Source organism: Solilutibacter tolerans (assembly GCF_900155935.1).
GTDB lineage: Bacteria > Pseudomonadota > Gammaproteobacteria > Xanthomonadales > Xanthomonadaceae > Solilutibacter > Solilutibacter tolerans.
The window spans coordinates 1-56,887 of record NZ_FTLW01000006.1 but is presented as its reverse complement, the minus strand read 5'-3'; the positions used below and the strand labels follow the sequence as shown (position 1 = coordinate 56,887).

The 56,887-nt window shown below is 62.5% G+C and carries 53 protein-coding genes, 1 tRNA gene and 3 pseudogenes (1 of these 57 cut by a window edge); 24 read left to right on the top strand and 33 right to left on the bottom strand.

Annotated features, from left to right (window positions below; genetic code table 11):
- Positions 1–499, top strand: partial view of a glutamine--fructose-6-phosphate transaminase (isomerizing) gene (glmS, locus tag BW989_RS11740; protein WP_076588515.1) — the final stretch only. It extends 1,331 nt beyond the left edge of the window; 499 of the gene's 1,830 nt are visible here — the last part of the coding sequence; the start codon falls outside the window, past its left edge; it ends in the stop codon at positions 497–499.
- 136 nt (positions 500–635) lie between these two features.
- Positions 636–1,469: a TnsA endonuclease C-terminal domain-containing protein gene (locus tag BW989_RS11735; protein ID WP_076588513.1), complete on the top strand. Its 834-nt coding sequence runs from the start codon at positions 636–638 to the stop codon at positions 1,467–1,469.
- Between the two features lie 436 nt (positions 1,470–1,905).
- Here BW989_RS11735 and BW989_RS11730 read toward each other — a convergent pair whose 3' ends face one another.
- Positions 1,906–2,517 carry a PhoU domain-containing protein gene (locus BW989_RS11730; RefSeq protein ID WP_083688568.1) on the bottom strand — a complete coding sequence of 204 codons (612 nt, stop codon included), beginning with the start codon at positions 2,515–2,517 and terminating at the stop codon, positions 1,906–1,908.
- A 61-nt stretch (positions 2,518–2,578) separates the two neighbouring features.
- On the opposite strand from BW989_RS11730, the gene BW989_RS11725 reads away from it, so the two are divergent.
- From BW989_RS11725 to BW989_RS12495, 11 genes and pseudogenes are all read left to right on the top strand, one after another.
- Positions 2,579–2,941, top strand: coding sequence for an ArsR/SmtB family transcription factor (locus tag BW989_RS11725; protein ID WP_076588509.1), 363 nt, complete (start codon positions 2,579–2,581; stop codon positions 2,939–2,941).
- Between the two features lie 8 nt (positions 2,942–2,949).
- Positions 2,950–3,468 (top strand): arsenate reductase ArsC, encoded by a 519-nt coding sequence (locus BW989_RS11720; protein WP_076588606.1) that lies wholly within the window; start codon positions 2,950–2,952, stop codon positions 3,466–3,468.
- Between the two features lie 44 nt (positions 3,469–3,512).
- Complete coding sequence (gene arsB / locus BW989_RS11715) at positions 3,513–4,538, top strand: ACR3 family arsenite efflux transporter (RefSeq protein ID WP_076588604.1); 1,026 nt, start codon at positions 3,513–3,515, stop codon at positions 4,536–4,538.
- 30 nt (positions 4,539–4,568) lie between these two features.
- Entirely contained in the window at positions 4,569–5,084 is a 516-nt protein-coding gene (locus BW989_RS11710) for an arsenate reductase ArsC (RefSeq protein WP_076588507.1), read from the top strand.
- A 16-nt stretch (positions 5,085–5,100) separates the two neighbouring features.
- Positions 5,101–6,108 (top strand): ArsJ-associated glyceraldehyde-3-phosphate dehydrogenase, encoded by a 1,008-nt coding sequence (locus tag BW989_RS11705; RefSeq protein WP_076588505.1) that lies wholly within the window; start codon positions 5,101–5,103, stop codon positions 6,106–6,108.
- Positions 6,109–6,113: 5 nt separating this feature from the next.
- Entirely contained in the window at positions 6,114–7,340 is a 1,227-nt protein-coding gene (gene arsJ, locus BW989_RS11700; RefSeq protein WP_076588503.1) for an organoarsenical effux MFS transporter ArsJ, read from the top strand.
- A 21-nt stretch (positions 7,341–7,361) separates the two neighbouring features.
- Positions 7,362–7,631 carry a hypothetical protein gene (locus tag BW989_RS11695; RefSeq protein WP_129582921.1) on the top strand — a complete coding sequence of 90 codons (270 nt, stop codon included), beginning with the start codon at positions 7,362–7,364 and terminating at the stop codon, positions 7,629–7,631.
- Between the two features lie 447 nt (positions 7,632–8,078).
- Positions 8,079–9,284, top strand: a complete 1,206-nt coding sequence (locus tag BW989_RS11690; protein ID WP_165688605.1) for an ATP-binding protein — start codon at positions 8,079–8,081, stop codon at positions 9,282–9,284.
- Positions 9,285–9,358: 74 nt separating this feature from the next.
- Positions 9,359–9,699 (top strand): annotated as a pseudogene (locus tag BW989_RS13025) (TniQ family protein); the annotation flags it as partial.
- 126 nt (positions 9,700–9,825) lie between these two features.
- Positions 9,826–10,920 carry a TnsD family Tn7-like transposition protein gene (locus tag BW989_RS11685; RefSeq protein ID WP_484587432.1) on the top strand — a complete coding sequence of 365 codons (1,095 nt, stop codon included), beginning with the start codon at positions 9,826–9,828 and terminating at the stop codon, positions 10,918–10,920.
- A gap of 335 nt (positions 10,921–11,255) precedes the next feature.
- The gene (locus BW989_RS12495) at positions 11,256–12,338 is read left to right on the top strand and encodes a hypothetical protein (protein WP_129582920.1); all 1,083 of its coding nucleotides are present in this window, start codon (positions 11,256–11,258) and stop codon (positions 12,336–12,338) included.
- Positions 12,339–12,718: 380 nt separating this feature from the next.
- Here BW989_RS12495 and BW989_RS11675 read toward each other — a convergent pair whose 3' ends face one another.
- Complete coding sequence (locus BW989_RS11675; RefSeq protein WP_076588488.1) at positions 12,719–13,201, bottom strand: GAF domain-containing protein; 483 nt, start codon at positions 13,199–13,201, stop codon at positions 12,719–12,721.
- 43 nt (positions 13,202–13,244) lie between these two features.
- Here BW989_RS11675 and BW989_RS11670 point away from each other — a divergent pair, with 43 nt between their 5' ends.
- Complete coding sequence (locus BW989_RS11670; protein ID WP_076588486.1) at positions 13,245–14,018, top strand: TMEM175 family protein; 774 nt, start codon at positions 13,245–13,247, stop codon at positions 14,016–14,018.
- Complete coding sequence (gene bioD / locus BW989_RS11665) at positions 14,018–14,641, top strand: dethiobiotin synthase (protein ID WP_076588484.1); 624 nt, start codon at positions 14,018–14,020, stop codon at positions 14,639–14,641. Before BW989_RS11670 ends, bioD begins: the two co-directional genes overlap by 1 nt.
- Positions 14,642–14,714: 73 nt before the next feature.
- Here the strand turns inward: bioD and BW989_RS11660 are convergent, their stop codons facing one another.
- The 3 genes from BW989_RS11660 to BW989_RS11650 all read right to left on the bottom strand — a co-directional run bounded on the left by BW989_RS11660 (position 14,715) and on the right by BW989_RS11650 (position 15,797).
- Positions 14,715–15,119: a phasin family protein gene (locus BW989_RS11660; RefSeq protein ID WP_076588482.1), complete on the bottom strand. Its 405-nt coding sequence runs from the start codon at positions 15,117–15,119 to the stop codon at positions 14,715–14,717.
- A gap of 117 nt (positions 15,120–15,236) precedes the next feature.
- A complete protein-coding gene (queD, locus tag BW989_RS11655) occupies positions 15,237–15,602 on the bottom strand; it encodes a 6-carboxytetrahydropterin synthase QueD (RefSeq protein ID WP_076588481.1) in 366 nt (121 codons plus the stop codon).
- A 118-nt stretch (positions 15,603–15,720) separates the two neighbouring features.
- Positions 15,721–15,797: transfer RNA gene (locus BW989_RS11650), tRNA-Met, on the bottom strand.
- A 146-nt stretch (positions 15,798–15,943) separates the two neighbouring features.
- Here BW989_RS11650 and BW989_RS11645 point away from each other — a divergent pair.
- A pseudogene (locus BW989_RS11645) lies at positions 15,944–16,424 on the top strand (RNA pyrophosphohydrolase); the annotation flags it as partial.
- Positions 16,425–16,572: 148 nt separating this feature from the next.
- Here BW989_RS11645 and BW989_RS11640 read toward each other — a convergent pair.
- Positions 16,573–17,193, bottom strand: coding sequence for a DUF4126 domain-containing protein (locus BW989_RS11640; protein WP_076588603.1), 621 nt, complete (start codon positions 17,191–17,193; stop codon positions 16,573–16,575).
- Positions 17,194–17,350: 157 nt separating this feature from the next.
- Between BW989_RS11640 and BW989_RS11635 the strand changes: the two genes are divergently transcribed.
- From BW989_RS11635 to nudC, 3 genes are read left to right on the top strand one after another with little or no spacing between them, the layout of a single operon-like run.
- On the top strand, positions 17,351–18,031 hold the full coding sequence (locus tag BW989_RS11635; RefSeq protein WP_083688562.1) for a DUF6776 family protein: 681 nt from the start codon (positions 17,351–17,353) through the stop codon (positions 18,029–18,031).
- Between the two features lie 31 nt (positions 18,032–18,062).
- A complete protein-coding gene (erpA, locus tag BW989_RS11630) occupies positions 18,063–18,437 on the top strand; it encodes an iron-sulfur cluster insertion protein ErpA (RefSeq protein WP_076588477.1) in 375 nt (124 codons plus the stop codon).
- A gap of 3 nt (positions 18,438–18,440) precedes the next feature.
- Complete coding sequence (nudC, locus tag BW989_RS11625) at positions 18,441–19,310, top strand: NAD(+) diphosphatase (protein ID WP_076588475.1); 870 nt, start codon at positions 18,441–18,443, stop codon at positions 19,308–19,310.
- Positions 19,311–19,653: 343 nt separating this feature from the next.
- Here the strand turns inward: nudC and BW989_RS11620 are convergent, their stop codons facing one another.
- The 5 genes from BW989_RS11620 to BW989_RS11600 all read right to left on the bottom strand — a co-directional run bounded on the left by BW989_RS11620 (position 19,654) and on the right by BW989_RS11600 (position 23,630).
- Positions 19,654–20,058 (bottom strand): DUF2752 domain-containing protein, encoded by a 405-nt coding sequence (locus BW989_RS11620; RefSeq protein WP_076588599.1) that lies wholly within the window; start codon positions 20,056–20,058, stop codon positions 19,654–19,656.
- A gap of 29 nt (positions 20,059–20,087) precedes the next feature.
- Positions 20,088–20,438 carry a CD225/dispanin family protein gene (locus BW989_RS11615; RefSeq protein WP_076588597.1) on the bottom strand — a complete coding sequence of 117 codons (351 nt, stop codon included), beginning with the start codon at positions 20,436–20,438 and terminating at the stop codon, positions 20,088–20,090.
- Between the two features lie 48 nt (positions 20,439–20,486).
- Positions 20,487–22,400 (bottom strand): MFS transporter, encoded by a 1,914-nt coding sequence (locus BW989_RS11610; protein WP_076588474.1) that lies wholly within the window; start codon positions 22,398–22,400, stop codon positions 20,487–20,489.
- 56 nt (positions 22,401–22,456) lie between these two features.
- Positions 22,457–22,948: a GNAT family N-acetyltransferase gene (locus BW989_RS11605; protein ID WP_076588473.1), complete on the bottom strand. Its 492-nt coding sequence runs from the start codon at positions 22,946–22,948 to the stop codon at positions 22,457–22,459.
- Between the two features lie 70 nt (positions 22,949–23,018).
- A complete protein-coding gene (locus BW989_RS11600; protein ID WP_076588472.1) occupies positions 23,019–23,630 on the bottom strand; it encodes an acyl carrier protein phosphodiesterase in 612 nt (203 codons plus the stop codon).
- 123 nt (positions 23,631–23,753) lie between these two features.
- Here BW989_RS11600 and BW989_RS11595 point away from each other — a divergent pair, with 123 nt between their 5' ends.
- The 3 genes from BW989_RS11595 to BW989_RS11585 all read left to right on the top strand — a co-directional run bounded on the left by BW989_RS11595 (position 23,754) and on the right by BW989_RS11585 (position 30,374).
- Positions 23,754–25,910, top strand: a complete 2,157-nt coding sequence (locus BW989_RS11595; RefSeq protein WP_076588471.1) for a GmrSD restriction endonuclease domain-containing protein — start codon at positions 23,754–23,756, stop codon at positions 25,908–25,910.
- A 113-nt stretch (positions 25,911–26,023) separates the two neighbouring features.
- A complete protein-coding gene (locus BW989_RS12710; RefSeq protein WP_083688560.1) occupies positions 26,024–27,721 on the top strand; it encodes a site-specific DNA-methyltransferase in 1,698 nt (565 codons plus the stop codon).
- 4 nt (positions 27,722–27,725) lie between these two features.
- A complete protein-coding gene (locus BW989_RS11585; RefSeq protein WP_076588469.1) occupies positions 27,726–30,374 on the top strand; it encodes a DEAD/DEAH box helicase in 2,649 nt (882 codons plus the stop codon).
- Positions 30,375–30,402: 28 nt separating this feature from the next.
- On the opposite strand, the gene purD is transcribed toward BW989_RS11585, so the two are convergent.
- Positions 30,403–31,686, bottom strand: a complete 1,284-nt coding sequence (gene purD / locus BW989_RS11580) for a phosphoribosylamine--glycine ligase (RefSeq protein ID WP_076588467.1) — start codon at positions 31,684–31,686, stop codon at positions 30,403–30,405.
- 100 nt (positions 31,687–31,786) lie between these two features.
- On the opposite strand from purD, the gene BW989_RS11575 reads away from it, so the two are divergent.
- The gene (locus BW989_RS11575; RefSeq protein WP_207551652.1) at positions 31,787–33,244 is read left to right on the top strand and encodes an alanine/glycine:cation symporter family protein; all 1,458 of its coding nucleotides are present in this window, start codon (positions 31,787–31,789) and stop codon (positions 33,242–33,244) included.
- Between the two features lie 14 nt (positions 33,245–33,258).
- On the opposite strand, the gene BW989_RS11570 is transcribed toward BW989_RS11575, so the two are convergent.
- The 20 genes from BW989_RS11570 to BW989_RS11475 all read right to left on the bottom strand — a co-directional run bounded on the left by BW989_RS11570 (position 33,259) and on the right by BW989_RS11475 (position 56,099).
- A complete protein-coding gene (locus BW989_RS11570; protein ID WP_076588465.1) occupies positions 33,259–34,155 on the bottom strand; it encodes a hypothetical protein in 897 nt (298 codons plus the stop codon).
- Between the two features lie 44 nt (positions 34,156–34,199).
- A complete protein-coding gene (gene purH / locus BW989_RS11565) occupies positions 34,200–35,789 on the bottom strand; it encodes a bifunctional phosphoribosylaminoimidazolecarboxamide formyltransferase/IMP cyclohydrolase (RefSeq protein ID WP_076588463.1) in 1,590 nt (529 codons plus the stop codon).
- Positions 35,790–35,859: 70 nt separating this feature from the next.
- Positions 35,860–36,120: a DNA-binding transcriptional regulator Fis gene (gene fis, locus BW989_RS11560; RefSeq protein WP_341349908.1), complete on the bottom strand. Its 261-nt coding sequence runs from the start codon at positions 36,118–36,120 to the stop codon at positions 35,860–35,862.
- An 85-nt stretch (positions 36,121–36,205) separates the two neighbouring features.
- Positions 36,206–36,754, bottom strand: coding sequence for a DUF3426 domain-containing protein (locus BW989_RS11555; RefSeq protein ID WP_076588461.1), 549 nt, complete (start codon positions 36,752–36,754; stop codon positions 36,206–36,208).
- Between the two features lie 9 nt (positions 36,755–36,763).
- On the bottom strand, positions 36,764–37,684 hold the full coding sequence (gene prmA / locus BW989_RS11550; RefSeq protein WP_076588460.1) for a 50S ribosomal protein L11 methyltransferase: 921 nt from the start codon (positions 37,682–37,684) through the stop codon (positions 36,764–36,766).
- Entirely contained in the window at positions 37,684–39,051 is a 1,368-nt protein-coding gene (gene accC / locus BW989_RS11545; RefSeq protein ID WP_076588458.1) for an acetyl-CoA carboxylase biotin carboxylase subunit, read from the bottom strand. The genes prmA and accC overlap by 1 nt, the downstream gene beginning before the upstream one ends.
- Positions 39,052–39,061: 10 nt before the next feature.
- Positions 39,062–39,535 carry an acetyl-CoA carboxylase biotin carboxyl carrier protein gene (gene accB / locus BW989_RS11540; RefSeq protein WP_076588456.1) on the bottom strand — a complete coding sequence of 158 codons (474 nt, stop codon included), beginning with the start codon at positions 39,533–39,535 and terminating at the stop codon, positions 39,062–39,064.
- 19 nt (positions 39,536–39,554) lie between these two features.
- Positions 39,555–40,010 (bottom strand): type II 3-dehydroquinate dehydratase, encoded by a 456-nt coding sequence (aroQ, locus tag BW989_RS11535; protein ID WP_076588454.1) that lies wholly within the window; start codon positions 40,008–40,010, stop codon positions 39,555–39,557.
- Positions 40,011–40,241: 231 nt separating this feature from the next.
- Complete coding sequence (locus BW989_RS11530; protein WP_076588453.1) at positions 40,242–40,601, bottom strand: hypothetical protein; 360 nt, start codon at positions 40,599–40,601, stop codon at positions 40,242–40,244.
- A 96-nt stretch (positions 40,602–40,697) separates the two neighbouring features.
- Positions 40,698–41,138, bottom strand: coding sequence for a roadblock/LC7 domain-containing protein (locus BW989_RS11525; RefSeq protein ID WP_076588451.1), 441 nt, complete (start codon positions 41,136–41,138; stop codon positions 40,698–40,700).
- Positions 41,128–41,679, bottom strand: a complete 552-nt coding sequence (locus BW989_RS11520) for a GTP-binding protein (RefSeq protein ID WP_076588592.1) — start codon at positions 41,677–41,679, stop codon at positions 41,128–41,130. Before BW989_RS11520 ends, BW989_RS11525 begins: the two co-directional genes overlap by 11 nt.
- Before the next feature lie 8 nt (positions 41,680–41,687).
- Complete coding sequence (locus tag BW989_RS11515; RefSeq protein ID WP_076588450.1) at positions 41,688–42,680, bottom strand: hypothetical protein; 993 nt, start codon at positions 42,678–42,680, stop codon at positions 41,688–41,690.
- Positions 42,681–42,903: 223 nt separating this feature from the next.
- Positions 42,904–43,503, bottom strand: a complete 600-nt coding sequence (locus BW989_RS11510) for a TlpA family protein disulfide reductase (protein WP_242651439.1) — start codon at positions 43,501–43,503, stop codon at positions 42,904–42,906.
- Positions 43,500–45,866 carry a protein-disulfide reductase DsbD family protein gene (locus BW989_RS11505; protein WP_076588448.1) on the bottom strand — a complete coding sequence of 789 codons (2,367 nt, stop codon included), beginning with the start codon at positions 45,864–45,866 and terminating at the stop codon, positions 43,500–43,502. Before BW989_RS11505 ends, BW989_RS11510 begins: the two co-directional genes overlap by 4 nt.
- A 15-nt stretch (positions 45,867–45,881) precedes the next feature.
- Complete coding sequence (gene cutA, locus BW989_RS11500) at positions 45,882–46,205, bottom strand: divalent-cation tolerance protein CutA (protein WP_076588589.1); 324 nt, start codon at positions 46,203–46,205, stop codon at positions 45,882–45,884.
- Positions 46,206–46,663: 458 nt separating this feature from the next.
- The gene (gene recQ, locus BW989_RS11495) at positions 46,664–48,463 is read right to left on the bottom strand and encodes a DNA helicase RecQ (protein ID WP_076588446.1); all 1,800 of its coding nucleotides are present in this window, start codon (positions 48,461–48,463) and stop codon (positions 46,664–46,666) included.
- Between the two features lie 123 nt (positions 48,464–48,586).
- Entirely contained in the window at positions 48,587–50,041 is a 1,455-nt protein-coding gene (locus tag BW989_RS11490) for a DUF11 domain-containing protein (RefSeq protein WP_165688603.1), read from the bottom strand.
- Between the two features lie 467 nt (positions 50,042–50,508).
- Positions 50,509–52,212, bottom strand: a complete 1,704-nt coding sequence (locus BW989_RS11485; RefSeq protein WP_076588442.1) for a hypothetical protein — start codon at positions 52,210–52,212, stop codon at positions 50,509–50,511.
- Positions 52,196–53,194, bottom strand: coding sequence for a hypothetical protein (locus BW989_RS11480; protein ID WP_076588440.1), 999 nt, complete (start codon positions 53,192–53,194; stop codon positions 52,196–52,198). Before BW989_RS11480 ends, BW989_RS11485 begins: the two co-directional genes overlap by 17 nt.
- 52 nt (positions 53,195–53,246) lie before the next feature.
- The gene (locus BW989_RS11475; protein WP_165688602.1) at positions 53,247–56,099 is read right to left on the bottom strand and encodes a YadA-like family protein; all 2,853 of its coding nucleotides are present in this window, start codon (positions 56,097–56,099) and stop codon (positions 53,247–53,249) included.
- Positions 56,100–56,189: 90 nt separating this feature from the next.
- Between BW989_RS11475 and BW989_RS11470 the strand changes: the two genes are divergently transcribed.
- The gene (locus tag BW989_RS11470) at positions 56,190–56,753 is read left to right on the top strand and encodes an ECF-type sigma factor (protein WP_076588587.1); all 564 of its coding nucleotides are present in this window, start codon (positions 56,190–56,192) and stop codon (positions 56,751–56,753) included.
- Between the two features lie 34 nt (positions 56,754–56,787).
- On the opposite strand, the pseudogene BW989_RS12480 reads toward BW989_RS11470, so the two are convergent.
- Positions 56,788–56,887, bottom strand: a pseudogene (locus tag BW989_RS12480) (IS481 family transposase); the annotation flags it as partial.

Genomic DNA, 56,887 nt, shown 5'->3' with positions numbered 1-56,887 from the left:
CGTGCAGCATGCCTTGAATCTGGAACCGCAGATTGCAACCTGGAGCGAACGCTTTGCACCGAAGCATCATGCCTTGTTCCTGGGGAGGGGCGTGCATTACCCGATCGCGCTCGAAGGCGCGTTGAAGCTGAAAGAGATCAGCTACATCCACGCTGAGGCTTATCCCGCCGGTGAGCTCAAACATGGGCCGCTGGCGCTTGTCGATAGCGATATGCCGGTGGTGGTGATCGCACCGAACGACAGCTTGCTGGAAAAAGTGAAATCCAACATTCAGGAGGTCCGTGCACGCGGCGGCGAGATGTTTGTCTTTGCCGATGCCGATAGCCACTTCAGCGAATCCGAAGGCGTGCACGTCATCCGCACGCCGCGTCATGTTGGTGTGTTGTCGCCCATCGTGCACTCCATCCCCGTGCAACTCTTGGCCTACCACGCGGCATTGGCGCGTGGCACGGACGTGGACAAGCCGCGCAATCTGGCCAAATCGGTCACGGTGGAGTGACCCACGCATGAAAAAAGCAAGCGGGGTGGGGCGTGCCATTAATGTTGGGGATTAAAACAAAAAGTGTTCGGGTAATTGGCAATATAGTTGGGGTGGTCGTGATAGCCCGCTGAAAACGCGCAAAAAGGAAGCGCAGATGACAGCGGACGAGTCGCCCCGATACCTCTGGACGGAACGCCAGATAAAGGCAGGCCGCGGACAAGGCGCCGGTCAGAACTACCTCCCTTGGATCCATGTCCGCGACTTCTCCTCAAGGGGAAAGGCGAGCCGGTTCAAGAGCTGGAAGAGCGGTCGGGTGATCCAGTGCTTCTCGGATATCGAGACCGCGTTTGCCTATCTGCTCGAGTGGTCGGACGCGGTCGTCGACTACTACGAACAGTTTCCCCTGCTGCCGCTCGAGGAGACCCTCGTGCTGGCAGAACGCATCGGTGCGCGTATCCCGGTGGATGATGGCGAGCCTAGGGTGAGGACCACCGACTTTGTGATCGACCTTCAGGCAGAGGACCAAGTCCTCCGCCAGGCGCGCTTTATTAAGCCCGCGAAAGACTTGAGCAAGAGAGCGCAGGTGCTTGGTTTGGAGTTGGAGAGGCAGTTTTGGGAAGCGCGTTGCGTCGATTGGGCGATCGTTACCGAGGCGGAAATTCCCTGGGCAATGGCCCAGAACATCGAATGGGTTCATAGCGTCCAGATGCTTGAAGACCAAGAGTACATAGCATCACTCCCGCTGCCAGACATCCTGCCGACACTTCGAACTGCCATCGAGGCAAAGGACGAGTCCTTGGCCCATGCGTGTCTAGGCGTTGATCGCAAACTTGGTATTGAGCCAGGGACGTGCCTGTTCCTGGTCAGGCATCAATTGGCGAATAAATCGTGGCGCATCGACATGCGCGAGCCAATTAGGACACATGAAGTCTTGGGTCTCCTGCCCGACTCATTCGAACCCGAACAACTCGAAAGGGGGGTGGCATGAGTAGCCTGCCCGCCATTGGCATGGTCGTACAGCGAGTCAGTAAGAAGCAGGGGCCAGTTCAGCGAGAACGCATCCTCTGGCTGGATCGGGCACAGGATGTTGCAGTAACGATAGCGCTGGACGATGACAAGGCGCTTCCAAAGATGATGTCCGCCAAGAAGCTCGATCAAGCCTGGGATAAAGGCGATTTGACTCCTGGTGTGGACGAGTTCGTCTATCTGACGACTCGTGAAATCAAGCATGCGGAGCGACTCGAGAGAAACTGGAGTGCCGTCGAAAGCATTGTCCAAGACGACCCAAGGTGCTTCGATCGTGTACTTCGTGCAAGCCTCTTGACCCAGGCAGAGAAGGAGAGTGGTCGCAAGCGCGATACCTTGATTCGCGACCTGCGTCGTTACTGGCAAAGCGGAAAGCAGAAGAACGCTTTGGCCACCAACTATGACCGGTCAAGTGCCGCTGCATTGATGGCAATGTCCCGCGCATGGTCGCCGATGCTCTCCAAGGCGCGGGCCACTGTTAGTACCGGGATCAAGTCGGCCTTTGACAGTCGTTTCTCGGCGAGTTCGTCCAGGACGTCGCCGAGCAGGATGTCGTACCAATCGTCGAGGAAGGTTTCTTCGGACACAACGCGTTGGATTCGCCCCAAGTTCTGGGGCGTCAGGCAGTCCTGGCAGGCACCGAGTTGCACCAGGGTGAGTTCAATAACGTGGTGAACCTGGTCTGCCGTGTCACCAGGTAGCGCAGGCATCGGGTGCGGAAGGCGGCGGGCCAGGTCAGACAGGAGCTGATCGATGCGTCGCAAGTCGTTGGCGATGCGCAGCGCGGAAACCGCACGAACGGCGCTGCCGCCGTGGCTCGCCAGCCCCTCGATCACCCATGCCTCGATGCGTTGCAGATGCTGGGCTTCATCGTCCTGCATTGCGTCGAGCCCGTTTGAACGCTCCAAAGTGCGTGTCACCTGAGCCAGACGGGCTTGGCACGTTCGTGCCGACTCGGTGAGGGCATCGACGATCCGTTTAAAACCGGACTCCGCACTCGAACTGCTCATGACCAGCTCCCGGGAGACATTGGGGCTTGTCTTCCTTCGATTATTCTAACATACTAGAAGCATGGATATGAAAGAAGCCGTTACTGCCCTAGGTGCGCTGGCCCATGCCTCCCGTCTCGCGATTTTTCGTCATCTGGTCGAATTGGGGCCGGAAGGCGCATTCCCGGGTGATTTGATCCATAAGTTCGACTTCCCCCCGGCGACGGTGTCCTTTCATCTGAAGACCCTCGCGCATGCTGGCCTGATTGAAGCCGAGCAGCAGGGGCGCTACATCCGCTACCGGGCGAACTTCTCGGAGATGCAGGACTTGGTCGACTACCTGACCCAGAACTGTTGCGGAGGTGACCCCTCCAAATGCGCACCTGCCGCGAATGCGTTGCCGGCCGAGGTCGCCATCCCCGTCAAATCCATCCGCGTCCGGTGATGCCGTCCATGCCGATCAAGGTGCTGTTTCTCTGCACCGCCAATTCCGCCCGCAGCATCCTGTTCGCCGCCACGCTCAACCACCTGGGCCAAGGCCGCTTCGAAGCACACAGCGCGGGCAGTCAACCCGCAGGTTTCGTGAATCCGAATGCGTTGATCGAGCTTGGGCGACGGGGGATTCCTGCCGAAGGCGCCCGCAGCAAGTCGTGGGACGAATATGCAGGTTCCGATGCCGCCGCGTTTGATGTGGTGGTCACGGTGTGCGACAGCGCGGCGAATGAGTCGTGCCCCGTCTTCTACGGTAATTTCGTGAAGGCGCATTGGGGCCTGCCGGATCCGGCCTCGATCAATGGCGATCCCGCTATCGTCGAGGATGCGTTTCGTCGCACCGAAGACGTAATCGTGACGCGGCTTCAGGCGCTCATCGGGCTGCCCGTGGAAGCGCTGAGCCGCGAGGCGCTGCAACAAGCGCTAGTCGACATCGATGCGCGGTTTCCCGCAAGGCCGCTTGAGGGAAACCGCGCATGAGCAACATGCTCCTTGAGGCGGAAAACGCACCGCTCTCCAAGCGCATGGGACTCTTCGAGCGGCACCTGACGCTCTGGGTCATGCTTTGCATGGGTGCCGGAACGCTGCTCGGCTACGCGTTCCCGGGCCTATTCGCTCGAATGGGTGCTGCGGAAATCGCCAAGGTCAATCTGCCGGTCGCGGTGTTGATCTGGCTCATGATCATTCCGATGCTGCTGAAGATCGACTTCGGCGCCATGCGCCAGGTCAGCGGACACTGGCGTGGCATCGGCGTCACGGTCTTCGTCAATTGGGCGGTCAAGCCATTCTCGATGGCCTTGCTGGGATGGTTCTTCATCCGTCACGTCTTCGCGCCTTACTTGCCCGCGGAGCAACTCGACTCCTATGTCGCCGGCCTGATCCTATTGGCAGCAGCACCTTGTACTGCGATGGTGTTCGTATGGAGCAACCTGTGCGATGGCGACCCACAGTTCACGCTCAGCCAGGTTGCGCTGAACGACCTGATCATGGTGGTCGCGTTCGCGCCTATCGTGGGCTTACTGCTCGGCATCTCGTCGATTGCGGTGCCGTGGTCGACGCTCCTGCTGTCCGTGGCGCTCTACATAGTCGTTCCGGTGATCATCGCTGCGATCATTCGTCGTGCTGTGCTGCGTCGAGGCGGTGAACAGGCGCTGGCAGCTCTGCTGCGCCGACTTGGCCCGCTCTCGCTTATCGCGCTGCTGCTGACCCTGATGTTGCTGTTTGGATTCCAAGGTCGCCAGATCATCGACCAGCCCCTCATCATCGCCATGCTCGCGGTGCCGATCCTGATCCAGGTTTATCTCAACTCGGGCTTGGCCTATTGGCTCAACCGAAAGCTGGGTGTGGCGCACTGCGTGGCGGGGCCTTCGGCGCTGATTGGCGCGAGCAATTTCTTCGAATTGGCGGTCGCTACCGCGGTTGCGGTCTTTGGCGTCCATTCGGGCGCCGCACTGGCCACCGTCGTCGGCGTGCTCGTAGAAGTGCCGGTGATGCTCTCCGTCGTTCGCATCGTCAATTCCAGCAAGTCCTGGTACGCCACCCGTGCCTGAAGGCATCGTTTGATTCCTGTGAGGTTTCGCATGAAAGACCATTACAACGTTCTGTTCCTGTGCACCGGAAACTCCGCGCGTAGCCAGATGGCGGAAGCGCTGGCTAAATCGCTGGGCCGCAACCGCCTGCGCGACTTCAGCGCGGGTAGCCATCCGAAGGGGGAGGTGCATCCGATCGCCCTGCAAGTGTTGAAGAGCGCGGGGATATCGACGGAAGGGCTGCGCAGCAAAAGTTGGGACGAGTTCGCGGGACCGGATGCGCCGGAGATGGATCTCATCATTACCGTGTGTGATCGCGCCGCCGGAGAGCAATGCCCAGTCTGGCCGGGGCATCCCCTGACTGCGCACTGGAGCTTGTCGGATCCGGCACATGCCACGGGGACACACGAGCAGGTCCAAAAGGCCTTCACCAATGCCATACATGCGCTGCAGCAGCGAATTTCTTTGCTGCTGTCACTGCCTCTGGAGGGGCTGGATCGCCTCGCTGCGCAAACCAGATTGCACCGGATCAACGAAAACTCGGCCACCACCGATTTCCATCTTTAACCTGTAGACATCACTCATGACCATTCGTGTTGGCATCAACGGCTTCGGCCGCATGGGTCGCCTGACCCTGCGTGCGGCCTGGGGCAAGCCCAATCTTCAGTTCGTGCAGATCAACGATCCAGCCGGCGATGCCGCGACGCTCGCGCATTTGCTGAACTTCGATTCCGTGCATGGCCGTTGGGGCCATCAAGCGACCGTGGATGGCGATGCGCTGGTCATCGACGGCCAGCGGATTCCGGTGACCCGCAACAAGGAGCTCGCGGCGACCGACTGGTCTGGGTGCGACGTGGTGCTTGAAGCCTCCGGCAAGTTCCGCAAGCCCGACGTGCTACAGCCGTACCTAGACCAGGGCGTGAAGCGCGTCGTGGTGACTGCGCCCATCAAGTCGGCCGGCACCCTCGACATCGTGATGGGCGTGAACCATCAACGCTTCGATCCAGCACAGCACCGCATTGTGTCGGCTGCGTCGTGTACAACCAACTGCCTCGCGCCGGTGGTGAAAGTCATCCACGAAAAGCTGGGCATCCGTCACGGCAGCCTCACCACGATCCACAGCCTGACCAACACCCAGGTGATCGTCGATGCTCCGCACAAGGATCTGCGTCGCGCCCGTTCCTGTGGGGCAAGCCTGATTCCGACCTCGACGGGTTCGGCCACCGCGATCGCCGAGATATTCCCGGAGCTCAAGGGGCGTCTCAACGGCCATGCGGTTCGCGTGCCGCTGACGAATGCTTCGCTGACCGACTGCGTGTTCGAAGTTGAGGGCGCCACCACGGTCGAGGAAGTGAACCGCCTGCTGCAGGAAGCCTCAGAAGGCGAGCTCAAGGACATCCTGGGCTACGAAACGCGGCCGTTGGTTTCGATCGACTTCCTGCACGATCCGCGTTCCAGCATCGTCGATGCCATGTCTACGCTGGTCATCAACGGCACGCAGGTCAAGATCTACGCCTGGTACGACAATGAGTGGGGCTACGTGAACCGGACGGCTGAGCTCATGCAGCTGGTCGGAAACGCGGATCGATAATCGCCATGCTCGCACGCCTGTCGCCGGACGTTCGCCAGTACCTGTTGATCACAGGCAACTACTGGGCGTTCACCCTCACCGATGGCGCGCTGCGCATGCTCGTAGTGCTGCACTTTCATGCGCTTGGGTACAGCCCGCTGCAGGTTGCGCTACTGTTCCTGTTCTACGAGATCTTCGGTGTCATCACCAATCTCGTCGGCGGTTGGCTGGGTGCCCGCATCGGGCTCAATCGCACCATGAACATCGGTTTGGCGATGCAGGTCGTGGCCTTGTCGATGCTGCTGGTACCTGCGGGGTGGTTGACGGTGCCTTGGGTGATGTCCGCGCAGGCGCTGTCCGGCATCGCCAAGGACCTCAACAAGATGAGCGCCAAGAGCAGCATCAAGCTGCTGGTGCCGGGCGATCAGCAGGGCACGCTGTTCCGCTGGGTGGCGGCGTTGACCGGATCAAAGAATGCGCTCAAGGGCATCGGGTTCTTCCTGGGCGGCGCGTTGCTTACCTGGGTGGGGTTCGGTCCTGCCGTGACCTTCATGGCAGGCGCGTTACTGTTGGTCTGGTTGTTGAGCATGGCCCTGCTCAAGCGCGATCTGGGCAAGGCCAAGAGCAAGCCGAAGTTTCGCGACATCTTTTCCAAGAGCCGCGCGATCAACCTTCTGTCAGCGGCGCGCCTGTTCCTGTTCGGTGCTCGTGATGTCTGGTTTGTCGTGGCATTGCCGGTGTTCCTCGCCACGCAGCTGGGGTGGGATTTCTGGAAGATTGGCGGGTTCCTGGCCCTGTGGATCATTGGCTATGGGATCGTCCAATCGTTCGCGCCGTATCTCACGGGTTTGCGCAGCGGTAAGCTGCCGGACGGACGCGCGGCCTTCGGCTGGGCGGTGGTGCTGGCCGTAGTGCCCGCCGTCATGGCGCTCCTGTTGGCGCAAGGACAGTCGCCACAAGTGGTTCTGATTACGGGTCTGCTGTTGTTCGGCGTGCTGTTCGCAATCAATTCGTCGCTACATAGCTATCTGATCGTGAGCTATGCCAGTGAAGATGGGGTCTCGCTCGACGTCGGCTTCTACTACATGGCTAATGCATTAGGACGATTGGTCGGCACCATCTTGTCCGGCTGGGTGTTCCAGTCGGCCGGTATCGGTGCATGCCTTGTCATCTCATCGATCATGGTGGTGGTTGCCGCTCTTATTTCGGTGCTGCTTCCGCGTCACAGGCAGCAAGGGCTAGATGCTAATTAGTCGCTATGGGACGATTGTGGGATGACCGCAATTGATGTGACAGAAACGCATTTCCTTGAGTGCAGAAGCTACAGGGGAAACGCCGTGGGCACGGTGGCGTATTACGTGATCAATGCCCTGCCGAAGCAAGAGGGAGTGCCTAAGGTCATCCATGTCACCCCTCGAGAACTGGCCTCGCATAACGCCTTCAAGATGGTATTGCTCCGGCATCGCATTCTTTATACGGCCTCGCGCTCCGAGCACGGCAAGAATCTAATGCAACTGTTCAAGGTGCCGCCGCAATCCGTCTAGCGGAGCCATGCAGTCCTCTCATGGCTTGGATATAGTTGGTAGCGACAACTAGCTGCCGGATCAGCCCGGTGCCAGCCGAGGGGCAGCGATCGTGATGGGGAAGGCGAGATGACGCCGCGGAAGATCGCGGCAGTGGAAGGTAATCAGCAGGCGGCGGGGGTGAACGGGCCCGCGCGGTTCAATCCATTCGCGTTGGCCATCCGACGGCCACTCACAGAAGAAGAGGTGATCGACGAAGTCGCTCGTACGCCTCGGGTCTATGAGGGCGAGTGCGAACTGTCGCCGTATGCTCGCCGCGAATTGGTGATGCGCCTGGATGATTTTGTCGAGCCACTGCCGCGATTTTTCGAGCTGGAGAATCGCATTTCCGGAATGATTCGCGCGGGCTACGCACGCCGCAATCCGCTTCCATTGGGCCTACAGCGGCAGTTGGTTGAGAAGCAGGGTTTGGATCAGCGTGAATTCACCACTCCTGCTCCGATTACATTGGCACCAGGGCTTTCTTTGATCGGTTTCAGCGACGTCGGTAAGACAACCGCTGTCTCCTCAGTGCTCAGTCTGCACTCGCAGTTGCATATCCATGAGAGCTTCCAAGGCGTGCCATTTCATCGCACACAGCTGGTCTGGGCGCGGGTGGCATGTCCGCCATCTGGCGGAGCACGGACGTTGCTGATGAACATCTTCCAAGAGTTTGACCGGCTATTGGGGACCGACAATCACCGCCGATTCGACAACTCCCGACGTTCTGGTCCCGAACTGATTCCCAATCTGGTCGACATCATGAGCACGCTTGGTCTTGGGCTGTTGGTCATCGATGAAATCCAGCGATTGGTCCGTATGGGGGATGAGGAGGCGAGCCTACTACTGGATGTTTTCACTCATTTGCGTACCGAAATTCATACGCCCGTGATGTTGATCGGTACGCCGAAGGCCATGAGCGTGCTCAATAGTGGGTTCGAGCAGGGGCGACGCAATACGTCACTGGGGCACATCGACTGGCAGCCGATGGATAACGACGACACTTGGGCCTTCTTCGTCGAACAGATGTGGAAGCTGCAGTGGCTTTCCAAGCCTACACCACTCACCGAGAAGCTTCAGAACGCACTGTACGAGTGGTCGCAGGGCATCACGGATATTGCCGTCAAGATTTTCAAGATGGCGCAGTACACCGTGATTGGCGCGGACGATGAGAAGCTGACGCCGGAATTGTTCGAGGTCGTGGTGCGTACCGAGTTTGCCTGGTTCGTTCCCTGGATCCCGTATTTGAAGCGCCGCGATCCAAAACTCATGAGCGGCGAGTTTGATCGATTGTTCGAGCCCAATGCCAAGAAAGGCAGACGAAAGTCGCAAGTGGCTGCTGCGCCGGATTTATCGAACGCACTTCTCCACGCCGGCGTAAAACCCGAAGAACTGCACGATGTGCTGGCGGGATTGAGGCAGCGACGTGAGGCTGAAACGGCCGCTGCAGCCGGAACTCCAGCGACCTCGGTGAAGCCTGCCAAAGCGCCGAACAAGAAAAAAGCCCCCGCGCCTGCGGAAACGGCGTCGGGCCTCACCCTGTGGGAGTTGGTGCAACAACAACCACACTTGTCGGGGCATGACGCATTACTTGAAGCCGGCCATGTACGCTTGCCGGGCGCGCTTGGCTTTTGACCGGAAGATTATTGTTCTTTCCGGTCGCCGCACCGGATGAACTGCTGTACAGCCTGTTGGCGCGCTATGCGCGCATGGCCGGCGGATTATCACCGCGGCAGGCAATGGCGCAGGTGCTTGGATCCGAGAATCGGGCGGCAGCCTGGGATCTTCCATGCCATCTGGGGGGTTGGCCAAGGCATTAAAAATGCCAGCGACCGATCTGATTGATAGGCATACGCTGCTTCCGTATTACGGCTCTGTGCTGTTGCCTGGGCGTCGGCGGATGCTCAAGCAGTGGATGATTGGAAGTCGCCACGGTGATGATATCCATGCGGCTGTTGGCGTGACGGCTAGCGCCGTAGCGGCCACACGCCAACTTCGTTACTGCGCGCAGTGCGCTAAAGACGATGCACGGGAATGGGGTGCACCTGTCTGGCGGCGTCTGCATCAATGCCCGGGTGTGATTTGGTGTCCGATCCATGCCCGTCCATTGATTGAAAGCCGCGTGGTGCTGTCTGCGCGCAGCCATAAGCACCAGGCTGTTGATCTCCGCGCGGCCATGCGAACCGATGACAAGGAGTTGCGGATTCTTGACCCGGAACGCGCGTCGGCCATTGCCGTGCGATCGCAGGAATTGTTTGCAGGTAAAGGCCCGATCGGCGCGAATGCTTGGCGCCGGCACCACTTAGACTTCATGCGTCGCGGTGGTTGGCTGACATCAGGCGGTCGTGTGCGGTGGGCGTCGTTGCTGCCTGAGGCGCGATCCGGCCTGCCGATGGCGTGGTGGCAATTCCTGGATGTGCGCACCGACATCGAGCATTCATCACATTGGATCGCAGCGCTAGTGCGCTCACCACGCAAGAGCTCGCACCCCCTCCAGCATCTGATGATGGAAGCGTTGCTGACGGAGCTGACGTCTGACGTATCTGCCAGAAGCGCCTCGAAGCCAAGGCAACGGCCTCGATCATCCACACAGGTCAAGGCCGAATCGAAAGTCGTGGCCGCGGATCGGCGAGCGTGGCGCGAGCTTTCCGCTCAATTTCCAACGGCGGGGGCAAAGGTCTGGCGACTGAAGCGTCCCGATCTGTACATGCGGCTCTATCGGCACAGCCCGGTCTGGTTGCGCGCTTGGAACGCCGTTCGCCGAAAGTCGCAAATGGCTGCTCGTCCAGGCCGCATCGATTGGAAAAGCCGCGACCGAGAGCTGACCCGGAAACTCCCTGCTGCGTTCGGCGCCCTGGTGACCGGCGCTCACAGCAAGCGGCATCGCGTATCGGTCGCAAGCCTGCAACGGCAGTTGAGGATGACCGGCGTGCATCAAAATCAGTTGGCCAAGCTACCAAAACTTCGTGTGGCGCTGGATCGATGGTCAGAAACTCAAGAGCAGTTCCTGAAGCGCCGGTTGGCAAACGCAGTGCGGGAGTGGGCTCAGCACTATGCCCATGCCCCGGAGCCTTGGCAGCTTCTACGCTCGGCGCGTGTTCGCTCGCCTTGGACTGACCGTGCAAAGGCGCTAGCTCGTTCCGCAATCAACCTCTACCCTTGGCTGCAGCGGCAGTGCTCGCAAGCGACACAGGACGTGCAGGATGCAGATCAAGGATTGGCCTCTGGGCCCGCATGCCCAGGCGACACTGGTCGCCGTCGGGTCTCCTGATGCTCGGGGCCGTGGGCGGCAATGGCGAACCCATGCCTATTTCGCGGATAGCAAGGGCGATGTATTCGACTTGAGGTTGCCATGGGGGCTGTTGGCCTGGCTCGGTCTTCGTCAACGGCTATCTCACCGGGCATGCCGTGGCGCACGAACCACTCAATGTGGAATTGGAAGCGCAGCCTCGACTGCTGTCCTGGGCCGAAGCCACGCATGGCGAGCCTGGATGGATGCGTTTGCCGGCGCTACAGGATGAGTATTGCCTAGCATTTCAGCTGGAGCGTGGTCGGCTCGTTATCCCGTGTATACAGGTCTTGCGCGCATTCCTTGCGCAAACCAGGATGATCTCGCACGCCCTCCTGCGGCCTCTCATCCTCAGTGAACTTGCGAGTGGCGAGTTGCGCGGTGACGAAGCAAGGCTGCATATCGCGGCTTTAGTGCCACAAGGGACAGTGACGAAGGCGTTTGGACGTTATCTTGCCAAACTGCTCTTTGAGTCCGCTTGGGCTGAGTCCTTTTCGGACGTGTTCCATCATCGATTTGCGGAAGCGCAGCGCAAGTGCATCGACAGACATGATCGGGTTCCGTTGCAGTGCCTTCCCCCTCAAGCATCTTCGTCACGATGGAAAGTCGTAGGTCACTATCTCGGGTCAGGGGATTTCTTCATCAGCGACGTTTTGGGCACGTTATCCCGCAGCAAGCCGCCTTATCGGACGCTTCTGGTCTTTCATAACAAGAAGGGGCCACCACCCAAGAATCCAGGCATGTCGTTAGCGGTTGAAACGGACAAAGGCGCTGGGAAGGAAAAGCCATCGCGTGCCGGAAACAATCAAGATCCAAAGGGCGTTGGGCAGCCGACATTGGTGCGTCAACGGGTCATCGAGCATGACGATTCGGATCCTGCACGGGTCTTCGATATTTATTCCAGCAGGAAGCAGGGTGGCGCACAAAATAGCGGTGGTGGCGAAGGTAGCGAAGCCAGATTGCCGCCGCCAGAGGCTCCACTCAGCTTCGATGACGAACGACGTCCGGGCGGGAGAACGAGCGCCGAATTTCTTGGCATTCCAGGGCGCGATGCCACGCCGCTGCATTTCGAAATCTTCATCCAGGCATTCCAGAATGCAATCGAATCCCGTGCCGGCTGGACGCTGCAATTCAGCATCCAGGCATTGTCTGATCATGTGCCGGCCTGCCAGCCGCCTGACCGGCTGGTCATGTTCGGTCGGCTCAAGACGCCAAATGTGCTCGGGTATCTGATCGAAGTAGAGCCCTTGGAAGGACAGACCTCCTATACCTTGGCTGTCGTGCGGCGAAATGGCTCCGAATCGGCCACGATCAAGGAAATAGGGGCTAAATTGCCGAGATGGCTGACGGGCCTTGGCCGGTCCCATGTATCCGAATTGCTCAAAGATGATCCTGACTAACGTGTCATGCTGTCGACGCACCGCGACCTAGGAAGACAAAAATGGGCGCTGCGGATCCTAGAAAAGATCGATCCACCGGAGAAAAGGCCGGCATGGACCCGCGGCGTGGCTGGTTGATGCTCTGGGACGTTTCTATAGCAGCGAGCACAGGGGCAGTCCCTGGTCTTTCCCGATCGCCAGATACACCAAAGCATTGCGGGTGACTGAGAAGGTCTTCTTTGTTCACTCTATGAGAGCGCACTAGGGCAGAACCCGATATGCGGGGATCTTGTGTACTACCTCAACTGTTTTGTTACTTTGACCGTGACTCTAATGTCGAGCCCCAGGAGACCCGGCGTTTTGTTCGGTGTGGGGCCGCGCTTAAGGCCCGCGGTGAAGGTTCAGGGCAGTGAGTAGACCCAGGCGCGGGCGATGGCTTCCAGTCCCTGCTGGTCGTCGGCATCGAAGCGCGCGAGCTTGGGGCTGTCGATGTCGAGTACGCCGATCAGTACGCCATCCTTGATCAATGGAATGACAATTTCCGATTGGGATGCGGAATCACATGCAATGTGTCCGGGAAACGCATGCACGTCTTCGACGCGTTGTGTTTCGCGCGTGCGGGCCGCCGCGCCACACACGCCCTTGTCGAGCGGGATGCGGACACAGGCGGGCAGGCCTTGGAAAGGACCGACGACCAACTCATGGCCGTCGTATAAGTAGAAGCCGGCCCAGTTGAGATCCGGCAGCGCGTTGAACAGCAGCGCGGAAAGATTGGCCGCATTGGCGATCAGGTCACGTTCGCCATGCAGCAGGGCTTCGGCCTGTTGCAACAGTTGCGCATATTGCGCGGGCTTGTCGCCGGTCAATCGGGATGCGATAAACATGTGCTCAGTGTAGCTGATCGCTCGATATCGGCAGGGGACAACGATGAAACGCGACAAGGATGGATTTTTGCTGCGGGGTGAGGAGGTCACCAGGCTCGAGGCTTTCGTGGATGCCTCGTTCGCCTTCGCGATGACCTTGCTGGTGATTTTCTTCAACGAACTGCCGGACACGGTCGCCGAACTCCGGGAAGCACTCTGGCGCGTGCCCACGTTCGCACTGTCCTTCATCTTGCTATCGACGTTCTGGCTGGGCCACAACCGCTGGAGCCGGCGCTTCGGACTCGAGGATGGCGTGACGACCGTCCTTAGCCTGGCGTTCGTGCTGGTGGTGCTGGTATTCGTCTATCCCTTGCGGATGGTGCTCTCGGCATTCTTGAACACCATCAGTGGCGGCGCCTTGCCAAGCGAACTGGGGATCGATCGCGCCAACATCGTCGGCGACATGATGACCGCCTTCATCGTGTATGGATTCGGCGTGGGCTTGCTGAGCATCATCCTGTGGCTGCTCAATCGTCACTCCCTGCGCCAGGCCGATGCCTTGGCGTTGGAACCCCGCGAGCGGCACCTCCTGGTGGCGGAGCGTGACATGCATGCTATCCAGGCAGTCATCGCCGCGGCCAGCATCCTGACCTGCATGTTGATGTTGGTTTGGCAACCCGAGCCAGGGTTCTTGCTGAGCCTGCCGATGTGGTTGTACGCCCTGAATTCGTTCCTGCTGCCCTGGCACTGGACGCGCGCCGAGCGTCGAATGCCGAGGGACGAGGTGCGGGTTGCCGATAATGCACCGATGCCACCGCCTGCCACTGACGACAAGTAATGCCGACCGCCTACATCACCGGCACCGATACCGAGATCGGCAAGACCTTCGTGACTTGCGCGTTGTTGCGCGATGCACGCGCATCGGCGCAGCGCATCATCGGCATGAAACCGGTGGCGAGCGGGTGCATCGAGACGGTGGAAGGCTGGCGGAGCGAGGACGCGCTTGCGCATATCGAAGCCGATGGTTTGGATGCGGCGTACATCGACCGCAATCCCTATGCGCTGCCGCTGCCTGTCGCACCGGAGATCGCGGCGCGAGACGCAGGCGTGGCCATCGACTTAAGCAACATCACCCAAGCCTATGCGCGATTGCGTGCTGCGCATGAGGGTGTATTGGTCGAAGGCGTGGGTGGTTGGCTGGCGCCGCTCACCGAAACGCTGGAACAGGCCGATGTCGTGCGTGCGCTCCAACTGCCGGTGTTGATGGTGGTGGGGATGCGGTTGGGGTGCGTGCATCAGGCACGTGCGACGCAGCGCGCGATCATCGGTGATGGATGCGAATTCGCAGGCTGGATCGCCAACCCCGTCGAACCGTTGATGGCGAGCTTCGATGACAACCTCGCCATCCTCACCCGCGTGCTGGGCCAGCCGCCGATGCAGGTGATGCCGCCGCGTCTGTGAATCACACGCATAAAAAAACCGGCAGCCGAAGCTGCCGGTTTTCGCGTCCTGCAAAAAGGGCAGGATCAATCGATCAACGACGCGCCTTCTTGGCGGTGGTCTTCACGACCTTCTCGGCCTCGGCCTGGGCCTTGGCGGCCACCTGCTCGATTTCACCCTTGGCGATCTGGGCGATGGCTTCGTTGGTCTTGACCGTGCGGTCGTAGATTTCCTGGCCGGCGGCGATCGCGCGCTCGGTGTTCTCGCGGGTAACCTGGACGCCAGCCGGAACGACGTCGCGCAGGCCGTTGAAGTCGCGGGCCTCGGTCAGCTGGTTCCAGAACGCGAAGGTCGCGTTGGCGTTCCCTTCGATCGCGGCGATCTGCAGGCCGAAGACCTGCTCGGCGTTCTCGATGGCGAGACGGTTGACACGGGCCGCAGTCTCAGCGAACTGGCGCGTAGCGGCGGCGAACTGCTCATTGAACTGCTGCTGGTACATGGTGTGTTCCTCGAAATGGGGACGAACAAGCCGGGATATCCGACTTGTGCGGTGCAGCATAACAGGAATTTTGTGCGATGCAACAAATCGGGGCGATTTGTTCCTGAACGTTCAGCTTCAGGCGGCGGCAGGCCCGCTGTAGCGGCAGCCCGAGGTGCAGGTCTCATGCACCACCACGGCCGATAGCAGGGGCAGGTCGGGCTTGAGCTGGTCCCAGATCCACTCGGCCAAGCGCTCGCTGGTGGGATTCTCGAGGCCGGGGATGTCGTTCAAATAGTGATGGTCCAGCTGGTCGTACAGCGGCTGGAAGGCGCGCTTCACGTCCGCAAAGTCCATCACCCAGCCCATCTGCGGGTTGACTGGGCCACTGACGTGAAGCTCCACCCGGAACGAGTGCCCGTGCAGGCGCGCGCACTTGTGGCCTTCCGGCACGTTGGGCAGGCGGTGTGCGGCTTCCAGGGTGAAGACCTTGAAGATGTCCATGTGATGCGGCTTCGGCTGGTGGCCCGGCGATGCTAGCAAGTCGGGCAGGTGGGCGGCGCGTCGGGCGGGGCGGGTGGCCCGAAACGAAGAAACCCGCGTCGCCGCGGGCTTCTGGAGATGGTGGCTATGGGTGGACTCGAACCACCGACCCCGTCATTATGAGTGACGTGCTCTAACCGGCTGAGCTACATAGCCGTCGACGCGCAAGCGCGGCGAGCCGGCAATTCTGCACCCTCGTGCTTCCATCGTCAATCAATACGGCGCCGACTTGTCCGCTCGCGCCGGGCATGGCACATTCGGGTCAGCGGGGCGTTGTCCCCAACACCTTAGGAGTCCGCGTCGTGATCGATCCGGACGGTTATCGCCCCAACGTGGGTATCGTGCTCATGCACCCGGACGGTCGGGTGTTCTGGGCCCGCCGGGTACGCCGGGATGGCTGGCAGTTCCCACAGGGCGGCATGAATTCCGACGAGACACCGTTGGAGGCCATGTATCGCGAGTTGCGCGAAGAAACCGGCTTGTTGCCCGAACATGTTGACGTACTGGGAGCCACCCCGGGCTGGCTGCGTTATCGCCTGCCGCCGCGCGCCATTCGTCACCGTGACCGGCTGGTGTGCATCGGCCAGAAACAGGTGTGGTTCCTGCTCCAGCTCAAGGGGCAGGAGGAAGACGTGCGCCTCGACATGACGGACCACCCCGAGTTCGACCATTGGCGCTGGGTCGATTTCTGGTATCCGGTCCAGAATGTGGTGATGTTCAAGCGCGGCGTGTATTCGCGGGCCTTGCAGCATCTGGCGCCGCTAGCGCGGGATATCGCCGGTGCCCAAGCGGTGCCTCAGCCCAACCGGGATGTACGTGGCTTCAGCGCGAAGCGCCCTCGTCGTCGGCCGCCACAAGTCGGCCAGCGGGGTAACGGGTCAGGCAGGCCGGGCGAGGGCGGTGGCGGTGACCGCTAAGCGACATCACCCCATCAGCGAGGTGGATCAAGCGGCGGTGCATCCGTGGCAGGTTGCGGGTCCAGCAGGCGACGCGCGCCGCGAGCCAACTTTCGCCATACCCACCAGACCAGTAGTGCGAAAACCACCGTGACCGTCACCACGATCGCCAGGGCGATCCACGGGTGCGAGAACGCCAGTGCCAGGCCGCCGACCGTCATCACGTCTTCGCCGACTGAGGCGGTCCAGTTGGTGACCGGTTCGGGCGAGGTGTTCAGCGCCGCGCGCGTGGTGGATTTGAGGAAGTGACTGGTCAGCGTGACGCCGGCACCTGCCGCCAGCACGCCGGGCCCCAGGCTGCCATCGGGCGACATCGCCGCGGCGGCGAGGAACGCGCCAGCCGGGACACGCAGTAAGGTGTGCAAGAGATCCCAGCCGCTGTCCACGCCCGGGATTTTGTCGGCGAAGAATTCCGCGATGGCGAGTGCGCCGGATACGCCCAGTACCCAGGGGGATTCGGTCGCCTGCAAGGCTTGTGGCAGGTCGATCCAGCCCATCGCACCGGCGATGCCGACGCCGAAGACTGTCAGGTACACGCGTATACCCGCCAGCCAGGCCAGCAGGATACCGATCGCGAATACGTGGGCTTCCGACATCGAGCCCATCGAGATCGAAGGCAGGTCGACTTCAGGAAGGCCGAGCAAACCGAAAAGCACCATGATGTTGTCCCCCGCAGGTGGCCGCCACGGGCCACACGGCACGAGTATATGCAGCAGGCTTGCTTGATGGTGGCTTAAGCGGTATCACGGGCTCATGAATTCGAGCAAACGCGAGATTCGTCCGGGACGCATCTGGATTCCCTGGCTGCTGGCCATCGTCTTCCTGTTGGCAGCGCTGCTGGTTGGGCTGACCGCCTGGGGCTATCGACAGGATGCGCGCACCGCGCGCGCGGAGGCCGGGGCAGGCGGGGAAGGCGCACGGATGCAGCAAGAGATCGCCAATCTGCGCCAATCGGACCAGATCAGCCGCCAAGCGATGCTGGATCTGCAAAACACACTGACCGAGCGCGATGAGCAGATCGCGGCCCTGCGTGCAGACCTCGACTTTTACGAGCGCTTCGTCAGCCCGGACGTGCAGCGCCGTGGTCTGTCTGTGCACGCCGCACATGTCCGCCCGCAGGCCGCCGAAAACGTCTGGGGCTTCGAGCTGACCCTCACCCAAGGCCGCGAGCAAGCCGGCACCAGTCGCGGCAATGTGCAGCTAACGGTCGAAGGCAGTCGAAACGGCAAGTTGGAGCAGCTGGATTGGGCCGACTTGCGCCAAAAGCCGGATGCTCCCGCCATCGACTATCAATTGCGTTATCTGCAACGCGTCAGCGGCGAATTCGCGCTGCCCGCGGGTTTCACGCCCACCCGCCTGATCGTTCAGCTGAAACCGGCATCCGGCAAGGCCGTGGAGACGGCGTTCAATTGGAAAGACATCGCCGGCGCTTGATGCAAGGGACTGCTGCCCCCATCCTTGTCACATGGAAACGCAGATCGATACCGCCGCGCCGGGCTACCAGCAGCTGGACGCGCCGCTCACCTTCACCGAGGCCGCGGCCGCGAAAGTGCGCGAGCTGATCAATGAGGAAGGCAACGCGGACCTCAAGTTGCGCGTGTATATCCAGGGCGGCGGCTGCTCCGGCTTTCAGTACGGCTTCGAGTTCGACGAGAACCAGGCCGAGGACGACCTGGCCGTCATCACCAATGGCGTGACCTTGTTGGTTGATCCGCTCAGCCTGCAATACCTGATGGAAGCGACGGTGGATTACACCGAGACCTTGGCCGGCGCGCAGTTCTCCATCCGCAATCCCAACGCCAAGACCACCTGCGGCTGCGGCTCCTCGTTCACGGTTTGATCGATGACGACAAACTTCGCTTTCGTCGCCGAGCCGCTGGATCGCGCCGACGAATGGCGAAGTGATGCGGCCAAGCTGGACGCATTGCGCGCGACATCGCACTGCCTGCTGCTGGATGCCAAGGGCTTCGTCGCCGTCGATGATGAAGGTCGTTTTCGCGCCGACATCGGTGCGCCCAGTGATGCTGTCTTTCTTGGCCGACGCGGCGATGACGCCTGGTTCGCCGCATCGCGTGACACGCTCTACACCGATGACGAAGCCCGCATCGACCTGCGCGGCGCTGCTGCGCAATGGCCTGCGTTCGATTCAACCTTGTTTGCACAAGCGCGCGCCGTCCTGCACTGGCGTGCGACGCACAGGTTCTGCCCGAATTGCGGTAACCCGCTGACGTATTCGCATGGCGGTTGGCAAGGCGATTGCAGGGGATGTGGGCGCGCCGAATATCCACGCACCGATCCGGCGGTGATCGTTGCAGTCAGTGATGGCGAGCGTCTGTTGCTCGGTCGCCAGTCCACGTGGCCTGCGCGGCGCTATTCGACGCTGGCCGGTTTCGTCGAGCCCGGTGAGTCCTTGGAGGCCGCGATCGCACGCGAGGTGTGGGAAGAAAGCCGCGTGCGTGTGCTTGGGTCGCGTTACCTAGCCTCGCAACCGTGGCCATTCCCCGGCTCGCTCATGTTGGGCTTCATCGCCGATGCTGAAAGCGACATCCCGCAAACCGCACAAGACGAGTTGGAAGATGCGCGCTGGTTCAGTCGCGAGGAAGTTGAAGCCTCATTGCGCGAAGATCGAGAAGATGCGCCGCTACGCGTCTCGCCGCCTTTGTCGATATCGCGCTGGTTGATCGAGCAATGGGCAAAGGGCGAGCGGGCTTGAGTATGTTGAAAACGAGCAGCGATGCTTCATGATCAAAAAAGCCGGGCAATGCCCGGCTTTTCGCAGTGGTGCACTGCTTGTTGCATCAACGGCCGCCCGGGGTCGGGTTAGGGCTGGGGCCCGGAGAGGGCGTAGACGGTGCCGGGCAGTCTACGCCTGGGCAACCTTCATCGTCACAACCGGTCAGGGTGGCTGTGCCAAACAACAGGCCCAGGGCGATCAAAAAGCGCAGGGATTGATTAATGGAACCTTCCTTGTCAAAACTTGGGGGATAGCCGCTCAACTCAGCGAGGGGCCATCGGATAGTTTCAGCGTGTTCGTCAAGCGCGCGTCAAGGAATTGTTTAGCCCGGCGCCATCCAGCTAAATGGAGCCCAAGGCAGGTTGCGCGCGATCCAGTAGGTGGGAATCAACACCACCCACAGCATCGGCTTCGATAAAAAACGGATGATTGGTGCTGCCCAGGCAGGCTGCCAGCCACCACCCCAGGCCCAAGCCAACGCTGCGCATGGCACCAGCAACATCGCCAAGGGATTCATCGCGAACGCACGCACGATGTCGCCATGGACCAGTGCATGCAGCGCACGGGTGATGCCGCAGCCTGCGCACCAGAACCCGGTCAACGTCTGGAAAATGCACGCCGCAAACGGGCTATCGGTGGTGTTCGGGTCAAACGAATACAGCGCTGCGACACCGGCGACGGCCAACAGCACGCCGCCGAGCCACCACCCGACCTGCCGAAGCGAGATCGGGTTTGTAACCGTAGTAGTGCCCTGGCTCACTGGCCCTGCATCTGCTGCATTTGCTGCAGCTGTTCCATCATGGCTTCTTGGCCGCCGCTCATGCGCCACCAGATGTTGATGATGATGCCCAGCACCGCCAGCACGGTTGCCACGATCGCCCAGGTCTTCGCCGTGGACGAGGCGCGCATCGCGCCCGCGGCATCACCCGCCGCCAGCAGCTTGTTGACCTTGTTGGAATTGACGATGCCCACGATGCCGAGCAGGCCGAGCGGGCAGCAGGTCAAGGTGGCGATGACGGTAGACACAATGGTCCACACCATGTGGTTCGGGATGTTGCCGTTCGCGGTATTCATGGATTCCGATTCCCCGGATACGTGCCAGCCCATGCCGGCCTCGCCCCGATGTTCGCAGCAACCGCGCGACATGCGCAACCGTCAGGCATCATTGCCTCGCAGTGCACGCACCTTGTCTTCCAGCAGCGCAGCGGTGGCGGTACGCCCATCGATAGGGTCGCCAACTACCACTTCCACATGCGCGCGGAAGCGCCGCGGCAGGCGCATGCGCCGCATCCGCGAATCGCGGTGGCTCCACATGCTGCTCCACATCCCGCGCAGGGCCATCGGCACCACCGGCACCGGGCGGCCTGCATCGGCGGCACGCTTAAGGATGCGCTCCACGCCCGACTTGAACGCCGCGATATCGCCGTCCTTGGTCAATGCGCCCTCGGGGAAGATGCCGACCAATTCGCCTGCCGCGAGCGCGGCGTCGATTTCGTCGAAGGCTTTCTGCATCAACTCCGGGTTTTCGCGTGCACCGGCAATCGGGATCGCACGTGCCGTGCGAAAGATCCAAGACATGACCGGGATGTTGAAGATCTTGTAATACATGACGAAGCGCACCGGACGCGGGATCACGCCGGACAGAATCAGCGCATCCATGTAACTGACGTGGTTGCATACGATCAACGCAGCTCCTTCATCCGGCACGTATTTCTCAATGCCATGCACGCGCAATCTATACAGTGTGCGCATCATCAGCCAGCTGACGAAGCGCATCGCGAACTCGGGCACGATGCTGAAGATCCACAACGATACCAGCACGCCTACGACCGCAAGTGCATGGAAGAGTTGCGGGATCGTCCATCCCAGTTTTTCCTGCAACGCGATGCCACCGATCGCCGCAATGACGATGAAAATCGCGTTCTGGATGTTCATGCCGGCGATAACGCGCGATGTTTCCTCGCGCGGGGTGCGGCTCTGGATAAGCGCGAACAACGGCACCACAAAGAACCCCGAGAACACGCCAATGCCCGCCAAGTCCATCACGATGCGCCAGCTGCCGGGCTCCGCCATGAAGCCCATGACATCCAGGCCCGTCACCGTTGCAGGATCAGGCCGGGCGAAATACAGATCCAGCAAGAAGCCGCTCATGCCTAGCGCACCCAGCGGCACCAGGCCGATTTCCACCACGCGCCCGGAAAGTTTTTCGCACAAGAGCGAGCCGATGCCCACGCCAATCGAGAACACTGCCAGCGCAAACACGTACAAGGTTTGCGTGCCGCCCAGATAAGTTTCCGCATATACCGGCAAGTTGCCGGTGAGCACCGTGCCAACAAACCAGAACCAGCTGACGCCCAGCACCGCGTTGCGCACCGCCAACTGCTTGCGCGTGAGGCGCCAGGCTTTGAGCGACTCTGACCAGAGGTTCCAATTGATCTTGAGGTCTGGCGTGACCGAAGGCACAGACGGGATCATCCGGCTCACCAGATTGCCGGCGATAGCAAGCGCGATTACCAGTAAACCTGCAATCATCGGCGCGGCATCGCCCCCCAGCGCAAACACCAGGCCGCCGATCAACATGCCGATCAGGATGGAGATGGACGTGCCCATCTCCACCAAGCCATTGCCGCCGGTGAGCTCTTCGGGCTTGAGCACCGCCGGCAAGATCGAATATTTCACCGGCCCAAACAGCGTGCTTTGCATACCCGTGGCAAACAAAGCCACCAACAGTACCGGCATCGATTGCAACCAGAAGCCGAGCGCTGCGACTGACATGATGGCGATTTCCATCGCCGTGGTGATGCGGATCAGGCGCGCCTTGTCCGTGCGCTCGGCAAACTGTCCGGCCACAGCCGAGAACAAGAAGTAGGGCAGGATGAAGATGGCTGGCGCCAATTGCGTGTACGTGCCGCGCAGGCCAGGGTCGATGGTGCCGGCCACCGCCATTGCACCCAGTAAGCCGATGATCGCTTGCCTGAAAACATTGTCATTGAATGCACCCAGCGCCTGCACGAAGAAGTACGGCAAGAAGCGTCGTTGGCGGAGTAGATCGAATTGCGAATGGGCCATGAATCCCCCAGGGTTGGGCGGAGGATAGCGGAAGCGGATGCAATTCCGACGTTGGCTCAGGCGGCAGGCGGGTCCACGTATCGCATGGCGACGTTGCAACGCTCATAACGCGCGCCGTACTCCGCCATGATCTCGGCATCGTGCTGGAAGCCCAGTTTCTCGTAGAGATGGATCGCGGCGGCGCATTTGGCGTTGGTAAGCAGATAAAGCGGGTCTGCGCCCAAGTCATTCGCGCGTTCTATCACCGCAGCCAACAAAAACTCACCTGCTTTCAGGCCGCGCGCGGATTCACGCACGCCCATCTTGGTCAGTTCGAAGCTGGTGGGGCCGGTCTTTTGCAAAGCACAGGGACCCACTATCCCAAGATCGGGTGCCTCGACGAATAGGATTTGGCCACCGGGCGCGATGATGCGTTCGCGTGGGTTTTGCAGCACTTCTCGGTCCGTGGCTTCCAGCCGAAACATGCTGTTGATCCACTCGGCGTTGATGTCATGGAAATCTTGGGCGAGGGCGTCTTCAAATTCGCGGATGACTAGACCGTTGATCACGGGCGCTCCAGGGTGGATGGCGTGGCCAGTGAATCATCGCGCAAATGGGGTCGATGCTGCATCGGACAGGTCAAGGCGTCGATGCGGCTTCGTTATGGAGGTCAGCGCGCATGAGGGAGGTCGCTTTGATCAACTCGGGAAAAAACGCCTCGAAGGCGGCGTCCGCGTTGGCCTCGTCAGCATGCAACACAGGCAGGCAGGCCCGTAGTTTGTCGCCGTTGCGTGAGAGGCGGGTACTGATGCCGCGGATCGCGCCATCCACGCTATCGCGATGACGATAGCTGCCCAGCCAGTCTTCTGCGGCCATATGTGGGGCGATGCGTTTCAGGCGTGGCGGAAGTTGTTCGTGGTGTTCATCCAATATGCGGTAGACGCGCGCAGTGAAGTCTGACAATGGCGTGTCGTTCCACTGCGACCAATCCCGCGCCAACAGATGGTCGAAGTACACATCCAGCACGATGCCGGCAAAGCGCCTTAAATCACCAAAGCCTGCGCGCGCGGCGGTCACTGCGGGATGCGTGTCGGTGTAGCGGTCAATGCGCCGGTGCAGAAGGATTTCGTGCGTGACCTCTAGCGGCCAATCCAGTAGCGCCACTTGGCCATGGATGAAGTCGCCCAGCAGGCCGCCCAGGAGGGCTTCGTCGCTGTGTCTAGCCAGCCAAGTGTGGGCGAGGTAATTCATGGGAACAGCATAGGTCCAAGGGCCGGCCGACCGTGGAAGAGCCAATCTTGGCCGTCGTCGCGGCAAATGAGATGGGTAGTAATTACCATGTATGGCATTAGTCCTATCCGAATAAGTTGATTGATGGATACACAGGTAAGAACGCCACAAGCCATCTTCATGCAGCCGCAGCGATTGCTGGTGCCGCTGTTTCAGCGCCCCTATGTATGGAACGAAGAGCTCCAATGGGAGCCGCTATGGAAAGACCTTGAGCGTGTGGCCACGCGCCTGCTTGAGGCTCCCGTCGGCACGCCTCAGGCACCGCACTTCTTAGGTGCAGTGGTTTTGCAGCAGTTGCAGAATCCAATTGCAGACCTACAGCAACGCACCATCATCGACGGCCAACAGCGCCTGACTACATTGCAGTTGTTGTTGGATGCGCTACACACGGAGATCGAGCAGGTTGGTGCCAAGATGCCCGCAGCGCGTCTGGTCCGACTCATCGCCAACGAAGACGCTTTCTGTACTCAACGCGAAGATCGCTTCAAGGTCTGGCCTACTAATCGTGATCGCGAGGCCTTCAACGAGGTCATGGACGCGCCCGCACCCGTCGACTACGCCCAGCTTAAGCACAAGAATTCGCGGATGGCCAAGTCGCACCAGTTTTTTGCGGAGAAGGCCCGTGCCTGGCTCAGCCAACAAGGCCCCGAGCACGTCGCCACCCGCGCCGATGCCATCGAGCGCAGCGCGCGCGAGCTGCTACAGATCGTGGTCATCGACCTCACGGCCAGCGAAAACGCGCAGGAAATCTTCGAAACCCTTAATGCCCGCGGCGCCGTGCTCACCGCGGCCGATTTGATCAAAAACTTCGTGTTCCAGCGCCTACTGGAGCAGGGCGCCAATGTCGAAGAGGCCTACGACAACTACTGGAAGCAGTTCGAGACCGCCTTCTGGGAGCAAGAAGTCAGCGTTGGCCGGGTCATCCACCAGCGCTCGTCGGTGTTCCTCAACCATTGGCTGGTCGTGCAGACCGGCGAGGAAGTTCTGGCCCGCGAAGTGTTTTCCGGCTTCAAGACCTATGCGGATTTCCAATCCGGCAAGACCATGATGGAGCTGTTGCAAGAGATTCACCGCGCCGCAGCCATCTACCGAGCGTTCACCGAAAAGGGCGAACAGCTCGATGGCCCGCTGGACCGCGTCGGCCTGTTTGCTTACCGCGCCAAGACGCTGGAGAGCGAAGTCGTCAAGCCCGTGCTGTTGGCCCTGCTGGACCACCCTTCTGGCCCGCTACCGCAGGCGCAGGTGGATGCCGCGCTCGACGTGCTGGAAAGCTGGCTAGCGCGGCGCATGCTGATTCGCGCGACGGCAAAGGCCTACAACAAGTTGATGGCCGACGTGGTGTCGGTCGTGCGCAACACCCCGCCGCAGCAGGTCGGCCAGGCGGTGCGTGACCACTTCTCTTCGCAGGGCGGCGAGTCCGCCTATTGGCCCGACGATGCCGAAGTGCGCGCCGAGCTGGCTACCATGCCGGTGTACCGCAAGCTGAGCCGCGCGCGTCTGCGGATGGTGTTGGAATCCATCGAAGACCACTGGCGCGGATGGGTACCCGGCCAGACCTCCGCGGCGGGCATGCGCATCCGCCGCGCCAGCTACGCCATCGAACACCTCATGCCACAGTCCTGGCTTAAGCACTGGCCACTCACTGCTGGCATGCCTGAGCCCGAGCGCGAAGCCCGCATCCACCGCCTAGGTAACCTCACCCTGCTCACCAAGAAGCTCAACAGCACCGTCTCCAACGGCGCCTGGTTGGGCACCAAGGGCAAGGCCGAACACCTGCAAGAGAAAGACGTGGTGCTGCTCAACAGCCGTGTGCTCAAGACCCATCAGGCCAATCAGTGGGATGAGCCCGCTATTGATGCCCGCACCCATGACGCTATCGAAGCGATCCTGGCTATCTGGCCGGTGCCACCGGGGCACAAGATCAGTTTGGTGCGTGAAAAGTCTGACGGTGCCCCTAATGTGGAGGTCAGGGATCTGCTGAACGCTGGCTATGTCCACGCGGGGCAGACGCTCTATTCCTTACCGGACAAATACAAAGGCCACACGGCGACCATCCTGTCCGATGGCCGCATCGAGTACGACGGCCAGATTTACGACAGTCTCTCCCGTGCCGGCATTGCCGTGCGCAAGAAGAACACCAATGGCTGGTACTTCTGGGGGCCCAAGCCCACCGGGCAGCGGCGGATGCGGGATGTGCGGGCGGATTACCTGGAGCAAATCGCCACTAACGCGGACGATTAATTCATGCCCATTGGCATGGCCGGTATTATCGGCTGAGAAAGCGTCTCCGCAGAGTGGCGCTACCGGAACAAAGCGCAGGTGCGCACAGCGCCTGCCGAGCATGGGGACACTGAATGCCTTGGCTGGAATGGCACAAACGCGATGACGACTTGAAGGCGACGGCGAAGACGCCCTACCGCCTGCTGCAACCGATCCAGTCCCTGTCCCACGGCGACGAAGACGCGCCGAACATGCTGATCCAGGGCGACAACCTGGAAGCCTTGAAGGCGCTATTGCCGTACTACGCCGGGCAGGTGAAATGTATTTTCATTGACCCGCCGTACAACACGCAGAGTGCGTTCGAGCATTACGACGACAACCTGGAACATGCGCAATGGCTGTCCATGATGTACCCGCGCATGGTGCTGTTGCGCGAACTTCTGCGCGAGGACGGGTCCATTTGGATCACGCTAGACGACAATGAAAGTCATTATTTCAAAGTCATGTGTGATGAAATATTTGGGCGCAGAAACTTTATCAATCAAGTTTCTATAAAGACAAAAAATACCGCCGGCGCCTCTGGCGGCGGTGAAGATAAGCGACTGAAAAAAAATGTTGAGACGCTGCTTGTTTATGTGAAAAACAACAACAGCAACGGCGGTTTCAGCAAGTTCAACGATGTTTACGAGGAAATAAACCTTTTCGACCTCATTGATGAAATGGAGGACGAGGGGAAGAGCTGGAAATACACAAGCGTCCTACAATCCTACGGCGATGAAATAGACCGTCGCGTTGTAAAAACTGGCGATGGCGAGGACATTACCGTTCGCAAGGTTAGGCGCGTACAGCGCACCACAGTGAAGGCCATAGAGAAAAGCAGCGGGCGACCTCGGGAGCAGATTTACTCAGACAATTTCGAGCAAATCTTCTCGGATACAAACGCGCAAACAAGCATTCGCACACGCATTATTGATGAGTTCAAGGAGTTGAACGACGATGAAATGCTCATTGCGTCCTACATACCCCGATCTGGGCGCGACAAGGGGCGCGTAGTCGAGCACTTCTATATCAGTCCAACCATTCGACGCGTTATCTGGCTGAAAGACACGGCGGAAAAAAAGAAAAACTCCATCACTAAGAAGGATAAGTTGGGCACGCTTTGGACGATGTTCAACTGGAATAATGTGTCGAAGGAAGGCGGGGTAAGATTGCCGAATGGGAAGAAGCCTGAGGCGCTAATAAAAGCCATTCTTGACCTCGCCACACAACCAGGTGATTTAGTTCTAGATAGTTTCTTGGGCTCAGGTACTACCGCCGCTGCGGCACATAAAATGGGGCGTCGGTGGATCGGGGTAGAAATCGGCGAGCAGGCAAAAAGCCATTGCCAGCCGCGACTAACCTTGGTCGTGGATGGCGATGATGGCGGGATTTCCGAGGAAGTGGGCTGGCTAGGCGGCGGCGGATTCCGCTTCTACCAGCTCGGCCCTAAGGTGTTCGACGACCAGGGCCGGATCAATCCCGAAATCAAGTTCGAGCACCTGGCCGCGCATATCTGGTTCGCCGAGACCGGCACCGCGCGCAGCACGCGCGCCATGAAGTCGCCGCTGCTTGGCGTCCACAACGGCACCGCCTATTACCTGCTCTACAACGGAATCCTGGGCGACAAGACGCTCGCGGGCGGCAACATGCTGACCATGAAGGTGCTGGCGGGCCTACCGAAGCATGACGGGCCGATGGTGATCTACGGTGAAGGCACGAACATGACCAACGACCGCCTGCGGTCGCTGGGGATCAAGTTCAAGAAGACCCCCAACGATATCCGCGCGAGGTGATGGCATGGACTTGAAGGACTACCAGGAAAAATCCCTTGCGCGGCTGGCCGACTTCCTGCGCGCTGCGCGCACGGATGGCATTGCCGAGGCGTTCGCCGCGCACGCGCACCCGGACGCCAAGACCATGCTGGTGCCGGACTACCGCACCCTGCGCGACAAGGACGGCGCGGAACTGCCCAGCCTGCGCGGCGTGCCGTATGTGGCGATCCGTATTCCCACCGGCGGCGGCAAAACCCTGATGGGCGCGCATTTCATCCGTTGCGCGGCGGACAACTGGCTGGAACGAGACCGCCCGCTGGTGGTGTGGCTGGTGCCCAGCCGCACGATCAAGCAACAGACCCTGGACGCGTTCAAGAATCGCCGCCACGCCTACCGCCTGGAACTTGATGCCGCCTTCGGTGGCCAGGTGTCGGTGCTGGACAGCGACGATATCGAGCAACTGACGCCGCAGGAACTGGCAACGCGCACCTGTGTCGTCGTCGCGACGATGGCGGCGGCGCGCGTCCACGACATTGATATCCGCGATTTCTACGCCCACAAGGAGGCGCTGGAACCGCACTTCATCGCCCTGCCGAAGGACGCACCGCTGCCGGACCTGGAACAGACGGAGGACGGCAAGGGGCCGCGCTTCTCGTTTGCCAACCTGCTGCGGCTCCACCGCCCGCTGGTGATTACCGACGAGGCGCACAACGCGACCAGCGACCTGTCCGGCATCGTGTACGAACGCCTGGCACCCAGCGCCATCATCGAACTGACCGCCACGCCGGACATGGCCACCAGCAATGTGCTGGTGCGCGTGTCGGCCTCGCAGTTGTTCGCGGAGGACATGATCAAGTTGCCGGTGCTGCTGGAAGAGCACCTGGACGGCTGGGACGTGGCCCTGCGCCATGCGCTGCTGCGCCGGCAGGAACTGGAAGAGATCGCGAAGAAGGAAGCCGACTACATTCGCCCGATCCTGCTGATCCAGGCCGAGCACAAGGGCGGCGAAGCCACGGTCGAAACCATCTACGAGCACCTGACCGGTGAAGACGGCGAACGGATCGACAAGGACTGGGTGAAGATCGCCACCGGCGACCAGCGCGAACTGGACGGGATCGACCTGTTCGCGGAGGACTGCCCTGTGCGCGTCATCATCACGATGGAGGCGCTGAAAGAGGGCTGGGACTGCTCGTTCGCCTATGTGCTGTGCTCTGTGTCGGGCACGAAATCCGCGACCGCCATCGAGCAGTTGCTGGGTCGCGTGCTGCGCATGCCCTACGCGCGCACACGCGACCAGGCGGCTCTGAACAAGGCTTACGCGCATGTCGTCTCGCCCTACTTCGGCGCAAAGGCGGTCGAGTTCACCGACCACCTGGAAAGCATGGGCTTCTCGCGACTGGAAGCCGCGCAGAACCTGCCTGTCCAGTCCGCACTGATCCCCGGCGGTGGCGAGCACCCGGCGCTGAAAGTCGAAACGGTGCGGTTCACGGCAACGAAGAAGCCGGACCTAGCGAACGTACCGGCAGGCGACCTGTGCAACATCACGATCAAGCCAGCCGAAGAAGAAGGCAAGTTCGAAGTGGAGGTCAGGGGCGCGATCCAACCGGAGAGCGTCGAGGCCATCGCCAAAGTGTTCACGGGCAAGGCCAAGGAGCAAGTTCGCACCTCGCTGGAACAGCACAACACACGCGCCAAACTGCGCGAAACGCCCGCGCAGAAGGGCGTGAATTTCGAGGTGCCGCAGTTGTCGATCAAGTTCGGCGACCGCGTGGTGCCGGTCGAGAACGATCTGCTGGTGGAGGACGGATTCTGGAATCCGGATGCGGCGGGCACGCTGGATACGCTGACCTTCGATACGCGCACGCAGACCTGGGAAATCGACATCGGCGAGAAGGCGGTGAAGATGAACATGGTTCAGGAGCCACAGGCCGAGTACCTGTCCGGCTTGACCGGAGACTGGGAAGAAGCCGACCTGCTGGTGTGGCTGGAAGGCAAGGTCGTCCAAAACGACGTGCGCCACGAAGCGATGATCGAATGGATCGCGCAGGCCATCGCACCGTTGAAGCACAAGGGATACAGCCTGGGCCAACTGGTGCGCGGGAGATTCATCATCGCGCGCCGCTTGCTGGGCCTGCTAGGCGAAGCAAGGACCAAGCGCGGCAACCAGGCGCACCAGCGCCTGTTCGCGTTGGAAGAAGTTGTCGTCGATCCGTCGGTGGTGTTCAAGTTCTCGAACCTGGCCTATCCCATGCGGTCGCCATGTCCGGCACCGATGGAATGGCCGAAGCACTACTACGAGGTGCCGGGAGACTTGCCGTATCGCCGCAAGGACGGCGAACTAGCTGAGGAGTACCGCTGCGCGACGGCCATCGAACGCAATGGCGACGTGGAGGTGTGGGTACGCAACTTGGCCCACCCGACGCAGTTCCGGCTCCCGACCGCGACCGGCTCCACCTATCCCGACTTCATTGCGAAGTTGAAGGATGGTCGCATTTTCGTGATCGAGTACAAGGGCGATGACCGCTACGACCACCCGAAGAATGTCGCCAAGCGTGCCGTGGGCGAACTGTGGGCACGCAAGTACCCGAACGGTATCTACCTTATGCCGCGGGACAAGGACGAAGAAGGACGCGACATTGACCAACAGATTGCGCATGCGATCTCAAAGAAGTAGAGACCCTCTTCGGGTTATACGAATGAGGTCAGGGGCGCCCCACCGCCCGCCACCCGATATCCGAGCGGTGAAACTCACCTTCCCAACTGATCTTGTCCACCGCTGCATACGCCGCGCGCTGGGCTTCTGCCACGTTGTTGCCGAGCGCGCAGGCACACAGCACGCGGCCGCCACTGGTGACGACATTGCCTTCGCCGTCAAAGCCGGTGCCGGCGTGGAAGACTTTGCTATCCGCAGGCAATGCAGCATCCAGTCCATGAATCACATCGCCGGTGCGCGGGGTGTTGGGATAGTTCTGCGCGGCCATCACCACGCCGAGCGAGCACTGCGGGTTCCAATGGGCTTGGGTTTGATCCAGACGCCCATCGATGGCGGCCTCGACCAAGTCCAATAGATCACTATCGAGGCGCAGCATCACCGGCTGCGTTTCCGGGTCACCAAAGCGCACGTTGAATTCGATCACTTTCGGTGCGCCGTTCTGGTCGATCATCAGGCCCGCATAGAGGAAGCCGGTGAACGGAATGCCGTCCGCAATCATGCCGGCGACGGTCGGGTTGACCACGTCGCGCATCACGCGCGCGTGCACCTCGGCGGTAACGACGGGCGCGGGCGAGTACGCGCCCATGCCGCCGGTGTTGGGGCCGGTGTCGCCATCACCCACGCGTTTGTGGTCTTGCGAGGTCGCCATCGGTAGCGCGGTTTTTCCATCGACCATGGAGATGAAGCTGGCTTCTTCGCCCTCCAAAAATTCTTCAACCACCACGCGGCTGCCTGCAGCACCGAAGGCGTTGCCCGCCAGCATGTCGCGCACGGCGGCTTCGGCCTCCGCCAGCGTCATCGCGACGATCACGCCTTTGCCCGCGGCCAAGCCATCGGCCTTGATGACGATGGGCGCACCTTTGGCGCGAACGTCGGCCAGCGCGACATCGACATCTTCATGCACGGCGTAATGCGCGGTGGGGATGCCGTGGCGGGCCAGGAAATCCTTCGCGTAGGCTTTGCTGCCTTCCAGTTGCGCGGCGGCGGCGGTGGGGCCAAAGATGCGCAGGCCCTCGCTGCGGAAGCGATCGACCACGCCCGCGACCAGCGGCGCTTCGGGGCCGACCACGGTGACATCGATGCCTTCTTCGCGCACCAGGTTGATGAGGCCGTCGATATCAGTGGCGTTGATGGCGACGTTGCGGCATTTCGGCTCGCGCGCGGTGCCGGCATTGCCCGGGGCGACGATGACTTCATCGACGCGCGATGAGCGGGCCAGTTTCCACGCCAGCGCGTGTTCGCGGCCACCCGAGCCGATCACCAACAGCTTCATGCCTGCATTCCTTTCTACGGGAGCCATAGTGTACGAGGACAGGGCCAGTCGGGCCGAATGTTAGGCTGGTGCGCTTGAAAACACGGGAAAAACGCAGCGCATGCCATTGACCTTGATGATCGAAGCACCTCTTGCCCAGCTGGTATCCGCCATCAATGGCGTGATCTGGAATTACCTGCTGGTGGGCCTGTTGCCGCTGGTGGGTTTGTATTTCAGCGTGCGCACCGGGTTTGTGCAGCTTCGACGTTTTCCGCAGATGTGGCGGGTGATTTTCGCCAGCGGGCATGAGGACAAGGCGGGCATTTCGCCGCTGGAGGCGTTGGCAACCAGCCTTGCCTCGCGCATCGGTACCGGCAATCTGGTGGGTGTGGCGATCGCGCTGGGCATGGGTGGCGCGGGGGCGATTTTCTGGATGTGGGTGATCGCATTCCTCGGCATGGCGACGGCGTATGCGGAAAGCGCATTGGCGCAGCTCTACAAGATCAAGGACGAAGACGGCCAGTATCGCGGCGGGCCTGCGTTCTATCTGTGGAAGGGTTTGGGCACGCGCGGCTGGGGCATGGCGTTCTCGGTGTGCCTGATCATCGCGTTTGGGTTGGTGTTCAACGCGGTGCAGGCCAACTCGATTGCGGGCGCGATGCAGGAAGCCTTCGACGTGCCGCCGATGACCAGCGCGATTGCATTGGTGGTGGTCGCCGGGGCGATCATCTTTGGCGGCCTGCGCATGGTTGCGCGATTCGCGGTGGCGGTGGTGCCATTCATGGCGATCGCGTACCTGCTGTTGGCGGCGTACGTAGTGGTGACGAACATTGGGCAAGTGCCGGCGATGTTGCGGTTGATCGTCGAGAGTGCGTTCGGCATTGCACCGGCGGCTGGCGGTGTGGTCGGCGGTTTGTCGGCGGCCTTGCTCAACGGCGTGAAGCGCGGCTTGTTTTCCAACGAGGCCGGCATGGGCAGTGCGCCGAACATCGCCGCGGCAGCGACGCCGGTGCCGCATCACCCCTGCAGCCAAGGGCTGGTGCAGGCGTTCGGTGTCTTCGTCGATACCTTGCTGGTGTGCACCGCGACGGCCTTGATGATCTTGCTGTCCGGCGCGATGGGCCAGACGACGGAAGGCATCGCACTGACACAGACGGCGATGGCCACGCACTTCGGTAGCTGGGGTGCACAATTCGTCGCCATTGCGTTGCTGTTTTTTGCGCTGACGTCGATCGTGGGCAATTACGCGTATGCGGAATCGTCGGTGACGTTTCTGCGCGGTGGGCGTGTGGCATTTATCGCGATGCGTTTGGCCTGTCTGGCGATGGTGGCCTGGGGCGCGCTGACGAAAGTCGGCTTGGTCTGGGACACGGCCGATGCCGCGATGGGACTGATGGCGTTGATCAATCTGGGCGCGATCGTGTTGCTCTCGGGCGTGGTCTTCAAGCTGACGCGTGATTACGACGCGCAATTGCGCGCCGGTAAATCACCAAGCTTGGACGCGACGGATTATCCCGAGTTGGCGGGTCGCATCGACGAGACGATTTGGCGGCCGGCCCCGGGCGCGGGCAAATCCTGACGCCGCGAAGCCGATCAATCGGTCCAGTCGTCTTTGCAGGTTTCGCGCTTGAGGATGTTGGGCACCTGGTAGCGCATCGTCGCGGCATCCAGCAACACGCGGTGCGTCGCGCTGGCCGGCTTTCCACAGGCCGGCCCGCTCTCGGTCACGACCAGCGGCCAATGCGCGGCGGTCGGATTGCTGCGGTCGGTGTCGAGCGCGAAATTGATGTTGAAGGCCTTCGGAGCGGTGCACGGTTGCGACGCGTCATCGCAACCTTCCACCAAGCCCAGGTTGTCGATGTGGCTGCGGAAGAAGCCCGCATCGTGAAAGCCGCCATCCTTCGGTAGCACTAAGCCCCAGGTGGACGCGGTGTAACCCATGTTGCTGAAGGAGGAACGCACCACGAAGCCCCAGAGATCAGCACCGAGCTGCATCGCCTTGACCTCGCCCGGGTTGCCCATGCTGCCGTATTCCTGCAGATGTTGTTGCGCCGCGGCCACGGCCTTGCCGTCTTGCATGCGCAGCAGGAAGAAATCGGTCAGGCCCGGCGTGGGGTGGCCGTAGTCTTCGGGTTGTCCGCAGATGGCGATGAGGCGTGCTGGCTGGCCGCCCTGGATGACGCTTTCATCCGCGCACAACTGGCGGGTGACGTTTTCCGGTGCGTTGGCCTCGGTTTCGGTGTCGCGGAAACTGGCCTGCAGCGGGGCGTGTACCCACGGCCTGGTGCGTGATGCGCCGTGGCCGTACACGGCGGCAAGGAAGCCATCCAGCGCGACGTTATCCACCGCCGTGGGCGCGGATGACGTGGTCGATGTCGTGTTGGATGTGGCTGCGGGCTGGGCTGTCGCCTGACCGTCCGCCTGCGGCTGGCAGGCGGCGATGAGGGCACAGGCCAACAGGCCGACGACGGGGGGCAGGATGCGCTTCATGGACGAGTCCTTGTCAGGTCGGATGCGTCCACCCTACTGCGGGCTCAATGACGGAAGTGTCGAATCCCGGTGAACACCATCGCCAGGCCATGCTCGTCAGCCGCCGCGATGACTTCGTTGTCGCGCATCGAGCCGCCCGGCTGGATCACCGCCTTGATGCCGGCTTCGGCCGCGGCATCGATGCCGTCACGGAACGGGAAGAAGGCGTCACTCGCCATCACCGAGCCCGGCACGATCAAGCCCGCTTCGTCGGCCTTCAACCCGGCGATCTTCGCGCTCACTACGCGCGACATCTGCCCCGCGCCGATACCGATCGTGCGGTGATCCTTGGCGTAGACGATCGCATTCGACTTGACGAACTTGGCCACGCGCCACGCAAACAAAAGGTCATCCATCTGTTTGTCGGTCGGAGCGAGTTGGCTCACCACCTTCAACTCTTCGCGCGTCACTTCGCGGTCATCCGCGGTTTGCATCAACAGGCCCGAGCCCACTCGTTTGACGTCGATGAAGCCGCTGCTGCGCGGCGCCATCGGGATGCGCAGCACGCGGACATTGGCTTTCTTCTTGGCGTATTCAATGGCGGCTTCGTCGTAATCGGGCGCAATCAACACTTCGACGAACTGGCGATCCAGAATCGTCTTGGCCGTCGCGGCATCCAGCTTGGTGTTGAACGCGATGATGCCGCCGAAGGCAGAGGTGGGGTCGGTCGCGTAGGCCAGCTCATACGCATCGCCGGGTGCCACACCTACGGCGACGCCGCAGGGATTGGCGTGCTTGACGATCACGCAGGCCGGCGCATCGAACTGGCGCACGCATTCCCACGCGGCATCGGCATCGGCCAGGTTGTTGAAACTGAGTTCCTTGCCTTGCAATTGAGTGAAGGTGGCGAGCGAGCCGGCGGCCGGCTGCAGGTCGCGGTAGAACGCGCCTTGCTGGTGCGGGTTTTCGCCGTAGCGAAGATCCATCACCTTGACGAAGTTGCCGTTGCTTTGCGCGGGGAAGGTTGCGACCTCTACCCCTTCGCCCAGCGAGGACAGCAGGTCGCTGATGCGCGCATCGTATTGCGCGACATTGTTGAACGCAGCGACCGAGAGCTGCCAACGTGTCTTGCCGCCAAGTGCGCCGTCGTTCGATTTCATTTCATCGATGAGCGCTTCGTACTGCGCCGGATCAGTGGCGACGGCGACGCGGGCGAAATTCTTGGCCGCCGAACGCAACATCGCGGGGCCGCCGATATCGATGTTTTCGATCAACTCGTCGAAGGTGACGCCGGGTTTCTTCGACACCGCTTCGAACGGGTACAGGTTGAGCACCAAGAGGTCGATGGCCTCGATGTCGTGTTCGGCCATCACGGCATCATCCAAACCTGCGCGACCCAGCAGGCCGCCATGCACCTTGGGATGCAGGGTCTTGACCCGGCCATCCATCATTTCCGGGAAGCCAGTGACGTCGCTGACGTCCTGCACGGCCAGGCCTGCCTCGCGCAGCGCCTTCGCAGTGCCGCCGGTGGAAATCAGCGTCACGCCTTGCGCGGCCAGCGCCTGCGCCAGCGCGACCAGGCCAGTCTTGTCGGAAACGGAAAGGAGCGCGCGACGAACGCGGCGGGTGTTGCCGAAGACAGGCTGCAAGGACATGGGGATGGGCTGTTGCGGGAGGAGCCGCAAATTATAAGCCGCGCTTATCCCGGCACCCGCAGGGACGGGCTTAGGCGATGCCGTAATCGCGCAATTTGCGGCGCAAGGTGGCGCGATGGATGCCCAGCAAGTCCGCGGCGCGGCTCTGGTTGCCTTCGCAGTGGTTCAACACTTCGACGAACAATGGGATTTCGACTTCGCGCATCACGACATCGTGCAAATTGTTGGTGCCACAGCCATCCAGGTCACCCAGGTAGCGGCGGACGGAGTGTGAGACATGCTCACGCAATGGCGTGTGCGATGTGGTTTGACGATTCGACACGAGCTTGATCTTCCCCAGACTTCCGCTACGAACGGACACGCGAGCGGGCAGGCATTCTAGCGCGTGCCGGACGCCGATGCGCTGAATGGGTGGATCAGCGCGGCGTTGCGGCAGCGTGCGGCTGGAAGCTGAAGTTGAAAGCGACGGCGGCGCGCGCCGGCTCGCGTACGGTGAACTGCACGCTGGCGGTCTGGCCTGCGCCGATCAGCGCCGGATGCTGACCGTCCAGGTAATCGGCGGGGGCGAGCGCACGACGCGCCAGAGCTTGCCCGTTGGCATCCGATAAGGTCAGCACCAAGTCGGGCCACGCTTGCGGCCAGGGCGCCTCGTTGCGGAAGCCGGCCTGTACGCGCAGGCCGCCGGGGATGGCGGGGTCGGCGTGCATGTCGTGCTCCAGCATGTGGAAGGCGCGCATGTCCTGCCACGCCGGGATCGTGCAGCCGAGCCAGGCGCAGCTGCGTTCGGCCAAGGGGCGTGTGCGTGCATCGGCGGCCAGGGCATCGCGCCCCGCCACCAGCAACATCGTGATCAAGGTGACCAGCAAGACGCCGATCGCGAGCAAGATCCACTTGCCCGTGGTCGGACGGGTGCCGCGTGTGGCGGCAAAGCTGGGGGCGGTGGCGGTCTGGGTCTCTTCGGCCATGCGTGCAGCTTAACCGCGCCGCCGACCGCTGATGCGCACCCAGTCTTCTTGCTGGGCGATGTGCAGACCTTCGAACCACGGCGCGTAGCGAATAAGCAGCTCGTCTTCCTGGCCTTTAAGGATGCCGGACATCGCCAATACGCCGCCCGGCGCGACGTGCGCGCTGATCGTTTCGGCCAGCTGGTCCAGCGCCGAGGCGAGGATGTTGGCGACGACTACCGGATAGGTTCGTGTCGGCGCGTCACCTGGCAGATAGACATCGATGTGATCGGCCAGGCCATTGCGCTCGGCGTTGTCTTGGGTTGCGATGATTGCTTGCGGGTCGTTGTCGATACCGACGGCGTGCTTCGCGCCCAGTTTCAATGCCGCCAGTGCAAGGATGCCGCTGCCGCAACCGAAATCCAGCACGTCGATGTCGTGCAGCTGGCCGGCATCGGCCAGGCCATCCAGCCATTGCAGGCACAGTGCCGTCGTGGGATGCGTGCCGGAGCCGAACGCGAGGCCCGGATCGAGCCGGACGACCGCCGCATCATCCACCAAGGCTTCTACAGGCAGGTCGTGATTCCACGGGACGATCCACGTGCGTTGGCCGAAGCGCATCGGCTGGAACTGGTCCAGCCACGCGCGTTCCCAGTCCTGGTCCTCGACGATCTCCAGCTGCGACCTGGACCAATCCAGCGCGCCATCGAGCGTGTTCAACTCGGACAGCAGCCATTCGGCATCGGTGTCGCCCTCAAACAGCGCCGTCAGCACCATCTGCTGCCACAGCGGCGTCTCGCCGACGCCGGGCTCGAAGATGGCTTCTTCATCCGGGGTCTCGGCATCGGCATCGGCCAAGGTCACCGATAGTGCGCCCGCATCTTCCAGCGCCGACTCAAAGCGCGGATGTTCGGATTGCGAGACCGGCAGCGTGAGTTGCAACCAGGGCATCAGCTGAGTTTCAGCGAGCGCTCCTTGCTTTCGGCAAGGCGCTTCTCGAGATAGTGGATGTTCTGGCCACCGGCAGCGAAACCGGCATCGGCCATGATGCGCTGCTGCAGCGGGATGTTGGTCTTGATGCCGTCGACGACCATTTCCGACAAGGCCACGCGCATCCGCGCGATGGCGGTGGCGCGATCCGGCCCGTGCACGATGAGTTTGCCGATCATCGAGTCGTAGTTCGGCGGCACGCGATAGCCTTCGTACACATGCGAGTCCACGCGCACGCCGGGACCGCCGGCGGAGTGGAAATGCGTGATCAGGCCCGGCGACGGCATGAACGTGTCCGGGTCTTCCGCGTTGATCCGGCATTCGATGGCATGGCCTTCCAGCACCACGTCTTCCTGCTTGATCGTGAGCTTTCTGCCGGCGGCGACGTTGAGCTGTTCGCGCACCAGGTCGATGCCGGTCACCATTTCCGTCACCGGATGCTCCACCTGGATGCGGGTGTTCATTTCGATGAAATAGAAGCGGCCGTTTTCGTACAGGAATTCGAACGTCCCGGCGCCGCGGTAACCGATGCGGATGCAGGCTTCGACGCAGACGCGACCGATCTCTTCGCGCTCTTTCTCAGTGATGCCCGGCGCGGGCGCTTCTTCGACCACTTTCTGGTGGCGACGCTGCATCGAACAATCGCGCTCACCCAGATGGATCGCGTTGCCTTGGCCATCGGCCAGCACCTGGATCTCCACGTGACGCGGGTTCTCCAGGAACTTCTCCATGTAGACCATGTCGTTGCCGAAAGCGGCCTTGGCTTCGCTCTTGGTGGTCGCAATCGCGTTGAGCAGCGCGGCCTCGGTATGCACCACGCGCATGCCGCGTCCGCCGCCGCCGCCGGCGGCCTTGACGATGACCGGGTAACCGATCTCGCGACCGATGCGCAGATTCTCTTCGCCATCCTCGCCCAGCGGACCGCCGCTGCCGGGCACGCAGGGCACGCCCGCGGCTTTCATCGCGCGGATCGCTTCCACCTTGTCGCCCATCAGGCGGATGGTCTCGGCCTTCGGCCCGATGAAGACGAAGCCGGACTCTTCCACGCGCTCGGCGAAGTCCGCGTTCTCGGACAAAAAGCCGTAGCCGGGATGGATGGCCTGCGCGTCGGTGACCTCGGCCGCGGCGATGATCGCCGGCATGTTGAGGTAGCTCTCGCTGGAGGCCGCCGGGCCGATGCAGACCGATTCGTCGGCCATCGCCACGTGCTTCAGGTTGCGATCGACGGTGGAATGGACGGCGACGGTGCGGATGCCCAGCGCCTGGCAGGCGCGCAGGATACGCAGCGCGATTTCGCCGCGATTGGCGATGACGACTTTATCGAGCATTGCCGCCGCCTTAGCCGATGACGAAGAGAGGTTGGTCGAACTCGACCGGCTGACCGCTTTCGCACTGGATGGCGAGCACCGTGCCGGCCACTTCGGCCTCGATCGGGTTGAACATCTTCATCGCTTCGATGATGCCCAGCGTGTCGCCCACCTTGACCGCCTGGCCAACCGTGACGAACGGCGGCTTGTCCGGCGCGGGCGCGGCGTAGTACGTGCCGACCATGGGCGCGCGCACCACATTACCCGCGGGCAGCTCCGGGCCGGCCTTCGGCATGCCGCCGGTGGCGGCTTCGACCGGCGACTGCATCGGCATCGGCGCGGCGGCGACAGGCGCGGCCTGGATCACCGGCGCGGGCATCGCCATCGCCATCTGCGGCGCGCCGCGCGACAGGCGCACGGATTCTTCGCCTTCCTTGATCTCGATTTCGTTGAGGTTGGATTCTTCCAGCAGGTCGATCAGCTTCTTGATCTTGCGCAGGTCCATGTCGGTTCTCTTGCAGTAATTAAGCGTGGGAAGGGGCAGCGGCCAGGACTTTCTGCGCCTGGTCGAAGGCGTGCAGGTACCCATCGGCGCCAAACCCGCAGATCACCGCCTGGGCCAGGTCGCTGACATAGCTGTGATGGCGGAAGGGCTCGCGGGCATGCGGGTTGGAGAGGTGGATCTCGATGAACGGGATCGCCACGGCCGCCAACGCATCGCGCAAGGCGACCGAGGTATGGGTCAAGGCAGCCGGGTTGATGAGGATGTAACCGGTGCCATCACCCTTGGCGGCCTGGATGCGGTCGATCAGCACATGTTCGGCGTTCGATTGCAGGAAATCGATGCTGATGTCAGCACGTTCGGCGCGCTCTCGCAGCTGGGCGTCGATCTCCGCCAGGGTGGTGCGACCATACACCTCCGGCTCGCGCGTGCCGAGCAGGTTGAGGTTGGGGCCGTGTAGCACCAGCAATCGGCTCATGGTGGGGTCAAAAGGGGCAAGGGCGGCAGTGTGCGCCAAAGCGATGTTGCTGTCCAGATCGCCGATGTTAGGCGAAATTCAAGCGTATGTTTGACTTTGAGCGCCGAAGCGTATGGTTTCACCGCGCGGCTGATGCTTGCTCCCACCGGCTGTGGGGGCGTGGAAGGGGCCCTGAAACAAAACGACCCGCCATGGGCGGGTCGTCTGTATTGCTAGCGGTGGTGGCTGGAATCAGACCGCCAGGTCCTTCTCGACGTCGGCGGTCTTCATGCGGGCCAGGGCCAGGTTGGCGCGGTCCTTCAGCAGCACGACGTACAGGAACAGGCCTTCCTTGTTCTTCATCGGGCGGATGATGTGGTACTGCGAGCCGAGGGTGATCAGGATGTCTTCGATGCCTTCGTTGAGCTTCAGGCTCTTCATCGTCTTCATCTTGGCGCGGACCACTTCGGTGTTACCAGCGCCGGCGAGGTCCAGGTCGATGCCCGAACCGGCTTTGCCGAGGACCAGGCCGCTGTTGGAATCGACAAGGGCGCAGGCAGCGCAGCCGTCGATGGTCATGATGTTGGCGAGCGAGTCTTGGATGTTGGCCATGTTTCTATTTCCTTAGGTTGGTAGTGATGATTAGTTTGACAGCGGAAAGTGAGCTGCGCCTGCTGCCGGGCGCGATGAAAATTCGGTGGATGAGGGTCAGTTGGACATGAAGGCCATCAGGCTGAGGGCCTGAGCGCAAAAGCGCGACTGGGCGGAGACGATGCCGACGTTGGCCTCGTGATTGGCGGCGGTCAGCAACACCATGCGGTTTCCGGGTGCGGGCAGGCGCTGCACCACTGCAATGCCGCTTTCGGTCGAGATCAGTACATCGCGAAAATGTTCCTGCCCAAGTTCCTTGCCCAGTGTTTCGCCCAGGCCGCACAGCGACCCGGTGATGGCGGCCAGGCGCGAGCCATTGACGCTCTGGCCCGACTGCACTGAAGCCAGCTGCATGCCGTCCAGGCTGGACAGGATCATGGCGTAGGCACCCGGAATCGACTCGATGGTGTCCCTCATCTGCTGGAGGAAATCCGCCTCGCGCGACAACGGGAAAAATTTGGCCCAGCGACGCTGGTCGGTGCTGGCTTCAAGCAGCATGAGAGGCTCCGGTTTCGGTTGTGCCCAACATTTCGAGCAACAGGTTCAGTGCGTAGAGTACGTCGCGACGCTGGCGGGGATCGATTTCGATCACCGGCATCAAATGCCCGCGATCACGCACGTGTTTGGCGAAACGCTGCGTGCTGTATTCGTGGGTGGCTTGGTCGATGTGGGTCACGACGAGCAAGCAAGTGGTGCTGCGCAGCGTGTCAGCGAAGCTTTCCAGATAGCCATCCAGCTCTTGCAGCGGGGCAGGGTGACGGGCATCGAGGAAAAACAAAGCACCGATCGCACCATCGGAAATCATCGGCCAGATGAATTCGAAGCGGCCCTGGCCCGGCACGCCATACAGGCGCACCACGCCGCCGCCTTCAAGCATCATCTCGCCAAAATCCATCGCCACCGTGGTCAAGCGGCTTTCATCGGAAGCCGGCACGTCCGTGCTGACCGGTGGCAGGTCGCTCAGTGACTTGATCGCCGTCGACTTGCCCGCGTCTGGCGGGCCGACGAATACGATCTTGAGGTCGCGGTCTTCGTTCATCGACATGCTCATGCGGCCATGGCCAGCGCGCGCAGGCGCGAACGCAGGCGACCCAGCAGCCCGGAAGGCGGCGCCGTGCGGCGCGCGACGGGCAGCTGCACGACCACCTGTTCGGCTGCGACGCCAGAGGCGACGATGCGTGCATGTCGATAGGTGAACAGCAGGGAAATGCCATGATTTGCGCGCTCGGTCGGAATACCGGCCTTGATCGCGCAATCGCGCAGCGCGCCCACAGTCATGCCGCGTTGGAATGCCGTGCTCAAGACTTCAAGCCAGGCCTGCGCGTCGGGTTGTGCAGACAAATTGGGCCACGTGTCCAGGCTGACCCGTGCATCGTCATCGCGATGCCAACGATCAAGCGCAGGCATCGCGCTTGGCGTGGCGGTCAGTGCCCAGCAAATCTGCTCCACGCCCAGCGGTTGCAGATCACTGCCCTTGCGGGTGCGGTGGGTGAATTCTTCATTCGAGACTTGCGCGATCTGGATGATGCGGCCGGTGGCCAACATCGGCAGCATCTGCGCGACGGGCGATGACAGATGCGCCACCGAGTAACGGCTATCAATCAACAGGCTGTGGCCGGAGGCAAAGTGCACTTCCAACGGGCCGGGGTGGCTGCGGTCCAGCAACAGGTCAAACAGCGCAGGTTGCGCCGAGGTGGCATCCACGGCGAACGCAGTGAAATCTGTGCTGGCGGGGGCGGCTTGCTGCGTGAGCGAGACGATGCCATCGATCAGCTTCGACAAGGCTTCGGACAAAGGAACCAGGCGCATCGGGCGATCCAGGCGCACCTCATCGGTGGCGCTGGTCGCGTGAATGATTTTGTGATCACGCGGGTCCGGCTTGAGGGTGATGTCGCCGGTGTCCTTGGTGACCAGCACGCAAGGCGCCTTCAGATGCGCGGCCAAGACGCGCATCGACACCTGGACATGACTTTGGTCGGCCGCGGATAGCTGGCCAATCGCAAGTTCAAGAGGAGGTGGCAATTGCAGCATGCTGACCATGGCAAGTCCGTAGAAGTTTAGTCGGGAGTACACACAGCAACATCCATGCCAGCCCTAAGGCATGCGTCACAAAACCCACGAGATATTGATAGCAGGAGTGATTACTAAAGGATGTGATCGATACAATTTTCGAATGATGTGATGCAAATCACACTGAATGCGGCAGATTTCCCAAGCGCCACAACATTTTGTTGCATATGTGGAACGTATGGGCCGGGTGCGGTCAGTTAGCGTCAGTTCCTGACCAATCGGCGATATCCGCTGCCGATGCAAACGGCCCGACCTGTTGCTTGCGCACGACGCCGTCGGCATCGATCAGGATCGTGTACGGCAAGACGCCCGCCGGATTGCCCAGCACCACGCCTGCATCGCGCGGGCCGGCGTCATCGCGGTAATGCGCATAAGGCGAAGGCAGCCGCGCCAGCCACGCCTTGACCGCATCAACATCATCCAAGGCCAAGCCAATCACCTGCACGCCGCGCGCGCCTTGCGAATGCGAGAACTCGGCCAGCTCCGGCATTTCCTTGATGCACGGCCCGCACCAAGTGGCCCAGACATTAATCAGCATCGGACGGCCTTTGGCGATCGGCAGGTCGATGCGTTTGCCCTCCAGCGTCCACACTTGGGGCCTGGGCATCGGCTCACCGCGTTTGGCGATGGCGAGGCCCTCCGGCGCGTCACGCTGGATGACGGCGTTGAGTGCGCGTTGTCCGGCCTCGGTACGCAACAGCGGCCCCGGTCCTTCGACGATGAAGGCAGCGACCCCGCCTACCAGCGCCGCCGCGACGGCGATCAGCAGCAGATTTCGGGTTTCGCGCTTCACTTTTTCGATGCCGCGCGCAGGGCGTCACGCGCGATGGACGGCGTCAGCAACGCCGGCAGTACTTTGGGCGCGCCGCCATCCGCGGGGTACACCACGTACAGCGGCAGGCCGACTGCGCCGTGTTCGCGCAGGAAGGCGGAGATCTTCGGGTCCACGTCGGTGTGATCGCCGACCATATAAATGGCGTTGGCCTCGCGCAGCGCGGTGCTGAAACCGTCGCGGGCGAACACGGTGCGCTCGTTGGCCTTGCAGGTGACGCACCAGTCGGCGGTGATGTTGACGAAGACCGGGCGGCCCTCGGCGCGCAGGCTGGCGAGCAATTCCGGCGAATAGGCGACATGGTCGGCCTCGGCCAGCGTCGCCGCGGCCGGCGCAGGCCGCGCGATCTTGCCGATGGACGCCACGGCGAACGCGCTGCCGAGCAGGGCGACAACGGCCAAGCCCAGCGCCCACTGCTTGCCGTGGCGACGCGCATGCGTCCACGCCCACAGCGCCAGCGCGAGGGCGATGGCGGCGAGTGCCCACAGGCCGAACGCATCGGCGCCGCGTTGCTGGGCCAGCACCCACACCAGCCACGCGGCGGTGGCATACATCGGGAACGCGAGCAGCTGCTTCATCGTCTCCATCCATGCGCCGGGCTTGGGCAGGAAACGCGCAAAGCCGGGGAGGAAGCCGATCAGGAGGAACGGCAGCGCCAGGCCCAGACCCAGCATCAGGAACACCGCCATCGCCGCCCACGCCGGGGCGAGGAAGGCATAGGCCAGTGCCGCGCCCATGAACGGCGCGGTGCACGGCGTGGCGAGGACGACGGCGAGGACGCCGGTGACGAAATCGCCGCGCCAGCCGCCGCGTTGCGACATCGCCAGACCCGATTGCGGTACGGCCACGTTCGCGTACCAGAGGCCCGACAGCGACAGGCCGAACGCGAACACGACCAGCGCGAGCGTCGCGACCACGCGCGGCATCTGCAATTGGAAGCCCCAGCCGATGCCTTGTTCGACCAGTTGCCCACGCAATGCGAGCACGATCGCACCGAGCACCGCAAACGCGGCCAGCACGCCCAAGGTGTAGGCCAGCGCATGGCGGCGGGCGTGCTCGCGGCTTTCGCCGCTTTGCGCGAGCGAGAGTGCCTTGAGCGAGAGCACCGGCAAGACGCAGGGCATCAAGTTGAGGATCAGGCCGCCGCCCAGTGCCAGCAGCAGCGCGGTGAGCAGGCCGATGCGTGCGGTGGGGGCGGCGCTGTTGATACGTGTGTTGGACGATGCCGCTTCATTCGCTGGTGCAGGTGACGTGTCGTTGCCGGTGTCTTGCGGCAACGTGGCGGCGTTGGCATCAGGCGATGCGACTTCACCATTCTCTGCTTGCGTAGGCGTGGTGGTCGATGTGGCTTCTATCTGCCCTGGCGTCGCGGCTGCAGTCGCAACGGCTTCGGTTTGGGTGGTGGAGGTCGCGACGGGCAGTAGCAGCTTGTAACTGCTTTTCATCGGCTCGTAGCAGATGCCGTTTTGCTGGCAGCCCTGCCAGCTGGCGTTGAGCGACACTGTTTGCGGTTTCGCACCCGCTTCCGTGCGGATCAGCGGCACCGGGATCTCGATCTGGTCGAAATAGACTTTGACGTTGCCGAAGTATTCGTCTTTGTAGTCGCTAGCTTTCGGGTAGACGGGTTTGCCAAGGGTCACGCCCTGCGCGCCGCTGAGCGAGAGCTTCAATTTGTCGCGATACAGGTAATAGCCGCGCGCCGGGGTGACGCGCAGCAGGAGGCGGCTGCCGCCATCGGCGATGGCTTCGACCTTGAAGGCCTGGGCAGGCGGCAGGGGCAGGGCGTTCTGGCCCGTGGCAATCCCGCCGGACGCAGCGTTACCGCCTTCGCCCAACCGCGCGCCGAATGCGGCGAAGCCGGCGTCGGCGGCGGGTTCGTTCCCGCCTGCGGGCAGGCTGACATTGACGGTGCGGGTTTGCGGGGGGTAGCAGACGCCGACATCGGCGCAGCCTTGGTATTTGACGCGCAGGGCGAGGGCATCGGCCCCGGCGGCCGCCTTGCCGGGCAGGATGACTTTCAATTCGCCGCGATAGGTTTCGACATCGCCAAAGAATTCGTCGTGGTGTTTCTTGCCGGCGGGGATTTGCAGTTCACCGGCGGTGTAGCCATTGCCGAGCACTTGGGCGCTGGTGCGGTGGCGATACAAGTAGTAGCCCGGCGCGATCTTCCAGCGCAGCTCGATGCGGTCGCGGGTGGGCGCGCTGGCGGACAGCTGGAAGACGGAGTCGACCGGCGGCAGTTCGCTTGGGTCCATCGCCTGGGCGAAGGCGGGCAGGCTGGCAAAGGCGAGGAGGAGCGCGGCAAGGCGCGAAACGAAGGTCATGGGGGTCGTCGCGGGTCAGGGGGCGGGGCGCGTTTCATCGCGCACCCACTGGAGATACAAGGGGAGGCCGTCCGCGGATTCGACCGCGATCAGCTCGGGAAGTTCGTAGGGGTGCAGTTCCGGCAGGCGCGCGCGTAGTTCGGTCATGCGGTCCGCGATGGTTTTGATGATCAGGAGCAGCTCTTCGTCCCGCATCACTTGGCCCTGCCAGCGGTAGGTGCTGTGGATGCCGGGCACGATGTTGACGCAGGCGGCTAGGCGCTCGTCGACGAGCGCGGTGGCGATGCGGTCGGCGGCGCTTCGGTCGGGGCAGGTGGTCAGGCAGATCAGCACGGACATGGGCATAGGGTAACGGGTGGGGGATGGGGGGGCTGGGCGATGGCACAGGCGATGGTGCTGCAGCGGCCTTGCAATCGGTCCGCAGCGGCGCCGCTGAGGCTTCGCATCCGGCTGCGACTTGCGGGCGCGTGCCGTTTTGGCACGCTCGCCGCTGCGGGCCGATCGCAAGGCCTGCTTTCTAGGGTGTCTTTCAGGTCGCAGGATTGGGTGTGGATGTGGCTTCTGCACTGGCTTGGCCACGAGGCCTGATTTCGATGCTGTGTGGTTGGTGGTCGTCTGCCCGGTGCCGCGCCTGGCCCGGACGTAGCTGCTCAAACGCCGCTCCTGCTCCGATTCGCGGGCGCGTGCCGTCCTGGCGCGCTCGTCATCGCGGGCCCGTCGCGGGATCTACTTGCCAAACTGGGAGGCTGTGATTGCTCCGGATGAATTTGTCCGCGAGGCCCGTCTGCGTGAAATCGTCAAGTTTCCGCCAGCGCCTCCAACACCGCCTCGCCATAGCGCTCCAGTTTGCTGCTGCCGATGCCGCCGATCTCGGCCAGCTCTGCGAGGGTGGTGGGGTGATGGATGGCGATGTCGCGCAGGGTGCGGTCGTGGAAGATGACGTAAGGCGGGACGCTTTGTTCGCGTGCCAATCGCGTGCGCAATGCGCGCAGCGCATCGAAGCGGGGTTGGGCGATGGGGTCGAGGTCGGCGTTTTGCGGGCTGCTGGCGCTGGCTGTGCGGCTTGCTTTTCGCGGCGCTTCCCGGCGCAGCATCACCGGCTGTTTCTCTTTCAATATCTCGGCGCTCTTGGGCGTCAGGCGCAGGCTGCCGTGGCCTTCGACATCCACCGCCAGCCAGCCACCGGCGACCAGTTGGCGGAAGACGCCGCGCCAGGTGCGCGCATCGAGCTCGGTGCCGATGCCGTAGGTGGAGAGGGTGTCGTGGCCGAATTGGCGAATGCGTTCGCCATCACTCCCGCGCAGGATGTCGATCAAGTGCCCCGCGCCGAAGCGTTGCCCGCTGCGATACACACATGACAGGGCTTTTTGCGCAGCCAGCGAGGCATCCCAGCTTTCCGGCGGGGTCAGGCAGTTATCGCAATTGCCGCAGGGCTCAGGATAGTCTTCACCAAAGTTGCCGAGCAGGACTTGTCGGCGGCAGGCCATCGATTCGCAATAGCCGACGAGGGCATCCAGCTTGCGTTGCTCGACGCGTTTGCGGCTTTCATCGGAATCGCCCTGCGCGATCATCTGCCGCAGTTGCACGACATCGCCCAGGCCATACGTCATCCATGCATCGGCCGCTTCGCCATCGCGCCCTGCGCGGCCGGTTTCCTGCGTATAGCCCTCGATGGATTTCGGCAGGTCGATGTGGGCGACGAAGCGCACGTCGGGCTTGTCGATGCCCATGCCGAAGGCGATGGTCGCGACCATCACGATGCCGTCTTCGCGCAGGAAACGGTGCTGATTGGCCGCGCGCAAATCGGCCGGCATGCCGGCGTGATACGGCAACGCATGGATGCCGTGTTCGCGCAGGAATTCGGCGGTCTCATCCACCTTGCGCCGCGACAGCGCATAGACGATGCCGGCTTCATTCGTATGACCACGCAGGAAATCCAGCAACTGCCGACGTGCATTGTCCTTCTGCACCACCGTGTAGCGGAGGTTCGGTCGGTCGAAGCTGCCGGCGAAGTGGCGCGCGTCTTCCAGCTGCAGGCGCTCGGCGATCTCGCGCTGGGTGGGTGGATCGGCGGTCGCGGTCAGGGCGATGCGCGGGATGTCCGGCCAGCGCTCGTGCAGGACGGTGAGCTGGCGGTATTCAGGGCGGAAGTCGTGGCCCCATTGTGAGACGCAGTGCGCTTCGTCGATGGCGAACAGGGCGATGTCGCTTCGCTCGATCAACGACAGGAAGCGTGGGGTCAGCAGGCGCTCGGGCGCGACGTAGAGGAGGTCGAGCCTGCCCTCGCGCAGCTGGCGCTCGACGTCGGATGCCGTTTCCGCATCCAGCGCGGAATTGAGGCAGGCCGCCGCAACGCCAAGTTGGCGCAGCGCATCCACCTGGTCCTGCATCAGCGCGATCAGCGGCGAGACGACGATGGCGCAGCCAGGCCGCAGCAGCGCGGGCAATTGGTAGCAGAGCGACTTGCCGCCACCGGTCGGCATCAGCACCAGGGCATCGCCGCCGCAGGCGACGTGCTCGACGATCTCGGCTTGGGGGCCGCGGAACTCGGCGTGGCCGAAGACGCGGCGGAGGGTATCGAGGGCGAGGGACGGCATCCCGACAAGGATAACGAGGCAAGGGGCAATGGCGATGGACCGATGCGGATGTCGATCGGTCCATTGCCGGTGATACGCCGAGTGCCTGCCTTGGCTAAAGGCAGGGCGCTGGGTTTTGCGTGGCTAGGGCGCCGTACAGCTGACGGTGATCGTGACGGTGCCTCCCGATGGCAGGGTCGGGAGGGTAACGCCATTTGCACTGGTCAATGCGCTGTATAAAGCGGCGCCGGTTTGGGTGGGGCAGGCGGCGGCGCCCGTGGTCGAAGTGCAGCTGGCGGTAGTGCAATTGAGTCCGGTGCCGGGTTGGTCGCGCAGCGTGGATCCATTTGCTGGGCCTGGCCCGGCATTGGTCACGGTAAGCGAGTAGGTCGTCGCGCTACCGGAAGCTAACGTATCGGTGTCCGTCGCGCTGTTGTTGCTGGCATTGGTGTCGATGGTCGAGTCGCCGGGCGTCACGCCTGCGATGTTGGTGAGATCGCCGGTGAAGCTTGCAGGGACTTGCAGGGTCAGGGTGTAAGTCACCTGGCTGTTGGCAGGCAAGTCAAGGCCTGAGTCGTTGATGGCGCCATTTCCGCTCGGGGAGCCACAGGCTGCGCCGTTGGTAGCACTGCCGCAGGTCCAGGTCGCAGAGGTGATCCCTGAAGGCAGGGGGTCGCTGACCAGGTTGCCAGCTGCGCCGAACGGGCCGCTATTGCGGACCACGATGGTATAGACCACGTTGCCAGGGACATATGTCGTGGCGCCATCGGTCTTGCTGATGGACAGGTCGGCGCCAAAGGTCACGTTTTCCGATGTGCAGTGGGCAGCATCATTGTTGGATGAGCCTGGCGCACCCGAGATCAGTGCAAAGCCGCCGGTGGTGAGGTTGAACTCGTAGAAGCCGCTTCCGTTATTGGCAAAGCCGTACACCCCGTTTGGAGCACCGATCAAGCCGCCGAACGCGATGTCGTCATTGACTGCTGGCCCAATGGCAATAGCGTTGCCGGTCGCGGGGTCGATGCGATACAGCTGCTCGGGCACGCCTGCCGCACCGTTGAACTTCCGTCCATACAGATAGCCCCCTGACCAAGTTAGGTCGGGGATGTTTCCGATGTCCTGGCTAAGGGAAATCGTTGTTGCAGCGGCCGTGTCAGGGTTGGGGGAGAGATTGATCCGGTGTATCTGGGTACCGTTGGTGCCTGACTTGACGTAGAAGACGCCGCTGGGGCTGATTTCACCTGCAATATAGTTGTTGCCGGTGGGTAAGTTGGGGACTGCGCCCAAGTTGGTGACGGCGCCGGTAGACGAGATGCGGATGAGGTTCGTGGTGTTGACCTGGATGGCGTACAGATAGTTGTCCAGCGGATTGAATGCGACGGCGTTGTAGGCGATGCCGGCTGTCCCCACCGAGGGGAATGTCAACGGGTTCTGGTTGGTGTTGACGTTGGAAAGCGTCGTCGGCGAGCCCTGTGCCAAGAACATGCGGGAGTCGCAGCTGCCAAATGACTGGGCAAATGCATTGCCTGTCAGGCCCAGCCCAAGAACTAAAAAGACTGCCGCTTTGAAGTGACGTTGTAATTGAAGTTCGAGGAGAAGCACCTTAAGTCCCTTCTGTTGGCCAAAAAAGCCTCCAGATTCCAACCGGCAGTTTGACCATGGCATCGATTAATTGGCTGCCCGAATTGCTCGTCTAAAACCTGATGGATTTGACCTGTTTTGCGGACTTATGTAGCAGTTGCACCCATTCTGGCTGTCCTGTCAGGACAGCGGCGCATTACTGGCGTCCATTCTGGACGTCGGTGCAGCTAAAAACTCGGGTCTGGCCGCCTTTCCCCCACATTCAGTAGCCTGGGCGCCAGTTCTTGCCATTCGCGGCGGATACGCGATCAGTCATTTTGCGGTCATCTGCCCCTGCAAAAGAGGTGGATTGGTCATGACGCATTGTGATCTAACGCTCGTTGCGCAGTTCATGGCTACAACGCGAACGAGACCGTCAGCTGCCACTAAGCGGTGGGTACCCGTCAAGCGAAGTACCGCACCTCAAACTAGCTGTCGAGTTCTAGCAGCTACTTTCCGCAGGCGTCATCAGTGATCTTCGTTAGCGTGTACTCCTCGCTATCGGTCGCGCTGACGGTGCCCATCGGTGTTTTCACGCTGCCGGGACCGGTGGCGCTGATCGTGCTGGCTGTCTCGCCATAGTCGGCATAGCCGACGGCGTAGGTGCCGTTGCCCCATACCTGGAAGCCGCTCATGCTGCCGCTGTAGGTGTAGGAGCCGCCATCTTCCGAAGTGGGGGTGAAGGTCACCGTCACCCCGCTGCCGCTGATGGTGAAGGGTTGTGCGATGTCGCAGATCACGCCGGAGCCATGGAATTCGCCCGCGCCACCCTCGGCGCGGTATTGGCCCTCGTTCATCGACATGCTGAGGGTCAGCTCGGCCTTGCCGCGTCGGGATACCGCGACGAGCTTGATCGACATCGACTTGGTCCGTTCGTCGGGCGCGGTATGGGTGATTTCGCCGGGCGAACGCGGGATCTCCGTGGGGTCGACCGACTTGCCGCCACTGAGCGCCGCGGTCACCTTGGCCTGAATCTCGGCCGCATCCTGCTTGGAGAACACCTTGACCGGAATGGTACTGCGCCTGCCAGGCGAAACCCGGCCGGGCGACTTGGCATCGATGCGAATGCAGTGACCGCCTTGCCAGTGCTTTTCAGCAGCCAGCAACGCACCGTTGCCGAGCATCAGTGCGTGCCTGGCGCCTTCGTCGGCCATCTGCTGCGCCTTCGCTCCATCGCCGGATTGCCGTGTGATCGCATGTGATGTCGTGGTGGCCGGCGCAGTCGGGCCACCGGGCGAACTCCACGAAGTCCGGCCGTGCATCGAGGAGGCGTTCGCGCCGCTGCCGGAACGCTGGTCGTATTTCGTGTCGATCTGTGTATCGGATACGTTGGCATTGTCGTCAACCGTCGCCACGACATGCGCTTCGAGATTGCGAGTGTAGTTGGTACCGCCCGGCCCGGACACGCCACCTTGGCTCAGCTTCACCGTGAATTCCACGCGCCCCGCGCTGTCGGGGCAAAGGGTCGTGGCGACGAACGAAACCTTGGATTTGGCCTCGATGCCAAGGGGAGCGATGGCGGAATTGCTGGCGATCGAACCGGTGACCTGACCATTGGCATCCACCGCAACGTCGAGCGAGGCGGATTCGCCGCCATCGCCCTTGAACTCCACGCTCTTGTGTTCCGGCAGGCCAGGCTTTCCGCCATCGCCCAGCGTGCCGAAGATGCTGGTTGCGACGTGTCCCCCCATCGTGGCGGCAAAGTCGCCCGTGCCGGGAGCCGACGGCGCCACGCCCATCGCCTGGGCAGGGGGGACGATCCAGTCGAGAGGATTGAAGTGGCGTGCCGGGCGCTGCGCCGGATACGAAACGATGGGTTGCGGGGATGCCTTGAACGGTGTCCGTGCAGTGTTCGCAGTCTCGGTGCCGTTGCGGCTCGCCTCCCATTGGCGATATTCGGCGAACACCGCTTTCAGCGCGGCCTTTTCGCGCCGTCCGGCTTCGGTCTGGTGCGCGGCGAGCCCCGGCAAATCCCCGGCCAGGGCCACGAACACCGCGGCGTTGAGCGCGGGGGGGTCGTCTTCGATGTCGGCGGACGGATGCAAAGCAATGGCCGCGGCATCCTGCGCAGCCCGTTCCAGCGATGGGCTGCCGCAGGCCGACAACAGCAGCGCCAACGCGACGACGAGCGCGCCCTTACAACGGCCGGACATGCCAGCGCACCGTGAGCGTGCCGTTTTCGGGCGCCGTGGCCTCAAGCGTCCGCGGATTGCCTTGCGCGCCCTTGACCTTGATCGTCAGCGTCCCCGACTGCTCAAGCCTGCCGCCTTTCAGTGCGACCTGGAGCGGCGTATGACTCTTGAGCGCTCCGGCGGCGGGGAAGCGGAACACATGTTCGGATTCTCCGCTTTGCTGTCCGGGATGATCGGTGCTGACCGTCTGCTTCACCGTCAGCGGCATCAGCGGTTCCGGCAGCAACAGGATGATGTCCTTCGCCCCGCTGTCGACCTCGAACACCGAGCTGCCCACGGGCTTGCGGCCCTTCGCGTTCACGCCCGGCGGCAACGGTATCGGCCCGGAACCCATGCGCACCTGCTCGCGACGGCAACGCTGGTTGGCATGGCTGCGGCAGATGGGATCGGCATCCACCATCCGCACACGCTCGGACACGTCGAAGCGGCCGCGCTGCGCCCCGACCGGGATCCAGGTCTGGTAACGGGCCGCACCTTCCCGGGCGACGATCGCGGCATCGCCCGCAACCGCCGCCTTGGTGTCGAGCAACTTCCCGCGATTGGCTGAGGCGTAGGAGGTGACCGCCCGCTCCATGCAGGCTTCGTCGTCGCCGCAGCGCTCGGCAATCTTCATCATGTCGGCCATCGTGGGTTGCATTGTCTTCGCGGCGCGATCCATCGCCGCTTGGCGCTGCGCGATGTCCTTCTGCTGCGCGGCCTCGACCTTGTGCAGGGCAGGGAGCGAAGTGGGTTTCTGCGCCTGCAACGTCAGCGAGACCACGGCGAGGCGGCGAACCTGCCATTCCTGGCTGTCGTACTTGTCCTTGCGGGCGCCGTCGGAAACGTATTCGTACTCGACCGTCAATTCGGCTTGCCGGCCGGCGGGAACCAGCTGCGCCGCCGCGGGCGCGGCGAGGGCGGCGAGCGAAACGCCAGAGAGCAGGAGTGTCCGGATGCTTTTCATCGGTATTCCTCAGATTCGTGTGTTTCAGGAAAGGGAAGAACCTCTCGCCGGGTCACCAGCTCAGGCTGGCGCCGCCGCCCACGGCCTTGTCGTCGCCGCTGAACGCTCCCCCTAGCGATACGCCGAAATTGCGGTTGACCACGCGCTGGTAGCCGATCGCCAGCGCCTTCTCGCCGTTCTGCGCGCCCACACCCACGCCGATGCGGTTGCTGCCGGCCAGCCCGGCGCCGCTGTTGGCCATGTTCATCAGCGCCACCGCCATCGCGCCCTGCTTGTCGATGCGGCGGTCCTGCAGGCGGAAGCGCTCTTCGGTCGCGCCGCGGAATTGCTCGAAGCTGTCGCTCAATCCGGTCAGTTCGGCGAAGCGCGCGTCGGTGTAGGCGTTGGCCGCCGTGAGCGTTTCGGTGGCGGTGGTGTCGCTGTAGGCCTGGGCCTGCTGCAGGGTCTGCGCATCGTTGGCGTCGCTGCGCGCGTTGGCCGCAGCCAAGGTTTGCGCGTCGCGCTCGGCGGCGATGGCGCTGACCTGTTCCTGGGTCACGCCGTTGCCGCCATTCTGCAGCGAGGCCAGCCATTCGGTTTCACTGCCGGCGTAGCCGTTGGCCACCGCGACCTGGTAGGCGCTGCGCCCGTCGCTGCCGGCGACGCCTTGTTCGCCTTGCGGACCGGTCGCGCCGGCCACGCCCTGTTCGCCTTGCGGCCCTTGCGGCCCTTGCGGGCCGGTCGGGCCAGCGACGCCTTGTTCGCCCTGCGGGCCTTGCGGGCCGGTCGGACCTGCAACGCCCTGTTCGCCCTGCGGCCCTTGCGGACCCGCCGGACCCTGCGGGCCGGTCGCACCATCCGCGCCATCCACACCGGCCGGGCCCTGCGGACCAACCAGCGAGGCCAGCCATTGCGCTTCGGTGCCAGTGAAGCCGTTGTTCACTGCCACCTGGTAGGCGCTGGCGCCGGCCGGTCCTTGCGGGCCAGTGCTGCCGCCACCGCTGCCCAGCGCGGTGAGCCGGCTGTCCACCGCGGCGAAGGCCGCGCCGACGTTGTTGTAGGTGCTGCCCTGGATGACGTAGCTGGGCGCGGTGAACATGCCGCTGGTGAAGCTGGCGCCGCCGCCGAACCAGTTCACCAGCGCGCGCAACTGGCGCACGTTGACCGCATCGAAATCCTCGGTGCCGTCGGCCAGGTAGATGATCTGGCTCTGCCGTGTGCTGCTGCCCACCGACACCGCGTAGTCGCGGTCCGCCACGGCCTGGAACCCGATCGCCGTGCTGCCCAGGTTGAGCGCGTGGCTCTCGAAACCGAACGCACTGCTGGACTGGCCGCTGGCGACGTTGTTGTTGCCGAATGCACTGCTGCCTGCGCCGGACGCGGTGTTCGCCTCGCCGAACGCACTGGCGTATGCGCCGTTTGCGGTGTTGCGTGCGCCGACGGCATTCGCGGTCGGGCTGGCGGTGTTGCTGGTACCCAGGGCGGTCGCGCCCTCGTCGGCGGTGTTGTACGAGCCGACCGCAACGCCCGCACTGGTGTTGCTCGCGCCCAGGCTGACGCTGTTGGAGATCAGATTGGTGTTGCCGGAACCGATCGCCACGCTGTCGTCGCCGGAGCCGGCATCATTGCGATTGCCGACCACCACGGCTCCGTCACCCGATGCGGTGTTCCAGCCACCGATCGCGATGCTGCTGGCACCACTGGCGCGCACGCTGTGGCCGATCGCGATGGCCTCGTCGCCGTCCGCGATCGCGCCCCGGCTGCTGGCGTCGTTGACGCTATCGCCGTCGGTATCGATATCGAAGACCACGCCTTCGCCCGCGAAGAAGGTGGACAGCGCCAGCGCCCCGCGATTGCTGGCCACCGCATGATTGCCGATCGCCACCGCGTTGTTGGCCGTCGCGCGGTTGCGGTAGCCCACCGCGATGGTGGCGAAGCCGGACGCGGTGTTGCCGTTGCCGAACGCGTTGCTATTTTCGCCGGACGCGGTGTTGTGCACGCCTACGGCGGTGCTTTGCACGCCGGTCGCCCAGATGGCCGCACCCAGCGCCATCGAACTGGCACCGCTTGCGGTGGCGCCTTCGCCTGCATCCACCAACCCGTTGCCATTGAGATCCAGCCAGCCGCCCAGCGCAAGGGCGGCAAGCCCGCTGGCGGCACTTTGGAAGCCGAACGCGCTGCTGCGGTCGCCGCTGGCGGCATTGCCCTGACCGAAGGCGCTGCTGCTGTCGCCGGTGGCGAAATTGCCCGCACCGAAGGCGCTGCTGAAACTGCGCGTGGCGCTGTTGTAGAACCCGACCGCGTTGCTGCCCTGCGAGCCGGTGGATTCGTTGCGGTAGCCAACCGCCGTGCTCTGCAAGTGGCTGGCGATACTGCGCACGCCCAGCGCCGTGCTCTCATCGCCATCGGCGCTGCTGTACACGCCCGCGGCGAGGCTCTGCGCCCCCGCCGCCCGAGTGGCCGCGCCCAGCGCCATCGAACTGGCGCCGCTGGCGGTGGCGCTTTCACCAGCATCGAAGATGGTGTTGCCGTTGGCATCCACCCATCCGCCCAGCGCCGCGGAGCCCAGGCCCGTCGCAGTGGCGCGGTAGCCGAACGCATTGCTCCTGTAGCCGCTGGCGGTGTTCGAGTAACCGTATGCGCTGCTGTATATGCCATTGGCGGTGTTCATATAACCAAATGCGCTGCTCCACTCTTCGCTGGCATTGTTGCGTTCGCCATAGGCGCTGGCCGTGCCATAGCAGGTGGTGTTGTCCTGCCCGTGTTCATTGCCCTGATCGGTGGAAGGCGCAGGCACGATCGGGTTGCCTGTGGCGTCCAGGCACGGCGTGTCCGCCGCCAGACCGGGCAGCGACAGGGTGCAAAGCATGGCCAAGCTGGTAATGGGCAGCGCCCGGACTGACCGGCGACGGCTCTTGATGCTCATAGTGGTCCCCTTTGTGGTGAAAGACGGTTCGATTCCGTAAGGGGGTATGCGAAACTCCATGCCAACACCGGACATGCCGTGGGGATCGCCGTGCAGCCAACGCCACCGCAGGTCGAAGTCACCGTGCTGCTGGCCCGCGCCCGCGCAGGCGATGCCGGCGCCCTGGATGCGGCCTATGCCGCCGTGTACGACGAACTCAGGCGCACCGCGCGGCGCGAACTGCGGCGCATGCGCGACGATTTCCAGACCACCGCGCTGGTGAATGAGTCCTACTTGAAGCTGGCCGGCGGTACGCCCCTGGCGGCGGTGGACCGCAACCACCTGCTGGCGTTGTCCGCACGCGCGATGCGCCAGGTGCTGGTGGACGATGCACGCGCACGCAAGGCCGACAAGCGCGGGGGCGGCCTGAAGGCGCTGACCCTGACCGCCTCGCTCGGCAGCGCCGAGCAGGCTGCGCACGACGTGCTGGCGCTGGATGAAATGCTGACCTCGCTGCACAAGCTGGATGCGCGCGCCGCGCAGATCGTCGAACTGCGCTTCTTCGGCGGTTACGAGGAAACCGAAATCGCACAGATGCTCGAACTCAGCGACCGCACCGTGCGCCGCGATTGGCGCAAGGCACGCGCTTTCCTGCTGAACCAATTGGAATCCTGAAGACGAAGGTGCCGGGGCGCCGAACCGGTCAGGGCTAGCTGTGTAAACCCAGGACGTTGTTCAGTGGAAGCTGGATGCGGCTGATCGGGGGTTGGTAGCCAAGGCTGGCGTGCGGCCGGTGCCAGTTGTACTGG

Bases quoted from the DNA above. Each gene is read 5' to 3' on its own strand.
- BW989_RS11735 (WP_076588513.1), top strand. From the start codon at position 636: ATGACAGCGGACGAGTCGCCCCGATACCTCTGGACGGAACGCCAGATA.
- BW989_RS11730 (WP_083688568.1), bottom strand. From the start codon at position 2,517: ATGAGCAGTTCGAGTGCGGAGTCCGGTTTTAAACGGATCGTCGATGCC.
- BW989_RS11725 (WP_076588509.1), top strand. From the start codon at position 2,579: ATGGATATGAAAGAAGCCGTTACTGCCCTAGGTGCGCTGGCCCATGCC.
- BW989_RS11720 (WP_076588606.1), top strand. From the start codon at position 2,950: ATGCCGATCAAGGTGCTGTTTCTCTGCACCGCCAATTCCGCCCGCAGC.
- arsB (WP_076588604.1), top strand. From the start codon at position 3,513: ATGGGACTCTTCGAGCGGCACCTGACGCTCTGGGTCATGCTTTGCATG.
- BW989_RS11710 (WP_076588507.1), top strand. From the start codon at position 4,569: ATGAAAGACCATTACAACGTTCTGTTCCTGTGCACCGGAAACTCCGCG.
- BW989_RS11705 (WP_076588505.1), top strand. From the start codon at position 5,101: ATGACCATTCGTGTTGGCATCAACGGCTTCGGCCGCATGGGTCGCCTG.
- arsJ (WP_076588503.1), top strand. From the start codon at position 6,114: ATGCTCGCACGCCTGTCGCCGGACGTTCGCCAGTACCTGTTGATCACA.
- BW989_RS11695 (WP_129582921.1), top strand. From the start codon at position 7,362: ATGACCGCAATTGATGTGACAGAAACGCATTTCCTTGAGTGCAGAAGC.
- BW989_RS11685 (WP_484587432.1), top strand. From the start codon at position 9,826: ATGCGAACCGATGACAAGGAGTTGCGGATTCTTGACCCGGAACGCGCG.
- BW989_RS12495 (WP_129582920.1), top strand. From the start codon at position 11,256: ATGATCTCGCACGCCCTCCTGCGGCCTCTCATCCTCAGTGAACTTGCG.
- BW989_RS11675 (WP_076588488.1), bottom strand. From the start codon at position 13,201: ATGTTTATCGCATCCCGATTGACCGGCGACAAGCCCGCGCAATATGCG.
- BW989_RS11670 (WP_076588486.1), top strand. From the start codon at position 13,245: ATGAAACGCGACAAGGATGGATTTTTGCTGCGGGGTGAGGAGGTCACC.
- bioD (WP_076588484.1), top strand. From the start codon at position 14,018: ATGCCGACCGCCTACATCACCGGCACCGATACCGAGATCGGCAAGACC.
- BW989_RS11660 (WP_076588482.1), bottom strand. From the start codon at position 15,119: ATGTACCAGCAGCAGTTCAATGAGCAGTTCGCCGCCGCTACGCGCCAG.
- queD (WP_076588481.1), bottom strand. From the start codon at position 15,602: ATGGACATCTTCAAGGTCTTCACCCTGGAAGCCGCACACCGCCTGCCC.
- BW989_RS11640 (WP_076588603.1), bottom strand. From the start codon at position 17,193: ATGTCGGAAGCCCACGTATTCGCGATCGGTATCCTGCTGGCCTGGCTG.
- BW989_RS11635 (WP_083688562.1), top strand. From the start codon at position 17,351: ATGAATTCGAGCAAACGCGAGATTCGTCCGGGACGCATCTGGATTCCC.
- erpA (WP_076588477.1), top strand. From the start codon at position 18,063: ATGGAAACGCAGATCGATACCGCCGCGCCGGGCTACCAGCAGCTGGAC.
- nudC (WP_076588475.1), top strand. From the start codon at position 18,441: ATGACGACAAACTTCGCTTTCGTCGCCGAGCCGCTGGATCGCGCCGAC.
- BW989_RS11615 (WP_076588597.1), bottom strand. From the start codon at position 20,438: ATGGGCTGGCACGTATCCGGGGAATCGGAATCCATGAATACCGCGAAC.
- BW989_RS11610 (WP_076588474.1), bottom strand. From the start codon at position 22,400: ATGGCCCATTCGCAATTCGATCTACTCCGCCAACGACGCTTCTTGCCG.
- BW989_RS11600 (WP_076588472.1), bottom strand. From the start codon at position 23,630: ATGAATTACCTCGCCCACACTTGGCTGGCTAGACACAGCGACGAAGCC.
- BW989_RS11595 (WP_076588471.1), top strand. From the start codon at position 23,754: ATGGATACACAGGTAAGAACGCCACAAGCCATCTTCATGCAGCCGCAG.
- BW989_RS12710 (WP_083688560.1), top strand. From the start codon at position 26,024: ATGCCTTGGCTGGAATGGCACAAACGCGATGACGACTTGAAGGCGACG.
- BW989_RS11585 (WP_076588469.1), top strand. From the start codon at position 27,726: ATGGACTTGAAGGACTACCAGGAAAAATCCCTTGCGCGGCTGGCCGAC.
- purD (WP_076588467.1), bottom strand. From the start codon at position 31,686: ATGAAGCTGTTGGTGATCGGCTCGGGTGGCCGCGAACACGCGCTGGCG.
- BW989_RS11575 (WP_207551652.1), top strand. From the start codon at position 31,787: ATGCCATTGACCTTGATGATCGAAGCACCTCTTGCCCAGCTGGTATCC.
- BW989_RS11570 (WP_076588465.1), bottom strand. From the start codon at position 34,155: ATGAAGCGCATCCTGCCCCCCGTCGTCGGCCTGTTGGCCTGTGCCCTC.
- purH (WP_076588463.1), bottom strand. From the start codon at position 35,789: ATGTCCTTGCAGCCTGTCTTCGGCAACACCCGCCGCGTTCGTCGCGCG.
- BW989_RS11555 (WP_076588461.1), bottom strand. From the start codon at position 36,754: ATGGCCGAAGAGACCCAGACCGCCACCGCCCCCAGCTTTGCCGCCACA.
- prmA (WP_076588460.1), bottom strand. From the start codon at position 37,684: ATGCCCTGGTTGCAACTCACGCTGCCGGTCTCGCAATCCGAACATCCG.
- accC (WP_076588458.1), bottom strand. From the start codon at position 39,051: ATGCTCGATAAAGTCGTCATCGCCAATCGCGGCGAAATCGCGCTGCGT.
- accB (WP_076588456.1), bottom strand. From the start codon at position 39,535: ATGGACCTGCGCAAGATCAAGAAGCTGATCGACCTGCTGGAAGAATCC.
- aroQ (WP_076588454.1), bottom strand. From the start codon at position 40,010: ATGAGCCGATTGCTGGTGCTACACGGCCCCAACCTCAACCTGCTCGGC.
- BW989_RS11530 (WP_076588453.1), bottom strand. From the start codon at position 40,601: ATGGCCAACATCCAAGACTCGCTCGCCAACATCATGACCATCGACGGC.
- BW989_RS11525 (WP_076588451.1), bottom strand. From the start codon at position 41,138: ATGCTGCTTGAAGCCAGCACCGACCAGCGTCGCTGGGCCAAATTTTTC.
- BW989_RS11520 (WP_076588592.1), bottom strand. From the start codon at position 41,679: ATGAACGAAGACCGCGACCTCAAGATCGTATTCGTCGGCCCGCCAGAC.
- BW989_RS11515 (WP_076588450.1), bottom strand. From the start codon at position 42,680: ATGGTCAGCATGCTGCAATTGCCACCTCCTCTTGAACTTGCGATTGGC.
- BW989_RS11505 (WP_076588448.1), bottom strand. From the start codon at position 45,866: ATGACCTTCGTTTCGCGCCTTGCCGCGCTCCTCCTCGCCTTTGCCAGC.
- cutA (WP_076588589.1), bottom strand. From the start codon at position 46,205: ATGTCCGTGCTGATCTGCCTGACCACCTGCCCCGACCGAAGCGCCGCC.
- recQ (WP_076588446.1), bottom strand. From the start codon at position 48,463: ATGCCGTCCCTCGCCCTCGATACCCTCCGCCGCGTCTTCGGCCACGCC.
- BW989_RS11485 (WP_076588442.1), bottom strand. From the start codon at position 52,212: ATGTCCGGCCGTTGTAAGGGCGCGCTCGTCGTCGCGTTGGCGCTGCTG.
- BW989_RS11480 (WP_076588440.1), bottom strand. From the start codon at position 53,194: ATGAAAAGCATCCGGACACTCCTGCTCTCTGGCGTTTCGCTCGCCGCC.
- BW989_RS11475 (WP_165688602.1), bottom strand. From the start codon at position 56,099: ATGAGCATCAAGAGCCGTCGCCGGTCAGTCCGGGCGCTGCCCATTACC.